This is a genomic window from Streptomyces sp. NPDC053079 (assembly GCF_044546695.1).
Lineage (GTDB): Bacteria > Actinomycetota > Actinomycetes > Streptomycetales > Streptomycetaceae > Streptomyces.
The window spans coordinates 277,734-334,122 of record NZ_JBITZJ010000002.1; the positions used below are offsets into that span (position 1 = coordinate 277,734).

Annotated in this window: 49 protein-coding genes (2 of these 49 only partly in view); 36 read left to right on the forward strand and 13 right to left on the reverse strand. The window is 72.1% G+C overall.

The window, feature by feature from the left end; all coding sequences use genetic code 11:
* The 5 genes from ACIGXW_RS08480 to ACIGXW_RS08500 all read left to right on the forward strand — a co-directional run.
* A protein-coding gene (locus tag ACIGXW_RS08480) for a DUF5682 family protein (protein WP_399571295.1) crosses the window boundary here: on the forward strand, positions 1-1,992 show its 3' portion. It extends 564 nt beyond the left edge of the window; only the last 1,992 of its 2,556 coding nucleotides appear in the window; its start codon lies beyond the left edge, outside the window; the stop codon is at positions 1,990-1,992.
* Positions 1,989-3,194: a VWA domain-containing protein gene (locus ACIGXW_RS08485; protein WP_399571297.1), complete on the forward strand. Its 1,206-nt coding sequence runs from the start codon at positions 1,989-1,991 to the stop codon at positions 3,192-3,194. The genes ACIGXW_RS08480 and ACIGXW_RS08485 overlap by 4 nt, the downstream gene beginning before the upstream one ends.
* A 269-nt stretch (positions 3,195-3,463) precedes the next feature.
* A complete protein-coding gene (sucC, locus tag ACIGXW_RS08490) occupies positions 3,464-4,642 on the forward strand; it encodes an ADP-forming succinate--CoA ligase subunit beta (protein WP_071965120.1) in 1,179 nt (392 codons plus the stop codon).
* Between the two features lie 20 nt (positions 4,643-4,662).
* Positions 4,663-5,547, forward strand: coding sequence for a succinate--CoA ligase subunit alpha (sucD, locus tag ACIGXW_RS08495; RefSeq protein WP_360911901.1), 885 nt, complete (start codon positions 4,663-4,665; stop codon positions 5,545-5,547).
* Between the two features lie 272 nt (positions 5,548-5,819).
* The gene (locus tag ACIGXW_RS08500; protein WP_399571300.1) at positions 5,820-7,667 is read left to right on the forward strand and encodes a DUF6350 family protein; all 1,848 of its coding nucleotides are present in this window, start codon (positions 5,820-5,822) and stop codon (positions 7,665-7,667) included.
* 248 nt (positions 7,668-7,915) lie between these two features.
* Here ACIGXW_RS08500 and ACIGXW_RS08505 read toward each other — a convergent pair whose 3' ends face one another.
* The gene (locus ACIGXW_RS08505; protein ID WP_360913924.1) at positions 7,916-8,689 is read right to left on the reverse strand and encodes a hypothetical protein; all 774 of its coding nucleotides are present in this window, start codon (positions 8,687-8,689) and stop codon (positions 7,916-7,918) included.
* A 250-nt stretch (positions 8,690-8,939) separates the two neighbouring features.
* Here ACIGXW_RS08505 and purN point away from each other — a divergent pair, with 250 nt between their 5' ends.
* Positions 8,940-9,575: a phosphoribosylglycinamide formyltransferase gene (purN, locus tag ACIGXW_RS08510; protein ID WP_071965126.1), complete on the forward strand. Its 636-nt coding sequence runs from the start codon at positions 8,940-8,942 to the stop codon at positions 9,573-9,575.
* Complete coding sequence (purH, locus tag ACIGXW_RS08515) at positions 9,572-11,164, forward strand: bifunctional phosphoribosylaminoimidazolecarboxamide formyltransferase/IMP cyclohydrolase (protein ID WP_399571302.1); 1,593 nt, start codon at positions 9,572-9,574, stop codon at positions 11,162-11,164. The genes purN and purH overlap by 4 nt, the downstream gene beginning before the upstream one ends.
* A gap of 82 nt (positions 11,165-11,246) precedes the next feature.
* Here the strand turns inward: purH and ACIGXW_RS08520 are convergent, their stop codons facing one another.
* The gene (locus ACIGXW_RS08520; RefSeq protein ID WP_399571306.1) at positions 11,247-11,900 is read right to left on the reverse strand and encodes an RDD family protein; all 654 of its coding nucleotides are present in this window, start codon (positions 11,898-11,900) and stop codon (positions 11,247-11,249) included.
* 174 nt (positions 11,901-12,074) lie between these two features.
* On the opposite strand from ACIGXW_RS08520, the gene ACIGXW_RS08525 reads away from it, so the two are divergent.
* From ACIGXW_RS08525 to ACIGXW_RS08535, 3 genes are all read left to right on the forward strand, one after another.
* Positions 12,075-12,944: a bifunctional methylenetetrahydrofolate dehydrogenase/methenyltetrahydrofolate cyclohydrolase gene (locus ACIGXW_RS08525; protein WP_071965138.1), complete on the forward strand. Its 870-nt coding sequence runs from the start codon at positions 12,075-12,077 to the stop codon at positions 12,942-12,944.
* Positions 12,934-13,572: a DUF3017 domain-containing protein gene (locus ACIGXW_RS08530; protein ID WP_399571309.1), complete on the forward strand. Its 639-nt coding sequence runs from the start codon at positions 12,934-12,936 to the stop codon at positions 13,570-13,572. Before ACIGXW_RS08525 ends, ACIGXW_RS08530 begins: the two co-directional genes overlap by 11 nt.
* A gap of 191 nt (positions 13,573-13,763) precedes the next feature.
* Positions 13,764-14,981 (forward strand): NADP-dependent isocitrate dehydrogenase, encoded by a 1,218-nt coding sequence (locus ACIGXW_RS08535; RefSeq protein WP_071965136.1) that lies wholly within the window; start codon positions 13,764-13,766, stop codon positions 14,979-14,981.
* Positions 14,982-15,074: 93 nt separating this feature from the next.
* Here ACIGXW_RS08535 and ACIGXW_RS08540 read toward each other — a convergent pair whose 3' ends face one another.
* Positions 15,075-15,458, reverse strand: a complete 384-nt coding sequence (locus tag ACIGXW_RS08540) for a peptidoglycan-binding protein (protein WP_399571312.1) — start codon at positions 15,456-15,458, stop codon at positions 15,075-15,077.
* A 355-nt stretch (positions 15,459-15,813) separates the two neighbouring features.
* Between ACIGXW_RS08540 and ACIGXW_RS08545 the strand changes: the two genes are divergently transcribed.
* The 12 genes from ACIGXW_RS08545 to ACIGXW_RS08600 all read left to right on the forward strand — a co-directional run bounded on the left by ACIGXW_RS08545 (position 15,814) and on the right by ACIGXW_RS08600 (position 30,751).
* A complete protein-coding gene (locus tag ACIGXW_RS08545) occupies positions 15,814-16,542 on the forward strand; it encodes a helix-turn-helix domain-containing protein (RefSeq protein WP_399571315.1) in 729 nt (242 codons plus the stop codon).
* Positions 16,539-17,435: a helix-turn-helix domain-containing protein gene (locus ACIGXW_RS08550; RefSeq protein WP_399571317.1), complete on the forward strand. Its 897-nt coding sequence runs from the start codon at positions 16,539-16,541 to the stop codon at positions 17,433-17,435. Before ACIGXW_RS08545 ends, ACIGXW_RS08550 begins: the two co-directional genes overlap by 4 nt.
* 506 nt (positions 17,436-17,941) lie before the next feature.
* On the forward strand, positions 17,942-19,009 hold the full coding sequence (locus tag ACIGXW_RS08555; protein WP_399571319.1) for a helix-turn-helix domain-containing protein: 1,068 nt from the start codon (positions 17,942-17,944) through the stop codon (positions 19,007-19,009).
* A 173-nt stretch (positions 19,010-19,182) separates the two neighbouring features.
* Positions 19,183-20,172 carry a malate dehydrogenase gene (locus ACIGXW_RS08560; protein ID WP_399571322.1) on the forward strand — a complete coding sequence of 330 codons (990 nt, stop codon included), beginning with the start codon at positions 19,183-19,185 and terminating at the stop codon, positions 20,170-20,172.
* A 213-nt stretch (positions 20,173-20,385) separates the two neighbouring features.
* Positions 20,386-22,011 (forward strand): hypothetical protein, encoded by a 1,626-nt coding sequence (locus ACIGXW_RS08565; protein ID WP_399571324.1) that lies wholly within the window; start codon positions 20,386-20,388, stop codon positions 22,009-22,011.
* Positions 22,008-22,547, forward strand: coding sequence for a hypothetical protein (locus ACIGXW_RS08570; protein ID WP_399571326.1), 540 nt, complete (start codon positions 22,008-22,010; stop codon positions 22,545-22,547). Before ACIGXW_RS08565 ends, ACIGXW_RS08570 begins: the two co-directional genes overlap by 4 nt.
* Before the next feature lie 13 nt (positions 22,548-22,560).
* The gene (locus tag ACIGXW_RS08575; protein ID WP_399571327.1) at positions 22,561-23,418 is read left to right on the forward strand and encodes a hypothetical protein; all 858 of its coding nucleotides are present in this window, start codon (positions 22,561-22,563) and stop codon (positions 23,416-23,418) included.
* A gap of 150 nt (positions 23,419-23,568) precedes the next feature.
* Positions 23,569-25,077: an aldehyde dehydrogenase family protein gene (locus ACIGXW_RS08580; RefSeq protein ID WP_399571329.1), complete on the forward strand. Its 1,509-nt coding sequence runs from the start codon at positions 23,569-23,571 to the stop codon at positions 25,075-25,077.
* A gap of 77 nt (positions 25,078-25,154) precedes the next feature.
* Positions 25,155-26,687 carry a GMC family oxidoreductase gene (locus tag ACIGXW_RS08585; protein WP_399571332.1) on the forward strand — a complete coding sequence of 511 codons (1,533 nt, stop codon included), beginning with the start codon at positions 25,155-25,157 and terminating at the stop codon, positions 26,685-26,687.
* A gap of 2 nt (positions 26,688-26,689) precedes the next feature.
* A complete protein-coding gene (locus ACIGXW_RS08590; RefSeq protein ID WP_071965736.1) occupies positions 26,690-27,799 on the forward strand; it encodes a glycine betaine/L-proline ABC transporter ATP-binding protein in 1,110 nt (369 codons plus the stop codon).
* Entirely contained in the window at positions 27,796-29,778 is a 1,983-nt protein-coding gene (locus ACIGXW_RS08595) for an ABC transporter permease (protein ID WP_399571334.1), read from the forward strand. The genes ACIGXW_RS08590 and ACIGXW_RS08595 overlap by 4 nt, the downstream gene beginning before the upstream one ends.
* 1 nt (position 29,779) lies before the next feature.
* Positions 29,780-30,751, forward strand: coding sequence for an ABC transporter substrate-binding protein (locus ACIGXW_RS08600; protein WP_071965734.1), 972 nt, complete (start codon positions 29,780-29,782; stop codon positions 30,749-30,751).
* A 22-nt stretch (positions 30,752-30,773) separates the two neighbouring features.
* Here ACIGXW_RS08600 and ACIGXW_RS08605 read toward each other — a convergent pair whose 3' ends face one another.
* Positions 30,774-34,253 carry a hypothetical protein gene (locus ACIGXW_RS08605; RefSeq protein ID WP_399571336.1) on the reverse strand — a complete coding sequence of 1,160 codons (3,480 nt, stop codon included), beginning with the start codon at positions 34,251-34,253 and terminating at the stop codon, positions 30,774-30,776.
* Positions 34,254-34,433: 180 nt separating this feature from the next.
* Between ACIGXW_RS08605 and ACIGXW_RS08610 the strand changes: the two genes are divergently transcribed.
* Together ACIGXW_RS08610 and ACIGXW_RS08615 are read left to right on the forward strand one after the other, a co-directional pair.
* Positions 34,434-35,210 carry an SDR family oxidoreductase gene (locus tag ACIGXW_RS08610; protein ID WP_399571339.1) on the forward strand — a complete coding sequence of 259 codons (777 nt, stop codon included), beginning with the start codon at positions 34,434-34,436 and terminating at the stop codon, positions 35,208-35,210.
* A 62-nt stretch (positions 35,211-35,272) separates the two neighbouring features.
* A complete protein-coding gene (locus ACIGXW_RS08615; protein WP_399571342.1) occupies positions 35,273-36,169 on the forward strand; it encodes a YwqG family protein in 897 nt (298 codons plus the stop codon).
* Here the strand turns inward: ACIGXW_RS08615 and ACIGXW_RS08620 are convergent.
* Complete coding sequence (locus ACIGXW_RS08620; RefSeq protein WP_399571345.1) at positions 36,150-37,157, reverse strand: hypothetical protein; 1,008 nt, start codon at positions 37,155-37,157, stop codon at positions 36,150-36,152. The two genes, ACIGXW_RS08615 and ACIGXW_RS08620, sit on opposite strands and share 20 nt — an antisense overlap.
* A gap of 118 nt (positions 37,158-37,275) precedes the next feature.
* Entirely contained in the window at positions 37,276-38,724 is a 1,449-nt protein-coding gene (locus tag ACIGXW_RS08625; RefSeq protein WP_399572473.1) for a PLP-dependent aminotransferase family protein, read from the reverse strand.
* A 164-nt stretch (positions 38,725-38,888) separates the two neighbouring features.
* Between ACIGXW_RS08625 and ACIGXW_RS08630 the strand changes: the two genes are divergently transcribed.
* The 7 genes from ACIGXW_RS08630 to ACIGXW_RS08660 all read left to right on the forward strand — a co-directional run bounded on the left by ACIGXW_RS08630 (position 38,889) and on the right by ACIGXW_RS08660 (position 44,949).
* Entirely contained in the window at positions 38,889-39,362 is a 474-nt protein-coding gene (locus tag ACIGXW_RS08630) for a carboxymuconolactone decarboxylase family protein (protein WP_399571347.1), read from the forward strand.
* Positions 39,363-39,525: 163 nt separating this feature from the next.
* Positions 39,526-41,019 carry a SulP family inorganic anion transporter gene (locus ACIGXW_RS08635; RefSeq protein ID WP_399571350.1) on the forward strand — a complete coding sequence of 498 codons (1,494 nt, stop codon included), beginning with the start codon at positions 39,526-39,528 and terminating at the stop codon, positions 41,017-41,019.
* A 157-nt stretch (positions 41,020-41,176) separates the two neighbouring features.
* Positions 41,177-41,653 (forward strand): flavodoxin family protein, encoded by a 477-nt coding sequence (locus ACIGXW_RS08640; RefSeq protein WP_399571352.1) that lies wholly within the window; start codon positions 41,177-41,179, stop codon positions 41,651-41,653.
* A 145-nt stretch (positions 41,654-41,798) separates the two neighbouring features.
* Positions 41,799-42,095: a hypothetical protein gene (locus ACIGXW_RS08645; protein WP_399571354.1), complete on the forward strand. Its 297-nt coding sequence runs from the start codon at positions 41,799-41,801 to the stop codon at positions 42,093-42,095.
* Between the two features lie 8 nt (positions 42,096-42,103).
* Entirely contained in the window at positions 42,104-43,306 is a 1,203-nt protein-coding gene (locus tag ACIGXW_RS08650) for a glutathionylspermidine synthase family protein (RefSeq protein ID WP_399571356.1), read from the forward strand.
* 117 nt (positions 43,307-43,423) lie between these two features.
* A complete protein-coding gene (locus ACIGXW_RS08655; RefSeq protein WP_399571359.1) occupies positions 43,424-44,377 on the forward strand; it encodes an LPXTG cell wall anchor domain-containing protein in 954 nt (317 codons plus the stop codon).
* Positions 44,378-44,667: 290 nt separating this feature from the next.
* Positions 44,668-44,949: a hypothetical protein gene (locus ACIGXW_RS08660; protein ID WP_399571361.1), complete on the forward strand. Its 282-nt coding sequence runs from the start codon at positions 44,668-44,670 to the stop codon at positions 44,947-44,949.
* Between the two features lie 67 nt (positions 44,950-45,016).
* Here the strand turns inward: ACIGXW_RS08660 and rocD are convergent, their stop codons facing one another.
* On the reverse strand, positions 45,017-46,222 hold the full coding sequence (rocD, locus tag ACIGXW_RS08665) for an ornithine--oxo-acid transaminase (protein WP_399571364.1): 1,206 nt from the start codon (positions 46,220-46,222) through the stop codon (positions 45,017-45,019).
* 100 nt (positions 46,223-46,322) lie between these two features.
* Here rocD and trpS point away from each other — a divergent pair, with 100 nt between their 5' ends.
* From trpS to ACIGXW_RS08680, 3 genes are all read left to right on the forward strand, one after another.
* Positions 46,323-47,336: a tryptophan--tRNA ligase gene (gene trpS, locus ACIGXW_RS08670; RefSeq protein WP_399571366.1), complete on the forward strand. Its 1,014-nt coding sequence runs from the start codon at positions 46,323-46,325 to the stop codon at positions 47,334-47,336.
* Between the two features lie 142 nt (positions 47,337-47,478).
* The gene (locus ACIGXW_RS08675; RefSeq protein ID WP_071962166.1) at positions 47,479-48,063 is read left to right on the forward strand and encodes a 2'-5' RNA ligase family protein; all 585 of its coding nucleotides are present in this window, start codon (positions 47,479-47,481) and stop codon (positions 48,061-48,063) included.
* A 50-nt stretch (positions 48,064-48,113) separates the two neighbouring features.
* Positions 48,114-48,998: a YihY/virulence factor BrkB family protein gene (locus tag ACIGXW_RS08680; protein ID WP_071962167.1), complete on the forward strand. Its 885-nt coding sequence runs from the start codon at positions 48,114-48,116 to the stop codon at positions 48,996-48,998.
* A 3-nt stretch (positions 48,999-49,001) separates the two neighbouring features.
* Here ACIGXW_RS08680 and ACIGXW_RS08685 read toward each other — a convergent pair whose 3' ends face one another.
* Positions 49,002-50,531: a D-alanyl-D-alanine carboxypeptidase gene (locus ACIGXW_RS08685; protein ID WP_079273641.1), complete on the reverse strand. Its 1,530-nt coding sequence runs from the start codon at positions 50,529-50,531 to the stop codon at positions 49,002-49,004.
* Here ACIGXW_RS08685 and ACIGXW_RS08690 point away from each other — a divergent pair.
* Together ACIGXW_RS08690 and ACIGXW_RS08695 are read left to right on the forward strand one after the other, a co-directional pair.
* On the forward strand, positions 50,431-50,712 hold the full coding sequence (locus ACIGXW_RS08690) for an SCO4848 family membrane protein (RefSeq protein WP_360913996.1): 282 nt from the start codon (positions 50,431-50,433) through the stop codon (positions 50,710-50,712). The two genes, ACIGXW_RS08685 and ACIGXW_RS08690, sit on opposite strands and share 101 nt — an antisense overlap.
* 115 nt (positions 50,713-50,827) lie before the next feature.
* Positions 50,828-52,387 (forward strand): ABC transporter substrate-binding protein, encoded by a 1,560-nt coding sequence (locus ACIGXW_RS08695; RefSeq protein ID WP_399571368.1) that lies wholly within the window; start codon positions 50,828-50,830, stop codon positions 52,385-52,387.
* Positions 52,388-52,407: 20 nt separating this feature from the next.
* Here the strand turns inward: ACIGXW_RS08695 and ACIGXW_RS08700 are convergent, their stop codons facing one another.
* The 5 genes from ACIGXW_RS08700 to sdhC form a co-directional block, all read right to left on the reverse strand.
* Positions 52,408-53,190 carry an alpha/beta fold hydrolase gene (locus ACIGXW_RS08700; RefSeq protein ID WP_399571370.1) on the reverse strand — a complete coding sequence of 261 codons (783 nt, stop codon included), beginning with the start codon at positions 53,188-53,190 and terminating at the stop codon, positions 52,408-52,410.
* Positions 53,191-53,327: 137 nt separating this feature from the next.
* A complete protein-coding gene (locus ACIGXW_RS08705) occupies positions 53,328-54,089 on the reverse strand; it encodes a succinate dehydrogenase iron-sulfur subunit (RefSeq protein WP_399571373.1) in 762 nt (253 codons plus the stop codon).
* Positions 54,089-55,843, reverse strand: coding sequence for a succinate dehydrogenase flavoprotein subunit (gene sdhA / locus ACIGXW_RS08710; protein ID WP_399571375.1), 1,755 nt, complete (start codon positions 55,841-55,843; stop codon positions 54,089-54,091). Before sdhA ends, ACIGXW_RS08705 begins: the two co-directional genes overlap by 1 nt.
* Before the next feature lie 20 nt (positions 55,844-55,863).
* The gene (locus ACIGXW_RS08715) at positions 55,864-56,334 is read right to left on the reverse strand and encodes a succinate dehydrogenase hydrophobic membrane anchor subunit (protein ID WP_360914006.1); all 471 of its coding nucleotides are present in this window, start codon (positions 56,332-56,334) and stop codon (positions 55,864-55,866) included.
* An 8-nt stretch (positions 56,335-56,342) separates the two neighbouring features.
* On the reverse strand, positions 56,343-56,389 hold the 3' portion of the coding sequence (gene sdhC / locus ACIGXW_RS08720) for a succinate dehydrogenase, cytochrome b556 subunit (protein ID WP_360914008.1). It continues 334 nt past the right edge of the window; the window shows 47 of its 381 coding nt (coding positions 335-381); its start codon lies off the right edge, out of view; the stop codon is at positions 56,343-56,345.

The following is a 56,389-nucleotide window of genomic DNA, read 5'->3' on the forward strand; positions in this document are numbered from 1 at the left end:
GCCGTCGAACACCGCCGTGGCGGTGGCCCCGAGGGCGGTGACGCGCTCGCGCCGTTCCAGGCCATCGCCGAGGCCATGGCCGAGCTGAGGGCCACCTTCGGTGAGGACGACGCCGGCGGCGACGGCGGCGACAGCGGGGCGAGCGCCGAGGACGCCGGTGCCCGGGACGCCGTGCGCGAAGCGCACATGCGGCTCAAACTCCGCCAGGCGCGGCGGGAGTTCGGGGACGCGGTCGCCGTCGTCTGCGGCGCCTGGCACGTACCCGCGCTCGCCGCCAAGCGGACCGTCACCGCAGACCGGCAGGCACTCAAGGGGCTGCCCAAGGTCAAGGCCGAGATCGGCTGGGTGCCGTGGACCCACCGCAGGCTGGCGCGGCACAGCGGCTACGGCGCCGGGATCACCTCGCCCGGCTGGTACGAGCACCTCTTCCACGCCCCCGACCGGCCCGTCGAGCGCTGGATGACCACCGTCGCGAGACTGCTGCGCGACGAGGACCACCCCGTCTCCTCCGCCCATGTCATCGAGGCCGTGCGGCTGGCCGACACCCTCGCCACGCTGCGCGGGCGGCCGCTCGCCGGGCTCACCGAGACCACGGACGCGATCCGCGCCGTGATGTGCGAGGGCTCGGACGTGCCCCTCGCGCTCGTCCGGGACCGGCTCGTGATCGGCGACGTGCTGGGCGAGGTCCCCGACTCCGCGCCCGCCTCGCCCCTGCGGCGCGACCTGACGCGCCTCCAGCGCAGCCTGCGGCTCAAGCCCGAAGCGGCCTGGCGCGACTGGGAGTTCGACCTGCGCAAGGACACGGACGCGGCGCGCAGCCGGCTGCTGCACCGGCTGGGGCTGCTCGGCGTCGGCTGGGGCGAGCCGACGCGCGCGCGGAGCGGTCTCGGCACGTTCCGCGAGACTTGGCGGCTGTGCTGGGAGCCCGAACTGGCCGTGCGGCTCGCCGAAGCCGGCGTGTGGGGCACCACCGTGGAGAGCGCGGCGACCGCCAGGGCCGAGGCCCTGGCCCGGGAGGCCACCGCCCTCGCCGACGTCACCACCCTGGCCGAACGGTGCCTGCTCGCCGGCCTGTCCGACGCCCTGCCCGTCGTCATGAACGCCCTCTCCGAGCGGGCGGCCCTCGACACGGACGTCGGACACCTGGCCCAGGCCCTGCCCGCCCTCGTCCGCTCCGTGCGCTACGGCGACGTCCGCCGCACGGACACCGCCGCACTAGGCGAGGTGGCCGCAGGACTGGCCGAACGCGTCTTCGTCGGACTGCCCGCCGCCTGCGCGGGGCTCGACACGGACGCCGCCACGGAGATGCGGGGCCATGTGGACGCCGTTCACCAGGCCGTCGGCCTCTTGGCCGAGTCGGACCAGCAGGACCAGCAGGACCAGCTGGCCCGGCCCGGCCCGTCCGGCCGGCCCGCCGAGTCCGCCGAGTCCCCTGAGCCCGGTGAGCCCGCCGAGCCCGGCATGCGCGAGCGGTGGGCCGCCGTGCTCAAGGTGCTGGCCGGGCGGGAAGGGCTGCCCGGAGGGATACGCGGCCGGGCGGCACGGCTGCTGCTCGACGACGGGCGGCTGCCCGAGGAGGAGGCGGCGCGGCTCATGGGGCGTGCGCTCTCGCCCGGCACGGCACCGGCCGAGGCGGCCTCCTGGATCGAAGGGTTCGTCGGCAGCGGCGGATCCGGCGGCATGCTCCTGGTCCACGACGAACGCCTCCTCGCCCTCGTCGACGCCTGGCTCACCGGCGTCCCGCCGGAGGCCTTCACGGGCGTACTGCCGCTGCTGCGCCGCACCTTCTCCGCGTTCGAGCCGGGGGTGCGCCGCACGCTCGGCGAACAGATCCGCCGGGGCCCGGCCGGCGAGGGCCCGGGCGGGACGACGGCGGGGGAGAAGGGCATACCCGGCTTCGGCCCGGCCCTCGACGAGGAGCGGGCACGGGCCGTACTGCCGACGATGCGCCTGCTGCTGGGCACGGCACCGACTGGGGGAGCGGAACGATGACCACAGGAACGATCACGAACGCGGCCGGGGACGCCGGAACCGACGCCGCCGAGCGGCTGCGGCGCTGGCGGCTCGTGCTGGGCGGCGAGGGCGACGGCGGTGACGGCACCGGGTGCGCGCTCGCCGGGAGCGACGCCGCCATGGACCGGACGCTGGAGGCGCTCTACGGCGGCCGCCCCGGTACGGGCCGCGAGCGGGCCGGCGGGCCGCGCGAGGCCGGGCTCGGCGGGTCGGCGCCGCGGGTCGCACGCTGGCTGGGGGACATCCGGACGTACTTCCCGGCTTCCGTCGTTCAGGTGATGCAGCGCGACGCCATCGACCGGCTCGGCCTGTCCGCACTGCTGCTGGAGCCGGAGATGCTGGAAGCCGTCGAGGCGGACGTCCATCTCGTCGGCACCCTGCTGTCCCTCAACAAGGCGATGCCCGAGACCACGAAGGAGACCGCCCGCGCCGTCGTCCGCAAGGTCGTCCAAGAGCTGGAGAAGCGTCTGACGACGCGCACCCGCGCCACGCTCAACGGCGCCCTCGACCGTTCCGCGCGCGTCAGCCGGCCCCGGCACCGCGACATCGACTGGGACCGCACCATTCGGGCCAATCTCAAGAACTATCTGCCCGAGTACCGCACGGTCGTCCCGGAGCGCCTCGTCGGTTACGGCCGGGCTTCGCAGTCGGTGAAGAAGGAGGTCATCCTCTGCATCGACCAGTCCGGCTCGATGGCTCCCTCTGTCGTCTACGCCTCGGTCTTCGGCGCGGTCCTCGCCTCGATGCGGGCCCTCGACACCCGCCTCGTCGTCTTCGACACCGCCGTCGTGGACCTCACCGAGCAGCTCACCGACCCCGTGGACGTGCTCTTCGGCACCCAGCTCGGCGGCGGCACGGACATCAACCGCGCGCTCGCCTACTGTCAGTCACGGATCACCCGACCGGCCGAGACCGTCGTCGTCCTCATCAGTGATCTCTACGAGGGCGGGATCCGCGACGGAATGCTCAAACGGGTGGCGGCGATGAAGGCGTCCGGTGTCCAGTTCGTCACACTTCTCGCGCTCTCCGACGAGGGTGCGCCCGCCTACGACCGGGACCACGCCGCCGCGCTCGCGGCCCTCGGCGCCCCCGCCTTCGCCTGTACGCCCGACCTCTTCCCGGACGTCATGGCGGCGGCCCTGGAGAAGCGCCCGCTGCCGATACCGGACACGGCGGCGTGAGCCCGGCGGGCGAAAGCGCTGCGGTTCCGGTGGCCCCGTTGTATACCCGAAATGCGTACGGCGCCGTCGCGATCTGTGAGCGTAATCACGGCCCGAGTGTGACCTGCGATTTAGGGAGCCCCCGCCCTCGGGGATAACCTGCGAGACGGACATGCCGCGTCAACGGTGAACGTGTGCCGCCCTCGTAAAAGATCGCGTCGTCACGCTGCCCTGCGGCACGCCCGCGCAGACAACGAACCGCGATATCCATGGAAAAGGGACGGACGCGCGTGGACCTGTTCGAGTACCAGGCGAGGGACCTCTTCGCCAAGCACGGTGTACCGGTGCTGGCCGGTGAAGTCATCGACACGCCTGAGGCGGCGCGCGCGGCGACTGAGCGCCTTGGCGGCAAGTCGGTCGTCAAGGCGCAGGTGAAGGTCGGTGGCCGCGGCAAGGCCGGCGGCGTGAAGCTGGCCGCCACGCCGGACGAGGCCGTCGCCCGCGCGACGGACATCCTCGGCATGGACATCAAGGGCCACACGGTCCACAAGGTGATGATCGCCGAGACGGCCCCCGAGATCCTCGAGGAGTACTACGTCTCGTACCTCCTCGACCGCACCAACCGCACCTTCCTGGCCATGGCCTCGGTCGCGGGCGGCATGGACATCGAGGAGGTCGCCGCGACGACCCCCGAGAAGCTCGCCAAGGTGCCGGTCGACGCCAACAACGGCGTCACGATCGAGAAGGCCCGCGAGATCGTCGCCCAGGCGAAGTTCCCGGCCGAGGTCGCCGAGAAGGTCGCCGAGGTCATGGTGACCCTGTGGAAGACCTTCGTCGCCGAGGACGCGCTCCTCGTCGAGGTCAACCCGCTGGCCAAGGTCGCGAGCGGCGACGTCATCGCGCTCGACGGCAAGGTCTCGCTCGACGAGAACGCCGACTTCCGCCAGCCGGAGCACGAGGCGCTCGAGGACAAGGCCGCGGCCAACCCCCTCGAGGCGGCCGCCAAGGCCAAGGGCCTGAACTACGTCAAGCTCGACGGCCAGGTCGGCATCATCGGCAACGGCGCGGGTCTCGTCATGAGCACCCTGGACGTCGTCGCGTACGCCGGTGAGAACCACGGCAACGTCAAGCCGGCGAACTTCCTCGACATCGGCGGCGGCGCCTCCGCCGAGGTGATGGCGAACGGTCTCGAGATCATCCTCGGCGACCCGGACGTCAAGTCCGTCTTCGTCAACGTCTTCGGTGGCATCACCGCGTGCGACGAGGTCGCCAAGGGCATCGTCCAGGCCCTGGAGCTGCTCAAGGCCAAGGGCGAGGACGTCACCAAGCCGCTGGTCGTGCGCCTCGACGGCAACAACGCGGAGCTGGGTCGCAAGATCCTGTCCGACGCCAACCACCCGCTGGTCCAGCGCGTGGACACCATGGACGGCGCGGCCGACAAGGCCGCCGAGCTGGCTGCGGCTAAGTAAGGGACGAGGACTCCACAACCATGGCTATCTTCCTCACCAAGGACAGCAAGGTCATCGTCCAGGGGATGACCGGCGCCACGGGCATGAAGCACACCAAGCTCATGCTGGCCGACGGCACCAACATCGTCGGTGGCGTGAACCCGCGCAAGGCCGGCACGAGCGTCGACTTCGACGGCACCCAGGTGCCCGTCTTCGGCTCCGTCGCCGAGGCGATGGAGAAGACCGGTGCCGACGTCACCGTCGTCTTCGTGCCGCCGGCGTTCGCCAAGGCCGCCGTGGTCGAGGCGATCGACGCCGAGATCGGCCTGGCCGTCGTGATCACCGAGGGCATCGCCGTCCACGACTCCGCCGCCTTCTGGGCGTACGCGGGCTCGAAGGGCAACAAGACCCGCATCATCGGCCCGAACTGCCCCGGTCTCATCACCCCGGGCCAGTCCAACGCCGGCATCATCCCGGGCGACATCACCAAGCCCGGCCGCATCGGTCTCGTGTCGAAGTCCGGCACGCTGACCTACCAGATGATGTACGAGCTCCGTGACATCGGCTTCTCCTCCGCCGTCGGCATCGGTGGCGACCCGGTCATCGGCACCACGCACATCGACGCGCTCGCCGCGTTCGAGGCCGACCCCGAGACCGACCTGATCGTCATGATCGGCGAGATCGGTGGCGACGCCGAGGAGCGGGCCGCGGACTTCATCAAGGCCAACGTCACCAAGCCGGTCGTCGGCTACGTGGCCGGTTTCACCGCGCCCGAGGGCAAGACGATGGGCCACGCCGGTGCGATCGTGTCCGGTTCGTCCGGCACCGCGCAGGCGAAGAAGGAGGCCCTCGAGGCCGCGGGCGTGAAGGTCGGCAAGACCCCGTCCGAGACGGCTCGCCTGGCGCGCGCCGCGCTGGCCGGCTGACGCCGAGGCCTTAGCGACATCGGAGGCCGGGCCGCGGCGGACGCCGCGGCCCCGCTTCCAGGGTGTGGGCCCGTCCCCCTCGAGGGGGACGGGCCCACACCCATATGCACCGCAAAACGGTTCATAGACATATTTCCTGCCATACAAGCGACACGACGGTCAATTGCCAGCTACCGGCAGGAAAGCCGTGTTATTGGCAGCATGGCCCCGTGAGCCAATACGCCGATCACGGTCCGTCGACACCGTCGACGCCGACGCGCCATCGGCCCGCCGTGACCGGGCCGTCGTCCGCGACGAGCACGGTGTTCTTCGGCGGGATGCTGGCCGCCGGGCTGGGGCTGGGTGCCCTCTCCATGGTCGTACTGGCCCTGTGGATCATCTCCCCGTACCCCGACAGCGGTCCCGCGGGGGCGCTGCGCATCGCCGCCGACCTGTGGTTGCTGGCGCACGGCGCGGCGCTCGTGCGCACCGAGACCCTGACGGGCGTGCCCGCGCCGATCGGGATGACGCCGCTGCTGCTGTCGGTCGTGCCCTGCACCCTTCTCTACCGCGCGGCCCGGCACGCCCTCGAACCCCCCGAGCACGCCCCGCCGGACATGCCCGGACCCCTGCCCCGCACCGCGTTCACCGCCATGCTCGGCGGCTATCTGCTGGTGGGGCTGGCCGCTGCGCTGTACGCGTCGTCCGGCCCGGTACGGGTGGCTCCGCTGAGCGCGCTGCTGCATGTGCCGCTGGTGGCGGCCGCCTTCATCGCCGCCGGCGTGTGGACGGCCGCCGGGCGGCCCGGCGCACCGGCGCCCGCGGCGGTGCGGCGGGTGGTGCCCGGGGTGGTGCGGCGGTGGTTCACGAAGGACCGGCTGGCCGTGGCGGTACGGGCCGGGGCGGCCGCGACCGCGATGCTGCTCGTCGGTGGGGTGCTGCTGGTGGGCGTCTCGCTGGCCCTGCATGCGGACGAGGCGCGGGAGGCGTTCGCCCAGCTGGCCCCGCGCTGGTCGGGCCGCGTGGCGGTGGGGCTGCTGAGCGCGGCCCTGCTGCCGAACGCGGTGGTGTGGGCGGCGGCGTACGGGCTGGGGCCCGGGTTCACGGTGGGGGCGAGCAGCCTCGTCGCACCGCTGGGCGTGGCGGACGGCCGCCCGATGCTGCCGAGCTTCCCGCTGCTCGCCGCGCTGCCGTCGCCCGGGCAGGCGGGACCGCTCGCCCTGGCGGGCGCGGCCGTGCTGACGGCCGGGGCGGGCATCGCGCTCGCCCGGGCCGCCGTGCCGAAGCGCTCCGCGCGGGTGGGGCGCCGGGAGGCGGTGGCCACCGCGCTGGTGGGCGCGGTGCTCTGCGGCGCGCTGCTGACCGTGCTGGCGTACGCCTCCGGTGGCGCGCTCGGCAATGCCGTGCTCGCGGACTTCGGCCCGTCGTGCTGGCGCACGGGCGCGGCGGCCGCGGGCTGGACGGCCGCGCTCGGCGTGCCGGGGGCGCTCGTGGTGCGGTGGCGGCGCGAAGTGGCGGCGCTGCGCCCTGAGCGTACGCAGGAGGGGGAAGAGGGCAAGGTGCTCAAGGGGTGGCGGCGGCTGGGGTACGCGCTGGGGCTGGCGGTGGGGCCGGGGGAGGAGGCGTGTGCCTCTGCTTCGGAGGCCATCGAGGCGTCCGAGGCCACCGGGCCTGTCGGGAACCCGGAGAGGGACGGCGGACCGTCGCGGTCGTGGTGGCGTGCCGTTGCCGCGTGGTTTGGCTTCGGGGTGCGCGGGGCGGTGGGGCCGGCGCCCGAGAAGGTCGCGTACGAACCGGAGATGCTGCCCGTCATGCCGCAGCCGCACGCGTCGCCGGCTCCGGTGGCGGAGCCGGTTGTTCCGGCGCCGGGCGTGCCCGAGGGCACGGCGCGGGGCGGCGACCGGCGTCGCCGGTGGCGGCCGCGCCGGCGCAAGGCCGCCCGCCGCGACAAGCCGCGCCACAAATCCCCGCCCCTGTCGCGGGGGCCCGCCTCGCCGGCCCCGTTCGACGCGTCGTCCACGGACGCCTGGCACGACCCGGCCTCCCGCCAGCTGCGCTGGGCCGCCCTCAAGGACTCGGGCGGCGGCCTCATGCCCGACTTCGAACCCCGCGACCTGACGCTCCCGGGCGACGACCGCTGACCCTCTTCCGGGACGGGGACGGGGCCGGGGCCGGTTCGGCACCGCCGGGTTCCGCCGGTGCGGCCGGGTTCCGCTGGTGCGGCCGGGCGCCGCTGCGGCGGGAGTGAGGATGGGCTTCGCCCGCCGCCCCGGCGCGGGTGGGCCGGCCCGACCCCCGCCGGCGAGGCCCGGGCCTGCGGCCGGTTCGGCGCCGGCCGGTATCCGCCGTCGTGGCTGGCCGCCGCTGCGGCGGCAGCGGGGGCGAACCCTCAGTCCTGCGTGCTCAGCAAGGGGCGGAGTTGCTTCGGGAGGTGGTTCTCGCAGGCCTGGCGGGAGGTCTGGGTCAGGGCGTCGTCCACGCAGACGTAGTAGTCGCGGTAGACGAGGTGGAAGGCGAACGTCGCCGCCACGATGGCCAGGGCCAGGCCGCCGGTGACCAGGCCGCTGACGGCCGCCGTCGTCTGGGGGCGGAAGCCGCCGGGAGGCGGGGTCGGGGCCGGGACGTCCGGGTCGTGCGGGCGGGGCTTCGCCTTGGCGCGCAGCGAGCTGACGCCCCAGTAGACGGACAGAGCGCCCAGGAGCAGGGCCACCTGCGGGATGCTGAAGAGGGCGAAGAAGAAGCCCCACATGCCCGCGAGCAGCGCATAACGGGCACGGCGCTGGGCCGGGTCCGTCGGGTCCCAGCGCAGGCCGCCCGGGCCGCCGGGGCCGCCCGAGGGGTTCGGGCCGCCGCCCTGGCCGCCCCCGCCGAAGCCGCCGTCCTGCCGGCCCGGCTGCCGGCTGCTCCACTGGCTGCCCCATGCCGGAGGCTGCTCGCCCCGGCCGTCCTCGCCGCCGTCCTCGCCGTTCCCGGAAGGCCGCTGGGGCTCCTGGGGCTGCCGTGGCTGCCAGGGCCGGTCCGGCTGCCCCTCGGGCGGTGCGGCGAAGGGGTTGTCCCGCTGATCCTCCGCGGGGGAGGACGACGGCGACCGGCGCTCGCGCAGCGCAGGGGCCGCCGCGGGCAGCGGGAGGCGGTGAGCCGCGTGGCGGCGTCGGTCCGGCATGTGGAGTGTGTCTTCCCCTTGTGTCGTCGTCCTGCACCTCGAGCCTACGGCGACGCGCCCCGAATTCCCGCGTCGTCGTCCGGTCCGGTCCCGACGCTACCTCCCGTGCGCGCCCCCGTCCCGTGGGGGCGGTTCGGTGTGCCGGTATCGTTGCTGGCGGTCGACGGGTTCGTAGAGTCCCCCGTATTCGGCGACCCCTCGGTCTCGTACGACCATACAAACCGCACCACCCGCGAGAAAGGGCCCCGCCGTGGCCGCCCCTCCCCGCCCCGCCCACCCCGCCCGCATCGTCGTGCTCGTCTCCGGCTCGGGCACCAATCTGCAGGCCCTGCTGGACGCCATCGCCGACGACCCGGACGGCTACGGCGCCCGCATCGTGGCCGTCGGCGCCGACCGGGACGCCATCGCCGGGCTGGAGCGCGCCGAGCGCGCCGGGCTGCCGACGTTCGTGTGCCGGGTCAAGGACCACGCCGACCGTGACGCCTGGGACCGGGCGCTGGCCGCGGCCACGGCCGCGTACGAGCCGGACCTGGTGGTCTCGGCGGGCTTCATGAAGATCCTGGGGAAGGAATTCCTCGCGCGGTTCGGCGGGCGGATCGTCAACACCCACCCCGCCCTGCTGCCCAGCTTTCCCGGCGCCCACGGCGTCCGCGACGCGCTCGCGTACGGCGTGAAGGTCACCGGGTGCACCGTCCATTTCGTCGACGAAGGCGTCGACACCGGCCCGATCATCGCCCAGGGAGTGGTCGAGGTCGGGGACGGGGACGACGAAGCCGCTCTGCACGAGCGGATCAAGGAAGTCGAGCGACAGCTGCTCGTCGAAGTCGTGGGGCGTCTGGCCCGGCACGGCTATCGCATTGAGGGACGAAAGGTACGGATCTCGTGACCGCCGAAGGTACGACCTCCGCAGGTACGCACTCCGAGGGCTCGCAGCGGCCCATCCGCCGGGCGCTGATCAGCGTCTACGACAAGGCGGGGCTGGAAGACCTGGCCCGTGGTCTCCACGACGCCGGCGTCGAGCTCGTCTCCACCGGTTCGACGGCCGCCCGGATCGCGGCCGCCGGCGTCCCGGTCACCAAGGTCGAGGAGCTGACCGGCTTCCCCGAGTGCCTGGACGGCCGGGTGAAGACCCTGCACCCCCGCGTGCACGCCGGCATCCTCGCCGACCAGCGGCTCGAGGCCCACCGCGCGCAGCTCGACGAGCTGGGCGTGCGCCCCTTCGAGCTCGTGATCGTCAACCTCTACCCGTTCCGGGAGACCGTCGCCTCGGGCGCCTCGCCCGACGAGTGCGTCGAGCAGATCGACATCGGCGGCCCCTCCATGGTCCGCGCCGCCGCCAAGAACCACCCCTCCGTCGCCGTGGTCGTCAACCCCGACCGCTACGACGACGTGCTCAAGGCCGTCGCCGACGGCGGCTTCGACCTCGCCGCCCGCAAGCGCCTGGCCGCCGAGGCGTTCCAGCACACGGCCGCGTACGACGTGGCCGTCGCGAACTGGTTCGCCGCGGGCTACGGCGCGGACGAGGGCCCCTGGCCGGACTTCATCGGCGTCTCCTACGAGCGCCAGCAGGTCCTGCGCTACGGCGAGAACCCCCACCAGCCCGCCGCCCTCTACACCGACGGCACGGGCAAGGGCCTCGCCTACGCCGAGCAGCTGCACGGCAAGGAGATGTCGTACAACAACTACGTGGACACCGAGGCCGCCCGCCGCGCCGCGTACGACCACACCGACCCCTGCGTCGCCATCATCAAGCACGCCAACCCGTGCGGCATCGCGACCGGCGCCGACGTCGCCGAGGCGCACCGCAAGGCGCACGCGTGCGACCCGCTGTCCGCGTTCGGCGGCGTGATCGCCGTCAACAGCCCGGTGTCGGTGGCCATGGCCGAGCAGGTCGCCGAGATCTTCACCGAGGTCATCGTCGCCCCGGCCTACGAGGACGGCGCCGTCGAGGTGCTGGCCCGCAAGAAGAACATCCGTGTGCTGCGCTGCGCCGACGCCCCCGCGGCGCACGGCGAGTCCCGGCCCGTCGAGGGCGGTCTGCTGGTCCAGGCCAAGGACCGCCTCCAGGCCGAGGGCGACGACCCGGCCAACTGGACGCTGGCCACGGGCGAGGCGCTGTCCGCCGACGAGCTGGCCGAGCTGGCGTTCGCGTGGCGGGCCTGCCGCGCGGTGAAGTCCAACGCGATCCTGCTGGCCAAGGACCGGGCGACCGTCGGCGTCGGCATGGGCCAGGTCAACCGCGTCGACTCCGCCAAGCTCGCCGTCCAGCGCGCGGGCGAGGAGCGCGTCCGGGGCTCGTACGCCGCCTCCGACGCCTTCTTCCCCTTCCCGGACGGGCTGGAGGTGCTGACCGCCGCCGGCGTCAAGGCCGTGGTCCAGCCGGGCGGTTCGGTCCGTGACGAGCAGGTCGTGGAGGCCGCGAAGGCCGCGGGCGTGACGATGTACTTCACCGGTACGCGCCACTTCTTCCACTGACGCGAAAGGGCCGCGCCCCCTCGGGGGCGCGGCCCACGCGCGATGCTCAATGGACGCGCGCGATGCTTCACGCGACGATGCTTCAGCGGACGCGGATGACGACCGTACCGATGATCTTGTCGGCGAACGTCTGCTTCTTCTCGTCCCACAGCGGCCACAGGTAGCCGAGGTAGAAGATGCCGTCGACCATGTGGCAGAGGTTGCGGACGAACGTCATTCCGAAGCCGATCGGCAGCCCGTCCCGCTCACGGACGACGCTGATGCCCAGCGCCTTCTTGCCGGGCGTCTGACCGGTCTTGCCCTGGCGGTACATCATCCAGAAGCCCAGGAACATCGCGACGAGGAGCGAGACGCCCATGACGGCTATGCCGGGAACGAGCGCGGCCGTGTCGGTGTCGCAGACGCTCACGGCCTCGTACGAGGTCGCGGTGTCGTGCGTGGTCGTCACGCAGTCGGCCTCGTCGATCGCGGCGAACATCATCACCGCTCCGACGACCACACCGATGATCGGCAGGACCGAGCCGATCAGCATGTCCAGCAGCGTCGCACCCACGCGCGAGCCCCAGCCCGCCAGCGGGGGCCGCTGCGCGGCGTAGGGGTCCGGCTGCCCGTAGCCGTACCCCTGCCCCGGCTGCGGGTAGCCGTACGGCTGCTGCTGCTGGGGGAACGGCGGATAGCCCGGACCGGGCTGCTGCGGGTACGCCGGGTACTGGCCGGGCGGGTTCGGATGGGTCACCTGGTGATCCTTCGAGCGGTGGCTGGAAACAAGCGGGGACGGCCGCGGCTGTCACCACGGCGGCGGTCATCGTAGGCATACGGTCGTACCGCCGAACCGCACGCATACCGGCGCGACCGTCACGGGCGCGACCTGAGTGGAACCAACGACACCCGATCCGCGAGGATGGACGACATGACCGCCCAGATTCTCGATGGCAAGGCCACCGCGGCCGCCATCAAGTCCGAACTCACCAGCCGTGTGGAGGCACTGAAGGCCAAGGGCGTCACGCCCGGCCTGGGCACCCTCCTCGTCGGCGAAGACCCCGGCAGCAAGTGGTACGTGGCCGGAAAGCACCGTGACTGCGCGCAGGTCGGCATCGGCTCGATCCAGCGCGAGCTGCCCGAGACCGCCACGCAGGAGGAGATCGAGGCGGTCGTCCGCGAGCTGAACGACAACCCCGAGTGCACGGGCTACATCGTCCAACTGCCGCTGCCCAAGGGCATCGACACCAACCGCGTCCTGGAGCTGATCGACCCGGCCAAGGACGCCGACGGCCTGCACCCGACGAACCTGGGCCGCCTCGTGCTCAACGAGAAGGCGCCGCTGCCCTGCACCCCCAACGGCATCGTCGAGCTGCTGCGCCGCCACGGCGTGCAGATCAGCGGCGCGCACGTCGTGGTCGTGGGCCGCGGTGTCACCGTCGGCCGTTCGATCGGGCTGCTGCTGACCCGCAAGTCCGAGAACGCCACCGTCACCCTCTGCCACACCGGCACCCGTGACCTCTCGGCGCAGCTGCGCCAGGCGGACATCATCGTGGCGGCGGCGGGCGTCGCCCACCTGATCAAGCCGGAGGACGTGAAGCCGGGCGCGGCCGTCCTGGACGTCGGCGTCAGCCGCGACGAGAACGGCAAGATCGTCGGCGATGTCCACCCCGGCGTCGCCGAGGTCGCCGGCTGGGTCGCCCCGAACCCGGGCGGCGTGGGCCCGATGACGCGTGCGGAGCTGCTGGTGAACGTCGTGGAGGCCGCCGAGCGCGCTGCCGGAATCGGCGATGCGGGCTGAGTCCGGCACGCCGCTGGACGGCTTCGCCGCAGCGGTGAACGGTGCCCCGGGAAGCGGCGCGTCGGGGAACGGCACGCCCGGACGTGGCTCGTCCGGGGGCGACGCGCCCGGAGCCGACGCGTCCGGGCAGGGCGCCTCGAAGAACGGCGCCTCGAAGAACGGCGCGCAGGCGAACGGCGCGCAGCCGGGCGACGCGGGGCAGGACGGCGGTACCGGTACCGGCACGGCGGCCGGTTCCGGCAAGCCCTCGCGGCGCCCGCCGCGGCTGACGCGGGACACCGCCCGCCCCGAGGGCGGCGGGCGCGCCGCCCCCGGCGACGCGCCGGCGCCCGCACGCCAGTGGCCACTGCTGGCGGTCCTGGGGGCCACGGGCCTGGGCCTGCTGGTCGTGGCGTTCGACGCGTTCCGGGTGGGGACGATCCTGGTCGGCCTGGCCATGATCGGCGGTGCGGCACTGCGCTGGGCGCTGCCGGACGTGGGCATGCTGGCCGTGCGGTCACGGTTCACCGACATGCTGACGTACGGCGGGATGGGGCTGGCGATCGTGCTGCTCGCCCTGATGGCCCAGCCGCACCCGTGGCTGAAGATTCCCTTCCTGGACGACGTCCTGCACTTCACCGTGCAGTGACGCGCGCGGGGAACGCCGCCCGGCGGGGCGCGTCCCGTGCGGCTGTCCGCCGGGACGGCCCTGGAGTAGCTTGATGTCGAGATTTCCTTCCCCGGCTCCCGGGCCGCCCACCGAGGGCGCTCCGGGCCGGGGAGGGGCCCTGCCTTCCGGTGGGGGGAGACCCCAGCTGCGCGAGAGGGACGTTCCGGCTCATGACCAAGATCAAGGTTGCCCACCCCGTCGTCGAGCTCGACGGCGACGAGATGACCCGCATCATCTGGTCCTTCATCAAGAACCAGCTGATCCTGCCGTACCTGGACGTCGAGCTGAAGTACTTCGACCTCGGCATCGAGCACCGTGACGCCACCCACGACCAGGTGACCGTCGAGGCGGCCAACGCCATCAAGGAGTACGGCGTCGGCGTCAAGTGCGCCACGATCACGCCGGACGAGGCGCGGGTGGAGGAGTTCGGCCTCAAGGCGATGTACCGCTCGCCGAACGGCACCATCCGCAACATCCTCGGCGGCGTGATCTTCCGCGAGCCGATCATCCTGGGCAATGTCCCGCGCCTGGTACCGGGCTGGACCGAGCCCATCGTCGTCGGCCGTCACGCCTTCGGCGACCAGTACCGCGCCACCGATCTGAAGGTTCCGGGTGAGGGCACCCTGACCATGACCTTCACCCCGAAGGACGGATCCGAACCGATCGAGCTCGAGGTCTACGAATTCCCCGGCCCGGGCGTCGCCCTGGCGATGTACAACCTGGACGAGTCCATCCGCGACTTCGCCCGCGCCTCGTTCCGGTACGGCCTGGACCGTGACTACCCCGTCTACATGTCCACCAAGAACACGATCCTCAAGAAGTACGACGGCCGTTTCAAGGACATCTTCCAGGAGGTCTTCGACGCCGAGTTCAGGACGGAGTTCGAGGCGAAGGGCCTGACGTACGAGCACCGGCTGATCGACGACATGGTCGCCTCGGCGCTGAAGTGGTCGGGCGGCTACGTCTGGGCCTGCAAGAACTACGACGGCGACGTCCAGTCCGACATCGTCGCGCAGGGCTTCGGCTCGCTGGGCCTGATGACGTCCGTGCTGATGTCCCCCGACGGCCGTACGGTCGAGGCCGAGGCCGCGCACGGCACGGTCACCCGCCACTACCGCCAGCACCAGGCCGGCAAGGCGACCTCCACCAACCCGATCGCCTCGATCTTCGCCTGGACCCGGGGCCTGGCCCACCGCGGCAAGCTGGACGGCACGCCCGAGGTCACGGCGTTCGCCCATACCCTGGAGCGGGTCTGCGTCGAGACCGTCGAGAGCGGCCGGATGACGAAGGACCTGGCGCTGCTGATCGGCCCGGAGCAGCCGTGGCTGACGACGGAGCAGTTCCTGGCGGCGCTGGACGAGAACCTGCGGAAGAAGATCGCGGCGTAGGTGTACCCACATGGGTGACGGCGGCCCGTCCTCTCCCCCGAAAGAGGACGGGCCGCCGCGGTTATTTCAGAGGGTTCCGGTTACGGTGCCGGATTACCACCGCACGCCGGCACGCAGCTTGGCCCAGGTGTTCTTGCCGACCTCACCGTCGTCCGAGATCCGCGCCTTCTGCTGGACCTTCACCACTGCCTTGTAGGTCTCCTGGCCGAACTTGCCGTCAACGTCGAGCCACTTCGGGTAGCTCGTGTTGATGTTGATCAGGCACTGCACTTCCTTGATCCGCTCGCGGGCGGCCCCGCCGGTCTGACCGGCCTTGGTGAGCGCGTTGCCGCTGTAGTAGCCGCAGCTCGCAGCCGCCTTCTGAACGGTCGCGGTGCTGCCCGTGGTGGCGAACGCCCCCGCGGCCGGCGCGACGGCCAGGCCGGTGCCGAGTGCGACGGTGGCCGTTGCGAGAGCGATGCGCTTGCGTACGTTCATGGGTTCGGGTTCCTCCCCTAGTGGTGGCGCGGCGACACGGGGTGGTCCGCGTCGCCGCCCGGCTTGCAGGACTGACTTTGATGCGCCACATCCGCAACTGCCAGATCGTCGCGGCCACTTGGGTCGACATGGGACGTCCCACACCCTGACCTGCGGGGACGGCGGGTCCCACGACGTCCCGGTGGGACGCCTGGGCCACGCCACGGGTGGCCGGAAGTCGCAGCCTCCGTCGTACGGTTCGGAAATCCTTACGCCCGCATCGCCATCATGTGCGGCATAGGAGGCTGGTTGCCTCGGGGGCTGTTTGACGCGTATGGGGTGGAACATGCCGCGTTGGAAGGAATTACCCGTCTCGTTGGACGAGCGAGTGCGTCAACTCGTCGTCCAGCTCAGGAGACTCAAGGACCGCAGCGGGCTGAGCCTCGCCGCGCTGGCGGCCAAGACCTCCTACAGCCGCTCCTCCTGGGAGCGCTACCTCAACGGCAAGCAGCTGCCGCCGGCCGACGCCGTCGAGCAGCTGGCACTGGTGTGCGGGGCGGACCCGGTCCGCCTGCTGGTGCTGCACGAGGTCGCGGCGGACGCGTGGTCCGACGAGGTGCCGGCCGGGGAGGAGGGCGCCCCCGGCGGCGAGCCGGAACGGGCGCGGCGCGGCGGGCGGTGGCGGACCCGGGTGCTCGTCGGGGCGGTGGTCGCGCTGTCGGTCGCCCTGGTCGCCACGCTGCTGCTCACGCACCCCTGGCGGGACGACGAGGAAAAGGCGCCCCGCGGCGGGGGCGGCGGCAGCTCCCAGGAGCCGTTCGTCTTCGTCAAGGGTCGCTCCCGCCCGTGCGACGTGAAGCGCCAGGCCGGCGGGCTGACCGCCGGGTACAGCCCGACCCGCGACACGCTGATGGACCTCAAGACCTCGGGCTGGGAGGTCGTGGAGGCCCAGTGCCTGCTGAAGTTCCACCACTTCGACCCCGGCATCACCGACGGCTCCTACGGCCCGCGGAGCAAGGAGGCGGCCAAGGAGTTCCAGAAGGAGCGCGGGCTGGTCGTCGACGGCATCGTGGGGCCGGACACCTGGGGGGAGCTGCGCCGGTGAGCGCCGCCCGTCCTCTCCCGGTGGAGTGCGGCCGGCTGGCCTCGGGGCTGCGCGAGCTGAAGGACCGTACGGGGCTGAGCCTGGCCGCGCTCGGCGGGCGCACCCCGTACAGCAAGTCGTCCTGGGAGCGCTATCTCAACGGCAAGAAGCTGCCGCCGAGGCAGGCGGTCGAGGCGCTGTGCGCCCTGGCGCACGAGCCGCCCGGGCGGCTGCTGGCGCTGTGGGAGCTGGCGGAGCAGGCGTGGAGCGGACGGTCCGCGTCGCCCGGGTCCGGGGCGGCCGGGGAGGTCCCGGGGCCGGGGTCCGCCGACGCTGACGGGCCGGACGCTTCCGGTTCCGCTTCCGGCGGGGGCGGCGGCATGCGGAAGCTGCTCGGCCGGCGTTCCAGGGCGGCGTACGTCCTGACGGGCGTCGTCACGCTCGCCGCCGCCGTCGCCGCGGCCCTGTTGCTGACGTCCGGCGACCGGGCGTCGGGGGAGCAGGAGCCGGACCGGCTGGCCGCCACCTCCCCGTACGCCCAGCGGTGGGAGCCGGCCTGTGCGGGGGAGCAGTGCGACGGGGAGAAGGCGAAGGACATGGGCTGCGACGTGCCGTCGCCGGCGATGATCGCCCAGCGCCTGGGGGCCGACGGGCAGCGGGTCGAGCTGCGCTACGGCGAGAGGTGCCGCACCGTGTGGGTACGGGCGTGGCACCTGCGCCTCGGCGACCGGGTCGAGCTGTCCGTGCCGGGAGCCGACGTCAAGAGGCTCGAGGCCGTGAGCCGGCAGGACACGATGGACTATCTGGTGACCGGGATGTCGGTGGCGAAGGACCCCCGTAAGGCGCGGGTCTGCCTGTTGCCCGCCGCCGGCGGCCGGCCCGAGTGCTTCACGCCGCCGCCGTCCGGAGGGTGAGGCCCGCCCTGGGCCCCGCTTGTCGTATGCCTGTGTCGTATGTCTTTGCGTGTGGGCCGAGTGGGATGCGCGACATAGGGGTAATAAAGGGGTGGAGAGAGCCGGTGGCCGGTCCTCCACCCCCGTGGGAGGACCGGCCACCGCTCACTGCTGATGATCATGATCGCGGTGACCCGGATCAAGGGCCGGCGGGCCGCTGTGGCCCGCGTGTGACCGTTCCGGGACCAGGTCCGTTTTCTGTACCGATTTCCCTACCGGGCCGCCGCACGTGACCGGCCCGCGGCGCGGCCCGTGGGCGGACCGGCCGGGCGTGCACCAGGGGCGTGCGCCCACGTGGCTTGATCAACCCCAAGTGCCACCGTGCGCCGCCCTCTTGGGAACTGACATGCTGGTTTCGGGCATCCCCCTGGGTAGCCGAAAGCGAGGCTTTACCGACAGGGGTGGCACGGCGAAGCGCAGCGACACGGGGACGACCACCGTACGGACCGGGGGACTAGGGGGAGGCAATGCCTCGTTGGAGGGCGCTACCGGAGGAACTCGACCCGCAGGTGCGCGAGTTCGCCGAACAGCTGCGCAGACTCGTCGAGCGCAGCGGTATGAGCATCGCCGCCGTGGCCGACCGCACCGGTTACAGCAAGACGTCCTGGGAGCGGTATCTCAACGGCCGGCTGCTGCCCCCGCGCGGGGCGGCGGAGGCGCTGGCCGAGGCGACCGGCACCGACGTCGGACACCTCGGCACGATGTGGGAGCTGGCCGAGCGCGCGTGGAGCCGCTCGGAGCTGCGGCACGACGTGACGATGGAGGCCGTCCGGGTCGCCGAGGCGCGGGCGGCCCTGGGTGAGTTCGGGCCGCCGCCGGGCGAGCGCCGCGGCGCGGGGGAGCGGGCGGCGCGGGGGGAGGGCGCGCGGGAGGAGGACGGCAAGGTCCGCACCGCGCTGCGCAGCGAGGGGGGCCCGCCGCGGACCGGCCTGCCCCGGTCGCCGGACTCCCCCGACGTACGGGACCGGGCCATCCCCTTCCGGGCGCCCGGGCCGGGCCGGTCGCGCCGCAACACCGTGCTGTTCGCGGTCGGCGCCGTGGGCGCCCTCTTCGTCGCGGTCGCGGGCGTGCTGCTGCTCGGGGCGGACGGCGAGGACGGCAAGGTTCCGCAGGGGGCCGTGGCCACGCCCAGCGTGAGCGGTCCGGCCACCGTGCCCGCCGGGGTCAAGTGCGCCGGGGGCGCGTGCTCCGGCAAGGACCCGGAGGAGATGGGCTGCGGCGGCAGGCACGCCACGACGGCCGGGTCCGCGACGGTCGGCACCTCGTATCTGGAGGTCCGCTACAGCAAGGTCTGCGGCGCCGCCTGGGCCCGCATCACCCAGGCCGTTCCCGGGGACGCGCTGCGGATAAGCGGCACGGGCGCGGGGGCCCGTGCGGAGAGCGGCACGGTCGAGCTGGGCACGGACGGCCACACCCGGATGATCGCGGTGGCGGAGCCGGGGCAGGCGTCGGCGTGCGCGACGCTGATGTCCGGCCGCAAGGGCTGCACGCTGCCGCGCGCCTCGGCCCCGGCGGAGCCGGGACCCACCGGCTGAGGCGGCGGGGCGGGTCGGGAGGGGCCCGGTGGGGCGACGGTGAGGCGTCCCACACCGGGTAGGGGCTTCGAGGGGGGCCCGGTCGGATAGCCTGACGCCGGATCTCTTGACACCAAGAGAGATCCTCGTACATGGGCAGGGACACCCACCTCAGTTCGCAGCAGGAGATCGCCATGACCCGCACTCCCGTCAATGTCACCGTTACCGGCGCGGCCGGTCAGATCGGCTACGCGCTGCTCTTCCGCATCGCCTCCGGTCACCTCCTCGGCGCGGACGTGCCGGTCAAGCTGCGCCTGCTGGAGATCCCGCAGGGCCTGAAGGCCGCCGAGGGCACCGCCATGGAGCTCGACGACTGCGCGTTCCCGCTGCTGCGCGGCATCGAGATCACCGACAACCCGAACGTCGCGTTCGACGGTGCCAACGTCGCGCTGCTGGTCGGCGCCCGCCCGCGCACCAAGGACATGGAGCGCAGCGACCTGCTCGGGGCCAACGGCGGCATCTTCAAGCCGCAGGGCAAGGCCATCAACGACCACGCCGCGGACGACATCAAGGTCCTCGTCGTGGGCAACCCGGCCAACACCAACGCCCTCATCGCCCAGGCCGCCGCGCCGGACGTCCCGGCCGAGCGCTTCACCGCGATGACCCGCCTGGACCACAACCGCGCGATCTCGCAGCTGTCGAAGAAGACCGGTGTCGCGGTCTCCGAGATCCGCCGCCTGACGATCTGGGGCAACCACTCCGCCACCCAGTACCCGGACATCTTCCACGCCGAGGTCGCGGGCAAGAACGCCGCCGAGGTCGTGAACGACGAGCAGTGGCTGGCCGACGACTTCATCCCGACCGTCGCCAAGCGCGGTGCGGCGATCATCGAGGCCCGTGGCGCGTCCTCGGCCGCCTCGGCCGCCAACGCCGCCATCGACCACGTCCACACCTGGGTCAACGGCACCGCCGAGGGCGACTGGACCTCCATGGGCATCCCCTCGGACGGCTCCTACGGCGTCCCCGCCGGCCTCATCTCCTCCTTCCCCGTCACCTGCAAGGACGGCAAGTACGAGATCGTCCAGGGCCTGGAGATCAACGAGTTCTCCCGCGCCCGCATCGACGCCTCGGTCAAGGAGCTGGCGGAGGAGCGCGACGCCGTCCGCAGCCTCGGCCTGATCTGACCCGTTCCGTCTTCTTCGGGACGCCATCCGGCCCCCTCGGCCGGTCGTCGTTCGTACGGGCGTGCTGCTGTACGCCCGTACGGGACGAATTCAGGCCCGTCATCCGCCTCCTGCCGGGGTCGGTGACGGGCCTTCTGGCTTATTCTGAGTTCTTCCGAAATTACGTCAACTCATGTAATTCGCAGATGAGTTCGACGGATCGGGGGACCCGAAATGAGTCAGTCCGCTCAAGGGTCCCCGACAGAGGCCACCCGGTTACTCTGCGCGGGGACCTACCTCGACATCGACTTCCGCCGCCGTGTCATCGAGGAGCTGGTGGAACATGAGGAAAGACCCATCGCCCCCTCACTGGGCGTGGACGTGGTGCCGGTGCTCACCCACGCACTGCGCGCCCGCGGCCAGGACACCCTGACCGCGTTACTCCTGCTCGTCCTCTGGACGGGCTTCTTCGCCGTCGACAAGGCCTCCGCCCCCGAGGGAGCGGAAGCGCCGGTGCCGATCTGGTCGACCGCCTACGCCGTCGTCTGCTTCGTCCACTGGGGCGCATACGCCGCCGCCGGGCGCGGCTCGGCCGCCTACGTCGTCGACAAACGCACGCTCCGCCAGGCCCTGCGGGGCAGTGGCAGCCCCCGCGCCCTGCGCGTCCTGCTCCCCGTGGGCGTCCCCCTGCTGACGCTCTCCTACTGGGCGTTCACCTTCTGGGCCCTCAGCCAGGGCGCGAACAACTGGGTCGGCATCATCTTCCCGCTCCTGCTCGCGGTGCCCGTGTGGATGCACCGTGCCCGGGTGGCCGCCGTGATGCGCGCGGAGCTGGGCCAGGAGGTCTTCGCGCAGCTGCCCCGGCCGTTCCCCAACTCCCCCTACCACCTGCGGATCGCCCAGGCCATCGACCGCGAGCAGTACGCGGGCCTGACCATCTACGATCCGTCCCGGCCCTTCATCGGCATGGGCTTCCCCTACGAGCCCTGGTCCTTCGCCCTGGAGCTCAAGCGGCGCAAGGGCGTGGAGGACGACACCGGGGGCAGCCTCGCACCGTTCACCGGCCGGACGATCGTGGAGCTGATCCGCCCCCGGCTGGAAGCCCTGCGCGAGGCGGCCGCCGCGACCAGCCGGGACCGGCTGAAGGACCTGGAGATCGAGGAGTTCGTCTATCTGCCGGTCGGACCGCAGCGGCCCATGGTCGCCTACGACGACCACACCGTCCGCCGGCACCTGGCCGAGTCCGTCAACGAGGGCGGCGAGGCGCGCCGCTACTTCCTGCGCGTGCGCGTCGGCGCCTGGGACGAACAGGTCGTCGTCTCCGTGCTGGTCCGCGTCCACACCCAGGGCGGCATGCTGGTCCTGGAGGTCGTACCGCACGTACTGACCCCGGTCCGGCCGGAGTTCCGGGCCGTCGACGTCATCGCGGCACGCGGCGAGGACGACCTGCTGCGCGACGGTGTCCGCGCTCTGCTGACCGCGCCCGCCGCCGGGTTCGCCTCGGCGGTCTCCATGGTCCGCTCGGCCGTCTCCGGCTTCCGCACCTGGCTCGCCGACCCACGACGGGCCGTGCCGGACGGGCCGGCCGACTCCGTACGGGAGCTGGCCGCGGCCAAGGAGGTCTCGCTGTTCCAGGAGATGGACGTCAGCCGCTATGTGAAGACGGTCCAGGACCGCATCGCCAGCGGCGTCCGGGACGCGCTGCGCTCCCAGGGCTACGAGACGGACCAGTTCGAGCAGCAGATCGTGCAGATCAACGAGGGCGGCATCTACATCGGCGCGATGAGCGGCGGCGCGGTCGCCCAGGGCGCGGGTGCCGAGGCCAAGCACCTCACGGGAACCGGAGGCGGGGGACGATGACCGACGGACACGACGACCAGCGCGAGGACGACGCCCCACGCAAGGGCGGCGGCATGTTCATCGGCCGGATGACGGGCGGCGCGGCCACCTCCGGCAAGGGCTCCAGGGCCGAGGACCGCTCCGAGCGGGCCGGCACGCCCGCCGGGGCCGGGCAGGGCGCGCCGGTGCACGTCCCGGAGGGACTGCGGATGCCGGAGGACGGCATGGCCATCCTCGACATGAGCGGCGGCGCGGCCGCCGTCGGCGAGAACGCCGAGGCGGTGGACGCCTCGCGGCGGCTGCTGTCCGTCACGCCCGAGCTGCTCACGGCCGTCCGCGAGCTCAGGCTGGACCTGCCGCGCTTCGCCCGCACCGAGGAGATCGACGCCCTCGACGCGGAGCTGACCGGCCTGGAGGAGGACGCCCGGCAGGACGGGCGGACCCGCTCCGGGCGGCTGACGCGGCTGCGCGAGCTGCTCACCGGTGGCGCGACGCTCGTCGGAGGACTGGCGTCCGCCGCCGCCGTCGTCCAGGCGATCAGCCAGTTACTGGCCTGAGGCGGCGGTACGCATGCGCTACTGGGACGCCGACCTGCAGAAATGGGTGGCCGAGCCGCCACCCGGACAGCACACCCCAACCACCCCGGACGACGGCGGCGCCCCCGAGGTGGTCCTCGGGCCGCCGCCCCCGCCCGGCACACCGCCCGAAGCCCCCGCCGGGCCCTCGCACGCCTCGGTCCTCGCCGCGGTCCTGACCGGCGTGGTGCTCGCGGGCGGCATCGGCACGGGCGTCTGGGCGCTCGTCCAGGACGACGGGGACGACCAGGAAGGGGGCTACGGGCTGCCGAGCGCCAGCGCCCCGGCGACCCCCGGCCCCAGCGCCACCCTCGGCGGCGGCACGAGCGGCTCCGGCGGCTCCGGGACCACCGGGGGCTTCACCTTCGGCCCGAGCCCCACGCCCAGCACCTTCGCGGGCACGGGCTTCCCCACCCGCTACGTACGCACCCTGGACCCGGCGGGCTTCCGGCTGGACGTACCGGTGGGCTGGCTGCGCAGCACCGAGCGCACCAGCGTCTTCTACCGGTCCCCGGGCGGCCGGAGCCTGATCCAGGTCTTCGCCCTCGAGCCGCCCAGGGCCACACCGTACGACTCGCTGGTGGAGACCCAGACGTACGTCTCGCAGTACAAGGACTACCGCAGGCTGGGGCTCGCCAGGGTCCTCGGCCAGGGCAACCCCGCCGAGCTGGAGTACACCTACACGCTCAGTGACGGCACCACCCGCCAGGTGGTCATCCACGCCTACACCGCGCCCGACCGGAAGCAGTACGCACTGCTGGTGGCCGGGCCCCCGTCCGAGAGGCTCACCTCGGCCCAGGTCCTGCGGACGCTGGTGGGCTCCTTCTGCCCCACCACCTCCTGCACGAGCTGATCCGCCGGGGGACGACGCTGAGTGACTCGGGTCACTCTTTGTGAAGAAGGAGGCATAGGTTTCCGCCTTCTGGTTATGGGCGTCCCGTTGCCGGTCCGGCCGTCGTGCCGACCGGTGACGGGACTGTTCAGAACCGGAAGGCAGAGAGTGATGTCGTCAGTCGAGACCATCCACGTCGACGGGGTGTGGCGTGGCGCCGCGTCCGGCGCGCAGCGGGAGGTGCTCGACCCCGCCGACGCCACGATCCTCGCGGTCGTCTCCGAAGGCGGTGCGGACGACACCGACGCGGCCGTCGCCGCCGCCCGCCGCGCGTTCGACGGGGGAGCGGGCCCCTGGCCGCTGACCCCCGTGGCCGAACGGGCCGCGCTGCTGCGGCATGTGGCCGAACTGCTGCAGCGCGACCGCGAGAGCATCGCGCTGACCGAGAGCCGCGACACGGGCAAGACCCTCGAAGAGGGCCGGATCGACGTCGACTGCGTGAGCGACGCCTTCCGCTACTTCGCCGACCTGGTGACCAACGAGGGCGGCGGACGCGTCGTGGACGCGGGCTCCGCGAGCATCCACAGCGTGGTCGTGCACGAGCCGGTCGGCGTCTGCGCGCTGATCACCCCGTGGAACTACCCGCTGCTGCAGGCGAGCTGGAAGATCGCCCCGGCGCTGGCCGCGGGCAACACCTTCGTCATCAAGCCCAGCGAGGTCACCCCGCTGTCGACCGTGCACCTGGTCCGGCTGCTGGCCGAGGCGGGCCTGCCCGACGGCGTCGCCAACCTCGTGACCGGCGCCGGCGACCCGGTCGGCGCCCGGCTCGCCGAGCACCCCGACGTCGACCTCGTCTCCTTCACCGGCGGCCTCGCCAGCGGCACCAAGGTGGCCGCGGCCGCCGCGCCCACCGTCAAGAAGGTCGCCCTCGAACTCGGCGGCAAGAACCCCAATGTCGTCTTCGCCGACGCCTGCGCGAGCGAGGAGGACTTCGACACCGCCGTCGACCAGGCCCTCAACGCCGCCTTCATCCACAGCGGCCAGGTCTGCTCGGCCGGCTCCCGCCTCATCATCGAGGAGTCCGTCCGCGACCGCTTCGTCTCCGAACTCGCCCGCCGTGCCGAGCGCGTCAAGCTCGGCCGCGGCACCGAGAAGGGCGTCGAGTGCGGCCCGCTCGTCTCCGCGCAGCAGCTCGCCAAGACCGAGGCGTACGTCGCCTCCGCCCTCGCCGAGGGCGCGGCCCTGCGCTGCGGCGGCAAGCGCCCCGAGCCCGCCGGACACCGCCCGGAGACCGGCTACTTCTACGCGCCGACCGTCCTGGACCTGTGCCACGGCGAGATGAAGGTCGTCCGCGAGGAGACCTTCGGCCCCATCCTCACCGTCGAGACCTTCCACACCGAGGACGAGGCCGTGGCGCTGGCCAACGACACCGAGTACGGCCTGGCCGGCGCGGTCTGGACGAAGGACGCGGGCCGGGCGCGACGCGTGGCGGGGCGCATGCGCCACGGCACGGTGTGGATCAACGACTACCACCCCTACCTCCCGCAGGCCGAATGGGGAGGCTTCGGCAAGTCCGGAGTCGGCCGGGAACTGGGTCCCACGGGTCTTGCCGAGTACCGCGAGGCCAAGCACATTTACCAGAACCTGGACCCGAAGCCGGTGCGCTGGTTCGCGGGCTGACGCCCCGGCGCCCTACCGCACTCCGTCCGCTCGTCAGCGCAGAACATTCCTTGCCGCAGAAGGAGTTCACCCCCATCATGCCTGTCTACGACTACGTCGTCATCGGCGGTGGCACCGCCGGCTCCGTCATCGCCTCCCGCCTCACCGAGGACCCCTCCGTGACCGTCGCCGTCATCGAGGGCGGCCCCACCGACGTCGACCGCGAGGACGTCCTGACCCTGCGCCGCTGGCTCGGCCTGCTCGGCGGCGACCTGGACTACGACTACCCCACCACCGAGCAGCCGCGCGGCAACTCCCACATCCGGCACAGCCGGGCGCGCGTGCTGGGCGGCTGTTCCTCGCACAACACCCTCATCTCCTTCAAGCCGCTGCCCGGCGACTGGGACGAGTGGGCCGAGGCCGGCGCCGAGGGCTGGGACGCGGAGTCGATGGACCCCTACTTCGCCCGGCTGCGCAACAACATCGTGGCCGTGGACGAGAAGGACCGCAACGCCATCGCCCGCGACTTCGTCGAGGCGGCGCGGAAGGCCGTGGACGTGCCGCGGGTCGAGGGCTTCAACAAGCAGCCGTTCCACGAGGGCGTGGGCTTCTTCGACCTCGCCTACCACCCCGAGAACAACAAGCGCTCCTCCGCCTCGGTCGCCTACCTCCACCCCTTCCTGGACCGCCCCAACCTCCACCTCATGCTGGAGACCTGGGCCCACCGGCTGGAGCTGGAGGGCACCCGCGCCAAGGGCGTGCACGTACGCACCAAGGACGGCGAGGAGATCTACGTCGAGGCCGCGCGCGAGGTGCTCGTGTGCGCCGGCGCCGTCGACACCCCCCGGCTGCTGCTGCACTCCGGCATAGGCCCCAAGGCCGACCTCGAGGAGCTCGGCATCCCCGTCGTCCACGACCTGCCGGGCGTCGGCGAGAACCTCCTCGACCACCCCGAGTCGGTCATCGTGTGGGAGACGGACGGCCCCATCCCCGAGAACTCGGCGATGGACTCCGACGCGGGCCTGTTCGTACGCCGCGACCCGGCCTCGAACGGCCCGGACCTGATGTTCCACTTCTACCAGATCCCCTTCACCGACAACCCCGAGCGCCTGGGCTACGAAAAGCCCGAGCACGGCGTGTCGATGACCCCCAACATCCCCAAGCCGCGCAGCCGCGGCCGGCTCTACCTCACCAGCGCCGACCCGGCCGTCAAGCCCGCCCTCGACTTCCGGTACTTCACGGACGAGGAGGACTACGACGGCCGCACCCTCGTCGACGGCATCAAGATCGCCCGCGAGATCGCCAAGGCCGAGCCGCTCGCCGGCTGGCTCAAGCGCGAGGTCTGCCCCGGCCCCGAGATCACCTCCGACGAGGAGATCAGCGAGTACGCCCGCAAGGTCGCGCACACCGTCTACCACCCGGCCGGCACCTGCCGGATGGGCGCCCCCGACGACACCGAGGCCGTCGTCGACCCGCAGCTGCGCATCCGCGGCCTGGAGGGCATCCGCATCGCCGACGCGTCGGTCTTCCCGACGATGCCGGCCGTCAACCCGATGATCGGCGTGCTGATGGTGGGGGAGAAGTGCGCGGAACTGCTCGTCGGGGCCACGACGCAAGGAGGTGAGGCGTAAAGATGCCTGCCGTCGATACGAACACCGCGACCGAGCCCACCGCAGCGGCCCCCGCTCCCGCCGCGCCCGTCTTCTCCGTCCGCAACCTGTGGAAGGTCTTCGGGCCGAAGGCCGAGCGCGTCCCGGGCGGCCCGCTGGCCGACCTCACCACCGAGGAACTGCGCGAACGCACCGGCTGCACGGTCGCCGTGCGCGACGTCTCCTTCGACGTCCGCAAGGGCGAGTGCTTCGTGGTCATGGGCCTGTCCGGCTCCGGAAAGTCCACGCTCGTACGCTGCCTGACCCGCCTGATCGAGCCCACCAGCGGCACCATCGCCATCGACGGCGAAGACGTGTGCGGCATGGACAGGAACGCCCTGCGCCAGCTGCGCCGCCACCGCGCCGCCATGGTCTTCCAGCACTTCGGGCTGCTCCCGCACCGCACCGTCCTCGACAACGTCGCCTACGGCCTGGAGATCCAGGGCGTCGGCAAGGCCGAGCGCCGCGCCACGGCCGCCGCGATGATCGAGAAGGTGGGCCTGGCCGGCATGGAGGACCGCCGCCCCGCCCAGCTCTCCGGCGGCCAGCAGCAGCGCGTCGGCCTGGCCCGCGCCCTGGCCGCCGACCCCGAAGTCCTGCTCTTCGACGAGCCGTTCAGCGCCCTCGACCCGCTCATCCGCCGCGACATGCAGGAGGAGGTCGTCCGCCTGCACCGCGACGAGGGCCGCACCATGGTCTTCATCACCCACGACCTCAGCGAGGCGCTGCGCGTCGGCGACCGCATCGCGCTGATGCGCGGCGGCCGGGTCGTGCAGTGCGGCACCCCCGAGGAGATCGTCGGCTCCCCCGCCGACGACTACGTACGCGACTTCGTACGGGACGTGCCCCGGGAGCAGGTCCTGACCGTGCGGCGCGCCATGCGCCCCGTCCGTAACTCCGGCGAGGCCCAGGACGGCCCCGCCCTCACCCCCGCCACCACCGTCGCCGACGCCATCGAGACCGTGGCCCGCACCGGCGGCCCGGCCCGCGTGGTCGACGCCGGGCGGTGCCTGGGCATCGTCGACTTCAAGAGCCTGCTGGGCATTGTCGCCGGCCTGGACCGGGTGCAGCCCCTCAAGAAGGCCGTCGCATGAGCACCGTCACCACCCCCGCCCCCGTACAGGCGGCCGCTCCGCCGGGCGCGCTGCGCACGGCCCTGCGCCGCCCGGCCGCCCGCAAGCTCCTGCTGCTCGGCGCGGTCACCGCCGCCCTGGCGCCGTTCGCCACCGCCCACTGGGGCGGCGGCGCATGGCCCTCGGAGCTCACGGTCGGCCTGGACGGCCCGCTCGGCAAGGCCAACGACTGGATCATCGACAACCGCGACAGCCACTGGCTGTTCCTGTACTTCTTCGGCCACATCAGCGACGCGATCATCTCCGCGGTGCGCGGCGTGTACGTGGTGCTGCTCGCCCTCGGCTGGGCGGGCGTCACCGCGGGCGCCTCCCTGCTGGCCTGGCGGCTGGCGGGCGTGCGCGCGGCCGGCACGGCACTGGCCTCGTTCGCCGTGTGCGGCGCACTGGGCATGTGGGTGCCGACCATGCGCACCCTCGCGCTGATGATCGTCGCCGTCGCGGCGTCGGTCGTCGTGGGCGCCCTGCTCGGCCTCGCGGGCGGCCTGTCCGACCGCATGTTCCGCGCGATGCGCCCGGTCCTGGACACCATGCAGGCCCTGCCGGCCTTCGCCTACCTGCTGCCCGTCGTCCTCGTCTTCGGCATCGGCGTGGCCCCGGCCGTCCTGGCCACCGTCGTCTACGCCGCCCCGCCGATGGCCCGGCTCACCGCCCTCGGCCTGCGCGGCACGGACAAGGGCGTCCTGGAGGCCGTCGACTCCCTCGGCGCCACCGGCCGCCAGCGACTGCTGACGGCACGACTGCCGCTGGCCCGGCGCGAGCTGCTGCTCGGCGTCAACCAGACCATCATGATGGCTCTGTCCATGGCCGTCATCGCCTCCGTCATCGGCGCCGACGGCCTGGGCGACCGCGTCTACCAGGCCCTGTCGACGGTGGACGTGGGCAGCGCCCTGGCGGCAGGCATCCCGATCGTCCTCCTGGCGATAGTCCTGGACCGCATCACTGCTGGACGCGGGTCGTGGGCAGGCGTTCCGCAGGGCGGAACGGGTGGGCACGACCGACCGCGGAGCCGCACCCGAACGGCGGCGATGTGGACGGCGGGCATCGCGGGCGCGGCCGCCCTGGGCCGCGTGGCCGGCACGACGTGGCCGGACACCTGGACGGTGGCCATCGCCGCCCCGGTCAACGACGCCAAGGACTGGATCGTCGACCACCTCTACTCCGGCATCCCCGGCATCGGCGGCACCGCCGACTGGGCCGCCCACTACACCGGCTGGGTCCTCGACCCGCTGCGCGACGGCCTCCAGGCCCTCCCCTGGTGGGGCGCCCTGGCGATCGTCGCCGCCCTGGCCTGGCTCATCGGCACCTGGCGCACGGCCCTGACCGCCGTGCTCTCCCTGGCCGCCATCGGCGTGCTGGGCCGCTGGGAGCCCGCCATGGACACCCTCTCGCAGGTGCTGGCGGCCGTCGCCGTCACTCTCGTGCTGGGCTTCGCCGTCGCGGTCGTCGCGGCCCGCAGCCCCCGCGTGGAGCGGCTGCTGCGGCCCGTCCTGGACGTCTGCCAGACCATGCCGCAGTTCGTGTACCTGATCCCGGTCGTCGCCCTCTTCGGCATCGGCCGCGCCCCGGCCGCCGCGGCCGCGATCGTCTACGCGCTGCCCGCCGTCGTCCGCATCGTCAGCCAGGGCCTGCGCCAGGCCGACCCCGCGGCCCTGGAGTCCGCCCGCTCGCTGGGCGCGACGGGCGGCCAGCAGCTGCGCCAGGTCCAGTTCCCGCTGGCCCGCGCCGAGTTGCTGCTGGCCGTCAACCAGGCCGTGGTGCTGGTGCTGTCGGTCGTCATCATCGGCGCCCTCGTCGGCGGCGGCGCGCTCGGCTACGAGGTCGTCTTCGGCCTCGCCCAGGGCGACCTGGCCACGGGCCTGATGGCCGGCACGGCCATCGCCTGTCTGGGGCTGATGCTCGACCGGGTGACACAGCCGACGAAGGCGAAGGAGGCGAACTGACATGACGCGCAAGGCACTGACCGTTCTGGCCGCCGCAGGCCTGCTGGCGACCGCCACGGGCTGCGGGGCGGCCGACATGACCAAGCAGTCCTCCCCGTACGCCAACGCGGCGGGCGACGGCAAGACCGTCACGCTGTCCGTGCAGTCGTGGGTCGGCGCGCGGGCGAACACGTCCGTCGCCCAGTACCTGCTGGAGCACGAGCTGGGCTACCGCGTCGACACCGTCCAGGTGGACGAGGTGCCGGCGTGGGACGCCCTCAGCCAGGGCCGCGTCGACGCGATCCTCGAGGACTGGGGCCACCCGGACCAGGAGAAGCGCTACGTCGCGGACAAGAAGACCGTCACCGACGCCGGCGAGCTCGGGGTCACCGGCCACATCGGCTGGTGGGTCCCCAAGTACTTCGCCGACGCCCACCCCGACGTCCTGGACTGGCGCAACCTCAACAAATACGCCTCCCAGCTGCGCACCCCCGAGAGCGGCAGCAAGGGCCAGCTCCTGGACGGCTCCCCGTCCTACGTCACCAACGACAAGGCGCTGGTGAACAACCTGAAGCTCGACTACCAGGTCGTCTTCGCCGGCTCGGAGGCCGCCCAGATCACACAGCTCAAGCAGTTCGCCAAGGACAAGAAGCCCTTCCTGACCTACTGGTACGAGCCCCAGTGGCTCTTCAACCAGGTCCCGATGGTCGAGGTGAAGCTTCCCGAGTACACGGAGGCGTGCGCGACGAAGGGCGCGGAGGACCCGTCGACGTTCGACTGCGCGTACCCGACGACGCCGCTGAAGAAGTTCCTCAACACCGACTTCGCGCACAAGGGCGGGAAGGCGGCCCGGTTCCTGAAGAACTTCCGCTGGACGAAGGACGACCAGAACGAGGTCGCCCAGATGATCGCCGAGGACAAGCTGTCCGCGGACGAGGCCGCGAAGCGGTGGGTGAAGCGTCACCCGGACGTCTGGAAGGGCTGGCTGCGGTAGCGGGCGAGGGGGGCCGTCACCGTCACCGGTCCTTGAGGGGGCGCGTGCGCGGCTTCGGCGGGGGCACGGCCCAGATGCGGACGGTGCCGTCGTGGCTGTGGGTGGCCAGGTACGCGCCGTCGTCCGAGAACGCCGCGTCGGCCACGCCCTCGCGGTGACCGGCGAGAGGGGCACCACGGTGGGCGCCGGTGCGGGTGTCCCACAGCTCGACGACGTCCCTTGCGTCGAGGGTGGCGAGCACGCTTCCGTCGTGGCTGAGGGCCAGCATGTCCCCCTTGACGGGAAGCCGGCGCCGCAGTCGGTCCGGAGCGGTCTCCCGTACTTCGACGACGTAGCTCCGCCGGCCGTCGCCGATGCTTCTGGCCAGCACGCTTGCGTCGCCGCTGAGCGCCCAGTCGTAAGGCACCTCGAACTCCCTGACCGGACGCATGAGCCGGTCCCAGGTATGCCAGACGCTGCGTGTCGCGTCCGTGGTCTCGACGACCTCCTCGACCATGACCGTGCCGTTCCGGCCGACCCTCACCTCGCCGATGGAGCCGGCCACCTTGGCATGACCGATGACGCGCCTGACGTCGGCATCCCACAGACCGATCGTCCCGTCGACGTATCCGACCGCGAGATAGCGTCCTCCGTAGGAGAGCGCACAGTCGATGAACCGGTCCTCGCCCGTCTCCTTCGTGCCGCTCCGGGGCCCCTGGACCCGCCGGTCCTCGTCCGGGTACCAGAGAGTGAAGGACCGGTCCGAGTCGGCGAAGGCCAGGACGCGCCCGTCGCCGCTGACCTTCCCCAGTCCGAGAGGGGAGAAGTCGGCCGTGCCGACGCGGCGCCCGTCGTCGGTTCGCCACAGACTCAGGCCCTGCCGACTGCTCTGCTGCTTCTCGTAGGTGACGAGGAGCCGCCGGTCGTCCGGGCTGAACGTCATGCTCTTGACGTCGGTCGCCGCGCCCATGCGGACGGTGGCGGTCACCCGTGCCGTGCGCCTGCCGCAGAGCCTGATGACTCCCCTGTGGTCGAGCACGGCGACGGTCTCGCCGTCGTGGCTGAAGACCACGGATCTCGCGCTGTCAGCCGGCTCGACCCCGGTGACGACCGCCAGCGACCGGTCCGCCGGCAGCGCCACCGCCCCGCGCGCGACGACTGCGGCGGCCACGGTCACCGACCCGGCCACCAGGACCTTCCGGCGCGTGGTGGTGGTCGCCGGGGCCTCGGTGCTCGGGTGGTCGGGGCGCCGGCCCGCCGCATGTGCCATGGCCGCGGGGGCGTTCCGGACGAGTTGCTCCTGCAGACGGATGTGCCGGAACTGGTACGAGCCCCCGGACTGCCGCAGCAGGCCCCGGTCGCGTGCGTCCGAGAGGAAGCCCATCAGCCGCCACGGCAGATGGCCCCGCACCGCGAGCAGGCAGCGGGCGATGAGGAACCGCGTCCAGGCCCTGCTGAGCAGGATGAGGAGCGTGGTGACGACGCCGGGAAGGACGAAGACCTGGCCGATCCGCACCGCCCTCGAGCGGGAGAGCACGCCGGTGATGTAGGCGTCGCTGTCCGCGTTGAGGTGGGAGAACGTCGGGCTGCCGGCCCAGTCCCAGTGCGCCCAGCGGGTGAAGAACTGCACCCCGAAGCAGCCCAGGGTCATGCCGAGGGTCAGCGCCAGAAGGAACGTCCCGGCGACCACGACACCCGCCGCGAGCGCCCCGGCCAGCGAGGACAGCCGGTCCTGCCGGATGAAGGCGAGCGGACTGGCCTGCGTGGAGCGGGCCGGCGGCGCGTCGAGCCAGTGGTGCACGGCCATCGCGAGCCCGAGCACCGTGGCCAGGCCGGCGCAGAGCGATACGAGCACCGTGAAGTACAGATCGTCCCTCAAGGACCACGCGCCGCTCAGCGAGGTGTAGACGTAGGAGCCGGCCACGAACGGCAGGGCCGGGATCGCCGCGAGGACCACGCCGGTGCCGAATCCCCGCCGCAACCGGCCGAGCGACCCCCGCAGCGACAGCGACAGCTGCCCGGGCGAACGGCCGGACGTGGCGTACCAGATGACGATGGCGACGACCGCGAAGCCGCTGCCGACGACCGCGCCGAAGGCGAGTGCCTGCTCCGGGCTCTGCCCGGGCTCGCCCGCGGCGGACGCCCACGCCAGCACCGCCACCATCAGCGCCGCGCCGACGCCGATGCCGATCCCCGGTGCGACCCAGGGCGAGAGCAGGCGGTGGCTCATCTGCCACCAGGCCAGGTCGCGTTCGCGGTGCTGGTGGAGGTACTGGGCGAGGAAGGTGAGCCAGCGCCGGGCCTTGTCCGGCTCCCAGCCGGGTGAGCCGTCCTCCACCGGGTGGCCGGAGGGCAGCCGCTCCGGTGCGTACGCGGCCTCGATCACCCGGCCCAGGATCTCGTCCTCGACGGCGTGCCGGCAGTCGAACCGCGCCGCGTCGAGCAGGTCGCCGGGGTCGCCGCCGCCGCGCTCGTGGACCAGGCGCGTCAGCGACACCATCAGGGGCGTGGACAGCGCCGTCGTCACCGCGCCGGCCGCGTTTCCGGGCTCGCGGAGGTGGGCGAAGACCTCGCTCCAGTCGGTGCCGTCGGGCCAGTCGATGTCCCCGAGATAGGCGATGACGTCGTCGACGGCGACCGGGTCGACCTCCACGACCGGCGCCCTGCGCAGCACCGGCGCCCCGCCCTCGATCACGTCCTCGTACTCGGCCGAGCGGCACGTGACCACGATCGGGCGGTCCCCGCCGAGCGCGCGGTTGATCGCCCGGATGGCGCTGCGGCGCGCGGACTCGGGGATCTCGTCGAGCCCGTCCAGGATCGGCAGCAGCAGCCCTCGGTCCAGGAGCCTGCGAGGGATGTCGCGGCGGCCGCTGTAGTGGGAGGTCGCGAGGGTGTGCACGATCCACTCGTCCAGCGGCTCGCACACGGGGTCCCAGGACGAGGCGGCCAGCAGCACCGGCACCGGGCCGCCGGGCTTGCGCACCGTGAGGAGGCCCAGGGCGAGCAGGACGGCCAGGACGGTCTTCCCGGCCCCCGGTTCGCCGAGCACCACCAGCCGCCCGCTGGGCACCCGCCCGTATCCCTCGGCGAGTTGGACCACTGCCTGGTCGAACCGTCCGTCCAGCCGTCCGTCGAGCCGCAGCCGCACGACCTGGCCCGCCGCCGTCCCGGCGACCTGCGAGGGCGTGTCGGCCACCGCGCGGGCGCTGGCCGACCAGCTCAGCGGCAGGACCCCCGGGTCGCGGAGGTTGCGGGCGTCGGCCTCCTCCGACCACTGGTCCTCTACCGTGCCGGCAAGGTCGTCCGCGAGGGACCCGGCATCGACGGGGGTGTCGGGCGGGCGGAAGTAGTCGGCGATGGCCAGGACCAGGGCCGCGACGGCGATGAACAGCCCGCAGACGTCGACGAAGTCGTCGGCCGCCACGTAGACCCAGAGTCCGCCGGCCACGCACAGGACGACGAGGCCGGCCAGGCACGCGTTCCGCAGGGCGCGACGACGTGGTTGATTCAGTGAGGGGGGCATCGCCCCCATCGTCAGGGCGGGCCGCCCGCCGTGTTCGGGCGAACGGACGGGCTTCACTCCAAGTGACGAACCCTTGCGGGGAAGGGCCAGCGGGAACGGCCGACGTCCCATGTCACATCCGGCAGGCCCCGTCTCGTCGTTCTCCGTGACAGCGGAACCAGACCCGGAGGTACGACAGCAATGGACAGCCCGATCCTGGTGACCGGCGGCACCGGCACCCTCGGCCGCGCCGTCGTGGCACAGCTCCTCGACGAGGACGTGCCGGTACGTGTGATGAGCCGCCGGGCGCGGCGGACGGACGACGACCGGCCGTGCGAGTGGGCGGTCTGCGACCTCGCCGACGGCAGGGGCCTCGATGCCGCCCTGGCGGGTGTGCGGGCGGTGGTGCACTGCGCGACCAATGCCCGTAATGACGTGGCGACGACCCGGCGGCTGGTCGAGGCGGCGCGGCGGTCCGGCGGCCCGCACCTCGTCTACATCTCCATCGTCGGTATCGACGAGGTGCCGCTCCCGTACTACCGGTCGAAGCTGGAGGCGGAGCGGATCATCCGGGAATCGGGGCTGCCCTGGACCATCCTGCGCACCACGCAGTTCCACGACCTGGTGGCGACCCTGACCACCGTCCAGCGTCGGCTGCCGCTGGTGCTGATGCCGAGTGGGTTGCGTTTTCAGCCCGTTGAGGTCGCGGAGGTCGCCGGTCGCCTCGTGGGCCTCAGCCAGGGGGCGCCGGCGGGGCGCGTGCCCGACATGGCGGGGCCCGAGGTGCGGGACGCGTGCGACCTCGCGGGCGCTACGTTGCGTGCGGCGGGGCTGCGCCGGCGCGTGGTGCCGGTACGGCTGCCGGGCAAGATCCTCCGGAGCCTGCGGGCGGGCGCCAACCTCGCTCCGGACCGGGCCGTGGGCACGGGCACGTTCGAGCAGTACCTGGCCGCCCGTGCGCGGGCGGGGCGGCTGTGACCGATCGGCTGTGACCGATCGACTGTGACCGATTGTCAGTGGCACCCGGCATCATCGTCGGCATGACACAGAACGCGTCCGCATCGCCCCTGCACGACCTCGCTCGCCAGCACCTCGCCGCCGACGTCGCCGAGCGGTGGATCGGCCTGCTGCGGCCGGGCGTCCGCCTGGTGGCGGTGACGGAGCCGGGTCCGGAGGACGTGGTGGTCGGCCGCCTCGGCGGGCTGCCCGCGCTGCCGGCGGATGTGGAGTGGCCGGTGTGGGAGGGGCACGGGCCGCTGTCGTTCGTCGCTTCCGTGGACTGTGCCGCGCTGCCGGCCGGGGACCTGGACATAGCGCTGCCGGACGGGGGCACGCTGGCCTTCTTCTACTTCGACGGTCAGATCGACGACGGTGACGCCCTGGTGGAGGTGGGCGATCCCGGGTCCCAGGCGGGGGCCCGCGTCATCCACATCCCCGCCGGGGTCCCGGTCGCCGAGCGCGCCCTGCCCGCGGTCGACGACGAGGACGTCGAGTTCGAGGCGTACCCCGAGGTGCCGCTCACCGCCCGCGTGGAGTGGACCGCGCCCGACTCCTGGCACCCGGACGTCATGACGGCCCTGTCGTCCGGCGGTGCGGTGAAGGACGGCGGCGGCCACCCCGAGGAGGCCGGGGAGTTCCTCGACAAGCTGTGGGACCTCGACCGCGAGGCGGACCACCTCATCGGCGGCCACCCCAACCCGGTGCAGAACCCCGTCGAGTACGAGATCGCCCACGGCCTCCTGGGCAGGGACACCGACTGGCACGACCCTCGCGTCGCCGAGGAGGCGAGGGGCTGGACGCTGCTCGCCCAGATCGACACCGACCACGCCGCCGACATGATGTGGGGCGACACCGGCGCCCTCTACTGGCTCATACGCCCGCAGGACCTGGCCGAACTCCGTTTCGACCGCGCGATGTTCACGTGGCAGTGCTGCTGAGGACGTCCGTGCAGTGGGCGCAGCTCCTGCGGGTGGACTGCTGGTGGGCGCGGGTGGCCAGGCCCAGGGCCAGGCCGTAGAGGGAGAAGCCGCCGTAGGCGACGGCCACGACCCAGCCGTCGATGGACCCCATGCCGTCCACGACTCCGGCCCACACCAGCGAGCCGTAGACGAGGAGGTAGACGCCGAAGGGCGCCAGGGCGCCCGCGCCCGTCCAGCCGAGGCCCAGCAGCGGCCATCGGGGCAGCCGCCGCCCCCACGGCAGGGTCAGGGCGAGGGCGAGCAGCATGCCGATGAGCGCCAGCACGGCGGTGGTGTCGACGCCGTGGTCGTAGAGCCAGATCAGCGCGTCGCCGGCGTAGTACTCGTCCATGCCGGGCCGCTGCTTGTGGCCGTGGTAGCCCACGTGCGCGCCCAGCGCCCACGCCGTCTTGAGGGCCGTGTACGGGACGAGGGCCGCCACCGCCAGATATCCGGCTCGGGTGCGCCGCTCCACCACGGCGCGCCGGCCGCGTCCGCCGCAGTGGCCGCAGGCGCCGCGCCGGTGCCGCCGGTGGGCGAGGGCGGCGCAGGCCCACAGCGCGGCGCCGAGCGTCGCCGCGCCCGAATTGGCCCAGCCGGCCCAGTCCATGGGCGGCTGGTTGCGGGAGACCAGGTCGAGGAGGTGCGCGGGGCTGAAGAGGAATCCGAACCCCGACATGAGGGCCAGCAGGGCCACGCCCCAGGCTGCCGCCGGGGGCCATCTCGACGCGGGCCGCCGCAGCATGGCGTACGCGAGCAGCGCCGCGAGCGCGTACGCGGCCGCCAGGGTCCACTCCGCGGCGGTGCCACGCCACTTGCCGCCGGCCGCGTAGCCGAACGCGAAGCCCGGGCACAGCGCGGCGACCACCGCCCCCGCCGCATAGCCGGCCGACCACACCAGTGCCGCCCGGCCCGCCCACGCGGGCCAGGTCGCCTTCATCGCCCTCATCGTCGTCATCGTCGTCATCGCCGTCATCCGCATACGGCCAGCCTGGCCGCGGCGGGCACCACGGCGCGTCGTGCCCGCGGCCCAACCTCCTCCGCCGCGCGGGGGAGCGCCGAGGAGGCCCGTCATGCCACCGGCCTCACTCCGCCGGCGGCAGCACGCTCAGCAGCGCCTCCAGGGCGCCGGGGAAGGCGTGTTCCGGCGGGGTGCCGTAGGCGACGGTCAGGCCGTCGCGGGCGGGGGCGGCCAGGGACGGCGGTGCCGCCGGGTGGCGGAAGCGGCTGAGGCCCTCCAGGGCCAGGCCCCGCCAGGCCGCGGCCTGGACGGTGGAGCGCTCGGTGCCCGGGGGGAGTTCGAGGACGGCGTGCAGCCCGGCGGCGATGCCGGTGACGCGGACGTGCGGGGCGTGTTCGGCGAGGGCGTCGACGAGCTGGTCGCGGCGGCGCCGGTAGCGCAGGCGCATGGCGCGCACGTGCCGGTCGTACGCCCCGTTTTCGATGAACTCGGCGAGGGTGAGCTGGTCGAGGGCGCTCAGGCCCCACTCTCCCGTGCGCTTGAGCTCCAGCACGTCGCCGAGCAGGTGTTCCGGAAGGACGAGCCAGGCCAGGCGCACCCCGGGGGCCAGGGCCTTGCCGGCCGTGCCGCAGTAGACGACGTGCTCGGGGGCCAGGTTCTGGAGCGCGCCCACGGGCTGCCGGTCGTAGCGGAACTCACCGTCGTAGTCGTCCTCCACGATCAGCCCTCCGGTGCGCGACGCCCAGTCGACGACCGCGGCACGGCGGTCGGGGTGCAGGGGAACGCCCGTGGGGAACTGATGGGCGGGAGTGAGAAGAGCGGCGCCCACCTGGCCGCCTCCCTCCCCCTCGCCCGTCCCCTCCAGCTCGCCGATCACCGCGCCGTACGCGTCCAGCGCCAAGGGCACCGGCCGCAGGCCCGAGCGCTCCACGATCCCCTGGTGCACCCAGAGCCCGTACGACTCGACACCCATCGCGCGCACTCCGCGCCGCCGCAGCACCTGGCCCAGCAGGGCGAGCCCCTGGGTGAACCCCGCGACCACCACGATCCGTTCGGGGTCGGCCCGCACGCCGCGCGCCCGGGCGAGGTAGTCGGCGAGGGCCGCGCGCAGCTCCGGGCGCCCCCGCCCGTCGCCGTAGCCGAAGGCCTCGTGCGGGGCGACGGCCATGGCGCGGCGGGCCGCCGAGAGCCAGGCGGCGCGCGGGAAGACCGAGACGTCGGCGGCGCCGCAGCGCAGGTCGTGCAGGGGGCGGGCCGGCACGCGCGGCGGCGTGCTGCGCCTCTCTCCCGCCCGTCGGGGTGCGGGCGCGCCGCGCTGTGCCACGCGTGTGCCCGAGCCCTGCCGGGCGGTGAGCCAGCCTTCGGCGACGAGCTCGCCGTAGGCCTCGGCGACGGTGTTGCGGGCCAGTCCGAGGTCCACGGCCAGGGACCGCGACGAGGGCAGCCGGACGCCCGGCGCCAGCCGCCCGGACCGCACGGCCTCGCGCAGGGCCCGTGTGAGGGCGGCCCGGACCCCGCGCCCGCCCTGCCCCGCGAGGTCCAGGTGCAGGTCGGCGCCGACCGCCGCCGCCATGTCCGCGGCCGTCGCGGTGCCGGCCTCCTCGCTCACCGGCGCCGCAGCGGCCGCGGCCGCGTCCCCGTTCCCGTCCCCGTCCCCGTACGGGTCCGAAGTGGCCCACGTTCTTTCCATGAAAATGGACCATACTGCTGGGCTATCCCGACCGTAGTGTCGACCTCATGACAACCGAAGCCACGCATCAGCACGGTCCCCGCATGCACTTCCACAAGCTCGCCCCCGAGGTCTCCAAGGCGATGTTCGCCCTGGAGAAGGCGTCCCGCCAGGGCCTCGACCCGGTCCTGATCGAGCTGGTCAAGCTCCGCGCCTCCCAGCTCAACCACTGCGCCTTCTGCCTCGACATGCACGCCAAGGACGCCCGCAAGGCGGGCGAGACCGAGGAGCGCATCTACCTCCTCAGCGCCTGGGAGGAGGCCACCGGCTACTACACCGAGAAGGAGCGGGCCGCCCTCGCCCTCACCGAGGCCGTCACGGTCCTCACCGACGGCTTCGTGCCGGACGAGGTCTACGAGCGCGCCGCCCGCCACTTCCCCGAGCAGGAGCTGGCCCAGCTCCTCGCCATGATCATCACGATCAACGCCTGGAACCGCATCGGCGTGACCACCCGCCTCGCACCGGGTGCCTACTCGGTCTGATCACGAGGGCCGGACGGGCCCCCAGGGGCCGGAGGCAAGGGGGGCAGGGACATCGTTCCCGCCCCCTTTCCGGCGCCCCCGGTAAAATCGGTAGGCCGTGGTCCGGGCGGGCAGAGAGCCACCGCACCACTCCCGTCCCTTCGCACACACAGGTTGCCCCTCCTTGCCCTCGCCCACCTTGTCCCCGGCCGCCCGGCTGCGCGGAATCCGTCCGTCCTGGCTGTCCCCGAAGGTGCTGCGCACCGAGGTGCTCGGCGGCCTGGTGGTCGCGCTGGCGCTGATACCCGAGGCGATCTCCTTCTCGATCATCGCCGGGGTCGACCCGGCGATCGGCCTGTTCGCCTCGTTCACCATGGCCGTGACCATCGCGCTCGTGGGCGGCCGGCCCGCGATGATCTCCGCCGCGACCGGGGCGGTCGCCCTGGTCATCGGCCCGCTCAACCGCGAACACGGCCTGGGATACCTGATCGCCTGCGTCATCCTCGCCGGCGTCCTCCAGATAGCGATGGGCGCGCTCGGCATCGCCAAGCTGATGCGGTTCCTGCCGCGCGGCGTCATGGTCGGCTTCGTCAACGCCCTGGCCCTCCTGGTCTTCATGGCCCAGGTGCCGGAGCTGCGCGACGTCCCGTGGCCCGTCTATCCGCTCACCGCGGGCGCGCTGGCGCTCATGGTGCTGCTGCCCAGGCTGACCAGGACGGTCCCGGCGCCGCTGGTCTCCATCGCCATCCTCACCGCCATCACCCTGGCCGCCGGGATCGCCGTACCGACCGTGGGCGACAAGGGCGAGCTGCCGTCCTCGCTCCCGGCCCCGGGCCTGCCCGACGTCCCCTTCACGCTCGACACGTTTACCACCATCGCGCCCTACGCGCTGGCGATGGCGCTGGTCGGCCTGATGGAGTCGCTGATGACCGCCAAGCTGGTCGACGACATCACCGGCACCCGCTCCAGCAAGACCCGCGAGTCGGTCGGCCAGGGCATCGCCAACATCGTCACCGGCTTCCTCGGCGGCATGGGCGGCTGCGCGATGATCGGCCAGACGATGATCAACGTGCGGGTCTCGGGCGCCCGCACCCGGCTGTCGACGTTCCTCGCCGGCGCCTTCCTGATGGTGCTGTGCATCGCCTTCGGGCCCCTCGTCTCCGACATCCCGATGGCCGCGCTCGTCGCCGTCATGATCATGGTGTCGGTCGCGACCTTCGACTGGCACTCCATCGCCCCCAGTACCCTGCGCCGCATGCCCGCCGGGGAGACCGCCGTCATGCTGGTCACCGTCGCCTGCGTGGTCGCCACGCACAACCTCGCGATCGGCGTCATCGCCGGCACCCTCACCGCCATGGCCGTCTTCGCCAAGCGCGTCGCCCATCTCACCGACGTCACCGCCGTCACGGACCCGGACGGCAGCACCGTCGTCTACTCCGTGAAGGGCCAGCTGTTCTTCGCGTCGAGCAACGAGCTCGTCGACCGCTTCGACTACGCCGGCGACCCGGACAAGGTCGTCATCGACCTCGCCTCGGCCCACATCTGGGACGCGTCCACCGTCGCGGCCCTCGACGCCGTCACGGCCACGTACGAACAGCGCGGCAAAACCGTCGAGATCACCGGCCTGAACCAGCAGAGCGCCAGGATGCACGCCACGCTCAGCGGAGAACTCCCCTAGCCCCACGGGCCCCTACGACCTGCTCGCTCGCACCCGCGAGCTACTGCCCGGCTGATTCCGTTCGGGACCCATGGCGTGGCCGCCATCACATTCGATCGAAAGGTGTCACGCCTGACGCCGCTGCGGTGTCCTCTGTGCGGAAGCGAGAGAAGGGATCATGAGGATGAAGGCCGTCATCGTGTGCGTCTCCGTGTCGCATGGCAATACGCGTCGTGTCGCCGACAGCATGGCCCAGGTGCTGGGTGCGAAGGTCGTCTCCCCCGAGCAGGTCGACCCGGCGGAGCTGGCCGACGCCGAGCTCGTGGGATTCGGCTCGGGCGTCTTCAACCACAGGCTCCACCCCCACCTGACCGATTTCGTCAAGGCACTTCCCGCCGGGCGGGGCCGGGCGTTCGTGTTCGCCACCAGTGGGCTCCCCGAGATACCGCTGGCGCCTTTCACCCGCCCGCTGGTCCGGCTCCTCGAAGGCAAGGGCTTCGAGGTGGACGGGCGCTTCTCGTGCCGGGCGTTCGACACCTGGGCGCCCTTCAAGCCCGTCGGCGGTATCAACAAGCAGCGGCCGAACGCCGGGGATCTGGCTGCCGCGCGGGCGTTCGCCGAGCGGTTGCGGGACGGGCGAGGGACGGTGTCCTGACATATGCCGGCCGGGCGTCCCCCTCTGGTCTTGATCTTGAAGCCCCCGGTTTAGGGTGTATGAACTTTCGAACGCAACGGGGGCGTCAGAAATGGAAAAGAAAACGCGACGGCGTTTGCGGTCCAGCACGGTCATATTGGGCGGAATGGGTGTTCTCGCCACCGCCCTGACGTCCTGCGGCTCGGAGCCCGACAAGCGCTGCGTCGACCGCAACAGCTACGAGGCCGGCAAAGGCTACAAGGTCCTCGACAACAAGGCCTGCAAGAAGGGCGGCAACGGCAGCAGCACCACCGGCAGCGGCGGTTCTTCCGGCACTTGGTACTACAGCTCCGGCAAGGGCACCCACGCCAACGCCGGCACCTTCGACAAGGCCAAGGCCGTCGACCGCGGCGGCTTCGGCTGCTCGTCCTCCAAGAGCCACTCCGGCTCGAGCGGCGGCTGACCGCGCCCATGCAGCGCCACCGCACCACCCCGCGCCCGGACTGGCAGGCCACCGTCGAGGAGCAGGGCCTCATCTACCCGCTCTCCCGCCACCCGGACGGCTCGTTGCGTCCGTACTGGGACGAGAGCGCGTACTACTCCTTCACCCTTCCCGAGATCGAGGTGCTCGAAGAGGTCGTCGAGGAGCTGCACGAGATGTGCCTGGCCGCGGCCGCGCACATCGTCGAGAAGGACCGCTTCGCCGACCTCGGCATCACCGACCCGCACCTCGCGGCCCTGATCGCCGAGTCCTGGCAGCGGCGCGCCGAACTGCCCTCCCTCTACGGGCGCTTCGACCTGCGCTACGACGGGCGCGGTGGCCCGGCGAAGATGCTGGAGTACAACGCCGACACGCCCACCTCCCTCGTGGAGGCGGCCGGTCCGCAGTGGTTCTGGATGGAGGAGCGCTTCGCGGACGTACCGCACGCCGATCAGTGGAACTCGCTGCACGAGCGGCTGGTCGACGCCTGGAAGCGCCAGGCGCACCTGCTGCCGCCCGGGGCGCCCGTGCACTTCGCGCACTCCATCGGCGACGAGCTGGGCGAGGACCTGATGACGGTCGCCTACCTGCGCGAGACAGCCGAACAGGCCGGGCTCGCCACGGACGTCATCTCCATGGAGGACATCGGCTGGGACCGGCTCGCGGGCCGTTTCGTCGACAAGAAACTGCGCTTCATACGGGCCTGCTTCAAGCTCTACCCGTGGGAGTGGCTGGCCGACGACGACTTCGGGCCGCGCGCCCTGGAGACCCTCGACAACGGCGGCGGCACGGGGTCCACGCTGTGGATCGAGCCCGCGTGGAAGATGCTGCTGTCCAACAAGGCGCTCCTGGCGATCCTGTGGGAGCTCTACCCGGGCCACCCGAACCTGCTGCCGTCGTACCTGGACGGCCCGCGCGAACTGGCCGACGCGGGCGGCGCCGGCTATGTGGCCAAGCCCCTGCTGGGCCGCGAGGGCGCGGGGGTCACCCTCCACCCGCCGGGCGCGGACCCCGTCGTCCGGGACGAGCCCTGCTGCTACCAAGAGCTCGCCCCGCTGCCCGACTTCGACGGCAACCACGTGGTCCTGGGCGCCTGGGTGGTCGAGGGCGAGGCCGCGGGCCTCGGCATCCGTGAGTCGGCGGGACTGGTCACGGACGAGTACGCGCGCTTCGTCCCCCATGTGATCCTCTAGGGCGCCAACCCATCGCTTTCCGGACTTTATGCCGAATATACGATGACCGGAGTAGCGCTCTGTGAGCGACCATCACACGCGCTGCTCCTGAATTCTTTCGGACCCGAGAGGTCTCCTGTGAAGATCCGCCATGCTCTGGTCGCGGCCGCCGTGGCCGCCGCGACGGTCCCCGCCGCCCTGCTGACCGCCGCTCCCGCGTTCGCGGAGACCGCGCCGGTGTCCCAGGCGCAGAGCAAGCCCACTGTCGCGCAGCTCGAGAAGGCCGTCGCCGAGGCGAAGAAGGCGTACGACGAGGCCTACGCCGCCGAGCGCGCCTCCTACAAGAAGTTCAGGGAGGACGGCTTCCCCGGCCGTGCGAAGGTCCGCGCCGCCGACGAGGAGGCCAAGGCCGCGGAGGCCGCCAAGGCCGCCGCAGACAAGACACTGACCGGTGCCGAGGCGGCGCTCGCGGCCCTGCCCGCCACCGCCACCGAGGCGGAGAAGGCGGCCGCGCATAAGACCGTCGCCGAGGCCCGGTCCGCCGTCACCTCGGCCGCCGCCGCCAAGTCCGCCGCCGACGCGAAGGCAAAGGCGGCGTTCGAGGCGTTGACCGAGGAGCTGATCGCTGCGAGCCGCCACCACGACGGGCTGCAGACCGACCTCAAGAAGACCCTCGCCGCCAAGACCGCCGCCGAGAAGGCCCTCGCGGACGCCAAGGCCGCCGCCGCGTCCGGCGGCGACAAGAAGGACGGCGCTTCCGACAGCAAGAAGGACGACAAGAAGGCCGGCCAGACGGGCGGTTCCACCGCCAACGGCCAGTCCTCCTCGGCCCCTTCGTCCCGTCCCACCAAGGCCGCGGACGAGGCCAAGGCCAAGACCAAGGCCGGCGCGTCGCAGGCCACCACCGCCACCGCCGCGTCCGGCGCGGGTCAGGGCAGCCAGGGTCAGAGCGCCTCGACGGTCACCCTCGCCCAGACCGGCAACTCCTCCCCGCTCCCGCAGATCGCCCTCGCGGGCGGCGCGGCCGTGGCGCTGGGCGCCGGCACGGTGCTCGCCGTGCGCCGCCGCCGCACGGGAGGTTCCGCCCTCTAGGCGCAGCCGCAGGAAAGTCGACATACGCGTGTGCCGCGCCCCTCGGGGCGCGGCACACGCGTATGTGCATGCGTCAGGTTCTCGGCCACAGCCTGTAGTTGCTGAACTCCGGCCCGCCGCCGAACATCGTCGTTTTTCGGCCGCGATGGCTGAAAGTGATGCAGAACACGGCAAGTTGATGGCTGGTTATCACGTGATCTGCCCCCACTTGCCCCGGTCCCCTGGAATCTGATCCTCCGTTACGCTCCGCGCTCGACGGGCCGCTACGGCCCGGGACTTGGAGAGACACCATGCGTCGACGCATTTCCGCCATCGCCCTGACCGCGGCGCTGGCCGGAGGGGCCCTGTTCGCCGCCCTTCCCGCGCAGACGGCCACCGCGGCCCCCGCGAAGACCTGCAAGCCGGCCGAGATGCGCCACGACATCTCCACCCTGCGCAGCAAGGCCCAGAAGCTCAAGCACCTGGGCGAGCCCGAGGCGGCCCGCCGCGCCAACGCGCAGGCGGACGCGCTCCAGCGCCAGCTCACCGCGTGCGAGAACAGCGAGCGGACCGCCGCGAAGCGCTGGTCGTAGTCCCCGCCGCCCGGCGCTGCCCCGGCCCGTGCGCACGGGCCGGGGCAGCGCCCGTCCGGGCCGCGGATCAGCCGCTCAGCACCGCCCGCAGCTGGTCCAGCCCCCAGTCCAGGTCCTCCTTGCCGATCACCAGCGGCGGGGCGATCCGGATGGTCGAGCCGTGGGTGTCCTTGACCAGCACCCCGCGCTCCATCAGCCGCTCCGAGATCTCGCGGCCCGTGCCGTGCTCGGGGGCGATGTCGACGCCCGCCCACAGGCCCCGGCCGCGGACCGCCGTGACCGCGCCGGCACCGGTCATCAGGCCCAGCTCGTGGTGGAGGTGCTCACCCAGCTCCGTGGCCCGTTCCTGGTATTCGCCCGAACGGAGGATCGCGATGACCTCCAGTGCCACCGCACACGCCAGGGGGTTGCCGCCGAAGGTGGAGCCGTGCTCGCCGGGGCGGTACACGCCCAGGACGTCGCGTGAGGAGACCACCGCCGACACCGGCACGACCCCGCCGCCCAGGGCCTTGCCCAGCACGTACATGTCCGGGACCACGCCCTCGTGCTCGCACGCGAACGTTCTGCCGGTGCGGCCCAGACCGGACTGGATCTCGTCGGCGATGAAGAGGACATTGCGCTCGCTCGTCAGCCGCCGCACGCCCGCCAGGTAGCCCGGCGGGGGGACGAGGACGCCCGCCTCGCCCTGGATCGGCTCCAGCAGCACGGCCACCGTGTCGTCGTCCACGGCGGCCTCCAGGGCCGCCAGGTCGCCGTAGGGGACGATCTCGAAGCCGGGGGTGTACGGGCCGAAGTCCGCCCGGGCCTCCTGGTCGGTCGAGAAGCTGATGATCGTCGTCGTCCGGCCGTGGAAGTTGTTCTCGGCCACCACGATCTTCGCCCGGCCGTCCGGCACGCCCTTGACGCGGTAGCCCCACTTGCGGGCGGTCTTCACGGCCGTCTCGACCGCCTCCGCGCCGGTGTTCATCGGCAGCACCATCTCCATGCCGCACAGCTCCGTCAGCGCGGCGCAGAACTCCGCGAAGCGGTCGTGGTGGAAGGCGCGCGAGGTCAGAGTCACCCGGTCCAGCTGCTGCTTGGCCGCGTTGATCAGCCGGCGGTTGCCGTGGCCGAAGTTCAGCGCCGAGTACCCGGCGAGCATGTCGAGGTAGCGGCGCCCCTCGACATCGGTCAGCCACGCGCCCTCGCCGGTCGCGATCACGACCGGAAGCGGATGGTAGTTGTGCGCGCTGTGCTCGTCGGCGGCGGAAATGCTGCGTTCCGTGGCGGTCAACGTGTGCTCCGTTCGGGTCGGGGCATGCTGCTGACGCCTTTCTACACCCCGACTCGCACCACGGGCCCGAGTCCGGTTCCGCACCTGAGAGAATGTGTGCATGGCCCTTGATCGCCCGCGCGCACTCTCCGGTATCCAGCCCACCGCAGGCTCGTTCCACCTCGGGAACTACCTCGGTGCCGTCCGTCAGTACGTGGCCCTGCAGGAGACCCACGACGCCTTCTACATGGTCGTCGACCTGCACGCGATCACCGTGCCGCAGAACCCGAAGGAGCTGCGCGCCAACACCCGTGTCGCCGCCGCGCAGCTGCTGGCCGCGGGCCTGGACCCGGAGCGCTGCACCCTCTTCGTCCAGAGCCACGTGCCCGAGCACGCGCAGCTCGCCTGGGTGATGAACTGCCTCACCGGGTTCGGCGAGGCGTCGCGGATGACGCAGTTCAAGGACAAGTCCGCCAAGCAGGGCGCGGGCGCGACCACGGTCGGCCTCTTCACCTACCCGATCCTCCAGGTCGCCGACATCCTGCTCTACCAGGCGAACGCCGTCCCGGTGGGCGAGGACCAGCGCCAGCACGTCGAGCTGACGCGCGACATCGCCGAGCGCTTCAACGGCCGCTTCGGCGACACCTTCACCGTCCCCTCCGCCCATATCGTCCGCGAGACGGCGAAGATCTACGACCTGCAGGACCCGACGGCGAAGATGAGCAAGTCGGCGGCGAACCCCAAGGGCCTGATCAACCTGCTCGACGAGCCCAAGGTCTCGGCGAAGAAGATCAAGAGCGCGGTCACCGACACGGACACGGTCGTCCGCTTCGACGCCGAGCACAAGCCGGGCGTCAGCAACCTCCTGACCATCTACTCCACGCTCACCGGCACCACCGTCGCCGAGCTGGAGCAGAAGTACGAGGGCAAGGGCTACGGCGCGCTCAAGACCGACCTCGCCGAGGTCATGGTCGAGTGGGTCACCCCCTTCCGCTCCCGTACGCAGGAATACCTCGACGACCCGGAGACGCTGGACTCGATCCTGGCCAAGGGCGCCGAGAAGGCCCGCGCCGTCGCCGCCGAGACGCTGGCCCAGGCGTACGACAAGGTGGGCTTCCTGCCCGCCAAGCACTGAGCCATCCGGATACGGTTCGGATGCGTCCGCGCACGTCGGGCCCATGGTCCCGGTAGCGCGGGACCAGGGGACCTGGCAGTGGGTGCGGCGCAGCCGTCACACTGACCACGGGGACGTACAGGCGCACAGGAGGGAGAACGCAGTGGGGACCGTAACGCTCGGCGTTTCGATCGCGGTCCCGGAGCCGTACGGCAGCTTCCTCCAGAAGCGCCGCGAGGGCTTCGGCGACCCGCACGCCCACGGCATTCCCACACACGTCACCCTGCTGCCGCCCACCGAGGTGGACGCCTCGTCACTGCCCGCGATCGAACGTCACCTGGCCGAGGTCGCGGCGGCCGGCCGGCCCTTCCGGATGCGCCTGTCCGGGACCGGCACGTTCCGCCCGCTGTCGCCCGTGGTCTTCGTCAACGTCGTCGAGGGCTCCTCGGCCTGTGCCTGGCTGCAGAAGCGGGTGCGGGACGCCTCCGGGCCGGTGGCCCGCGAGCTGCAGTTCCCGTACCACCCGCACGTCACCGTGGCGCACGGCATCGCCGAGGAGGCCATGGACCGGGCCTTCGAGGAGCTCGCGGACTACGAGGCGGCGTGGACGATCGAGGGCTTCGCGCTGTACGAGCAGGGAGAGGACGGTATCTGGCGCCTCGAGCGCGACTTTCCCTTTGGGACGGACGTGACGCCCGAGGTCCCCCGTCAGAGTGGTGTCTCCCCTCTGACCCGGCCCTCCCCGTAACCCGGGGGGCGCCGCCCCCGGGCCCCCGGGAATTGGGGTATCCGTAGATCATGGACTGGCTGACGCGCCTCCCCTTGATCGGAGAACCCCTCGCGAAGGCGATGCGCACGCACGCGTGGCGCTCGTACGAGACCCTCGAACGGGTGAAGTGGACCCGGCTGGCCGCCGCCATCACCTTCACCAGTTTCGTCGCGCTGTTCCCCCTGCTGACCCTCGGCGCGGCCGTCGCCGCGGCCCTGCTCAGCGAGGGCCAGACCCTGGAGCTGGAGAAGAGGATCAACGAGCAGGTGCCCGGCGTCTCCGCCGGCCTCGACCTGCGCGGCTTCACCGAGAACGCGGGCACCGTCGGGCTCGTCGCCGGTGCCCTGCTGCTGTTCACCGGCGTGAGCTGGGTGGGCTCGCTGCGCGAGTGCCTGCGCGCGGTGTGGGAGGTGGAGGAGGCCCCCGGCAACGTCTTCCTGCTCAAGCTCAAGGACGCGGCGGTCCTGATCGGCCTGGGCGGGGTGGCGCTGCTGTCGGTGGGCGCCTCGGCCTTCGCGTCGGCGGCCGTGGGCTGGGTGGTCGAGAAGACCGGGCTGGACGGGGTCGGCGGGCTGCTGACGGCGGCCGGCTTCTGCATCGCCGTCCTCGCCGACTTCCTGATGATGCTCTACGTACTCTCGCGGCTGCCCGGCGTCTGGCCCCGGCGGCGCCGGCTGGTGATCGCCGCCCTGATAGGCGCGGTCGGCTTCGAGGTGCTCAAGCTCGTGCTGAGCGGCTATCTGCAGGGCGTGGCGGCGAAGAGCATGTACGGCGCGTTCGGCACGCCCATCGCCCTGCTGCTGTGGATCAACTTCACGGCCAAGCTCACGCTCTACTGCGCCGCGTGGACGGCGACCGACGGGGCCGGGAAGGCCCCTTCGGCGCCGGCCGCGCGGCGCGGTGGGGAGTCGTAGCCGTCACTCCTTGGGGCGGCGGTGATCCACCCGCTGGACGCGCTGCGGCAGCGGGTGGCGGCGGTTGACGACGTAGCCGGCCACGGCCAGCACGGCCAGCGCCGCGCCGGTGAGGCCGAGCGCGGTCCACATGCCGCCTCCGCCGCCCGTGACCGCCGCCTGGGCGCTCTGGCCGGCGTTGCCGCCCCCGGAGACCCCGCCGGCCTTGTTCGCGCCGGCTGTGGGCGGCACGAGCACGCCGACCGGCTTGACGTGGCCGGCCGCCTCGAAGCCCCAGTTCAGGAGGGCCGCGCTCTCCTTGTAGACCTGGTAGGGCTCCTTGATCTCCGGGTTCATGACCGTGACCAGCAGCTTCTTGCCGTCGTGCTGGGCGACGCCGGTGAAGGTGTTGCCGGCGTTGGTCGTCGAGCCGTTCTTCACGCCCGCCATGCCCTTGTAGGCCTCGATGCCCTGGCCGGTGAGCAGGCGGTTGGTGTTGACGATCTCCTTGAACTTGCCCGGGTGGTCCTCGTCGGGGAACCGCGTCCTGGCCGTCGAGCAGTACTCGCGGAAGTCCGCCTTCTGCAGCCCGGAGCGCGCGAAGAGCGTGAGGTCGTACGCGCTGGAGACCTGGTCGTCCGCGTCGTAGCCGTCGGGCGTGACGACGTGGGTGTCGCGTGCCTGGAGCGCGTCGGCGTGCTCCTGCATGTCCTTGACGGTCTGTCGGACGCCGCCGTTCATCGCGGACAGCACGTGCACCGCGTCGTTGCCGGACTTCAGGAAGACGCCCATCCACATGTCGTGGACGGAGTACGTCAGGCCCTCCTTCATCCCGACCTGGCTGCTGCCCTCGCCCATGCCCTCGAGATCGGACGGCTTCACCTTGCGCTGCTGGTTCTTGGGGAACCTCGGCAGCAGCGTGTCGGCGAAGAGCATCTTCAGGGTGGAGGCGGGCGGCAGCTCCCAGTGCGCGTTGTTCGCGGCCAGGATGTCGCCGGACTCGGCGTCGGCGATGAGCCAGGAGTTCCCGCTGAGCTCCCTGGGCAGGGCCGGCGCGCCCGGGCCCAGTTTCACCTGGACGCCGGGCCTGCCCAGCAGCTCGCCGCCCACCGTGGACATCTTGGCGGGCGGTCGCTTCGGCGGCTTGGCCTTGCCGTCGGCCGCGGGGGTCGCGGAGGCGGCGGGGGAGGGGGGTGCGGCCAGGGCCGGGGCGGCGGTCGCCAGCGGCAGCAGCAGCGAGGCGCCGGCCGCCAGCAGGGTCGCGGAACGGCGTGCTGTGCGCGCTGCGGAGTACCGCGTGCGGTGCGCGGAGTACCGCGGGGGATGTGATGTCGTCGTCGGCACGCTGGTGAACGTACCTCCACGCGCTGTGAACGTGGACGGTGCCTCACGGCGGGCGTCTGTCGAGGACCCGATAGGACCAGTGCGAGAACCGAAACGCATACTGAAACCCATGGTGAAGTCTTCCGGGGAAGCGGCCCCCCGAACCCCCGCGACCCTCTCGCGTCCCGTGTCGTGGTTCCTGCTCGCCTTCGGCGCGTGGAGCTGGGTCATCTGGTCCACTTTCGTGAAAAATCTCTGGAAGGACGGCAGCGGGCTGGCCTTCGACGACGCGGGTTCCCCCACCGCGTACTTCTGGGTCCACCTGACGCTCGCGATCACATCGTTTCTTCTGGGGACGGCTGTAGGGCTCATCGGGTTGCGTGGCGTCAGGGCGTTGCGGCGCAGCTCATAACGGACAAGTCCCTGCCGCGCCCCAACCGCGGGCGATCACTTGCCCGATTCCCGGGACGTACGCGCGTTCGCCTGTTTACGGTGATGCGCATCACTGGGCGGGAGGGGCGCAGGGGATGCGTGGTGTCCGATTACGAGTGGCCGTGCTGCCGGTACTGGCGTGCCTGGCCCTGTCGGTGTCCGGCTGCGGGCTCACGGCGGGGGACGACGGCGGCGGGCCGGTCAGGGTGGGCACGACCGACACGGTCAGCACGCTGGACCCGGCGGGCGCGTACGACGCGGGCTCCTGGGCGCTGTACGGCAACGTCTACCAGTCGCTGCTGACCTTCGGGCCGGGCTCCGGCACCCCGGTGCCCGACGCGGCGCGCCGCTGCTCCTTCCGGGGCGACGACCTGCGCACCTACGTGTGCGAGTTGCGCCCGGGGCTGAGGTTCGCCAACGGCCACGAGCTGACGGCGGAGGACGTGAAGTTCTCCTTCGACCGCATCGGGCGGATCGACTCCCCGCAGGGGCCCAGATCGCTGCTGGAGACGCTGGGGTCGGTGGAGGCGTCCGCCGACGGGACGACGGTGACCTTCCGGCTGAAGGTGCCGGACGCCACCTTCCCGCTCAAGATCGCCACGGGGGCGGGGTCGATCGTCGACGGCGAGCTCTACCCCGCCGACCGGCTCCGCCGGGGCGAGGAGGCGGACGGCTCGGGCCCGTACGTCCTGGCCGACTACGAGCCCGGCGCCAGCGCCGAACTGGAGCGCAACAAGCACTACAAGGGCGCCGTGAAGAAGGTCGGCGGCGATGTGACGGTGCGCTACTTCGCCGACCCCAGCCGGATGAGCGACGCCTGGAAGCGCAGGGCCGTCGACGTGGCCGCCCGGCAGATGCCGCCCGCCGACCTGGCCGGGCTGTCGTCCGCCGACTCCGGCGTCCGGGTGAGCGAGAACGCCGCCGCCAACACCCGCTTCCTGGTCTTCAACCAGCGCGAGGGCTCACCCCTGCGGGCGGCGGCCGTACGCCGGGCGATCGCCGCCGTAGTCGACCGCGAGGCGCTCGCCCGGGACGTGCACCTGCGCACGGTGGAGCCGCTGTACTCCCTCGTCCCGCAGGGCCTCACGGGCCACGCCACGTCCTTCTTCGACGCCTACCCCAGGCCGGACCCCGGCCGGGCCGCGCAGCTGCTGAAGCAGGCGGGCGTCACGACGCCGGTCGCCTTCCGGATCGCCTACTCGCAGGGCGCGGTGACGGACCAGGAGGCGGCGCTGCTCAAGCGGCAGCTGGAGGCGACGGGGCTGTTCCGGGTGAGCACCCTGCGGGTCGCGTGGCAGGAGTTCCAGGAGGGCTACGCCAAGGGGGCGTACGACGCGTACTGCGTCAGCTGGGTCGCCGACTTCCCCGACCCCGACACCTTCACCAGCCCCCTGGTCGGCGCCGACAACGCCTTCCACTCCGGCTACTCCAGCACCCGTGTGGAGGACCTCATCCGGGTGACGCGGCGGAACCCGCAGCGCAACCGGGTGGCGGCCGAGGTCCGCAGCATCCAGAAGATCGTGGCCGAGGACGTGCCCCTGGTGCCGCTGTGGCAGAAGAAGGACTACGTCCTCGGCCGGTCCGCCGTCTCCGGGACGCAGTACCTCTCCGACGGCACGGGCATCTGGCGGCTGTGGATGCTGGGGCGGATCTGAAAGGGGCCCGCCCCGCCCCCTCACAGGCCGTGGCGGCCGAGGAAGTCCGTGATCAGCTTCTGCCACTCCTCGGGCCGCTCGGCCATGGGGACGTGGCCCGTGGCGATCTCGGCGTACTCGGCACCGGCGATGCGGTCGGCCAGCAGGCGGGAGTGGGCGGGGGAGACCAGGGTGTCCTGCGTCGTGGCGATGACCAGGGTGGGCACCGAGATGCCCGGCAGGTCGCCGGAGGTGTCGGAGACCCCGACGAGGGCCGCCTGGTCGGCGGCGCCGGCCGGCACGCCACCGGCGATCATGTCGTAGAAGGCCCCGAGCTCCTCCCGCGGCACGGCGTTGAAGAAGTCCTCGCCGAAGCCGCTGAGGGCGACGAAGCGGGCGAAGGCCTGCAGGTCCTCCTCCGCGAGCAGCTTGCGCCACAGGTCCAGGGAGGCCAGCAGCCGGTTGTCGGGCCGGGTCAGACCGGCCGTCAGCACCAGGCCCCGCACCCGCTCGGGATGCCGCGCGGCGGCCCGTACGGAGACCAGCGTGCCCAGCGAGTAGCCGACGAGGGTGAAGGTCTCCAGCCCCGCCCCGTCCGCCGCGGCCACGACCGCGTCGGCCAGCCCGTCCAGGCTCATGCCGCCGGTCGCGCGCGGCGTGGCGCCGGAGCCGGGGTAGTCGGGGGCCACCACGGTGTGGTGCTCGGCGAGGGCCGGGAGGATGGGCGCGTAGTTGCCCTCGATGCTGCCGCCCGCGCCGTGCGCGAGCAGGAGGCCGGGGCCGGATCCGGTGACGGTCGTGGAAAGTGCGGCGATCTGTGTCATGACCCGGAGGCTGCCGTATGACACCAGTGTGAAGGTCAAGCACTTCGGGGTCCGGGGCGGAGCCCCGAAAAACGCCGTGGGCCCCGCTCCCGAGAAATCGGGAGCGGGGCCCACGGCACTGCGGACCGGACCGGAGGTCAGAAGCGGCGCGTGATGAGCGCCCGCTTCACCTCCTGGATCGCCTTGGTGACCTCGATGCCACGCGGGCACGCGTCGGTGCAGTTGAAGGTCGTGCGGCAGCGCCACACGCCGTCCTTGTCGTTCAGGATCTCCAGGCGCTGCTCACCGGCCTCGTCACGCGAGTCGAAGATGAAGCGGTGCGCGTTGACGATCGCCGCCGGGCCGAAGTACTGGCCGTCGTTCCAGAACACCGGGCACGAGGACGTGCACGCGGCGCACAGGATGCACTTGGTGGTGTCGTCGAAGCGCTCGCGGTCCTCGGCGGACTGCAGGCGCTCACGCGTCGGCTCGTTGCCCTTGGTGATCAGGAAGGGCATGACGTCGCGGTACGCCTGGAAGAACGGCTCCATGTCGACCACGAGGTCCTTCAGGACCGTCAGGCCCTTGATGGGCTCGATCGTGATCGGCTTGGCCGGGTTGAGGTCCTTGATCAGCGTCTTGCACGCCAGGCGGTTGCGGCCGTTGATGCGCATCGCGTCGGAGCCGCAGATGCCGTGCGCGCAGGAGCGACGGAAGGTCAGCGAGCCGTCCAGGTCCCACTTGATCTTGTGGAGACCGTCGAGCACGCGCTCCTTCGGGTCGATCTCCACCTCGAAGTCTTCCCAGGTGGCGTCGGCCGAGACCTCGGGGTTGAACCGGCGGATCCGGAAGGTGACCGTGATGTACGGCGACACGTCCTTCGCCGCGGTCCCGGTCTTCTCGAGAGTCGGAGTAGCCATCAGTACTTACGCTCCATCGGCTGGTAGCGGGTCTGGACGACCGGCTTGTAGTCGAGGCGGATCGAGTCCTTGCCGTCCGCGTCGACCTCTCGGTACGCCATGGTGTGGCGCATGAAGTTGACGTCGTCGCGGTTGGGGTAGTCCTCGCGGTAGTGACCACCGCGCGACTCCTTGCGCGCCAGCGCGGACACGGCCATGACCTCGGCCAGGTCGAGCAGGTTGCCCAGCTCGATGGCCTCCAGCAGGTCCGTGTTGAAGCGCTTGCCCTTGTCCTGGACGGACACGTTCTTGTAGCGCTCGCGCAGCTCGGCGATCTTCTCGACGGCCGTCTTGATGGTCTGCTCGGTGCGGAAGACCATGACGTTGGCGTCCATGGTCTCCTGCAGCTCCTTGCGGATCTCCGCGACCCGCTCGGTGCCGGTGGAGTTGCGCAGCCGCTCGACCTGGTCGGCGACGAGCTGCGCCGGGTCCTCCGGCAGCTCGACGAAGTCGGCCTTCGCGGAGTACTCCGCGGCGGCGATGCCCGCGCGGCGGCCGAAGACGTTGATGTCGAGCAGCGAGTTGGTGCCCAGGCGGTTGGCGCCGTGGACCGACACGCAGGCGACCTCGCCGGCGGCGTACAGGCCGGGGACGACGGTGTCGTTGTCGGCCAGCACCTCGCCCTCGACGTTGGTCGGGATGCCGCCCATGGCGTAGTGCGCGGTGGGCTGGATCGGGATCGGGTCCGTGTAGGGCTCGATGCCCAGGTACGTCCGCGCGAACTCGGTGATGTCCGGGAGCTTGGCGTCCAGCTGCTCCGGCGGCAGGTGGGTGAGGTCGAGGTAGACGTGGTCGCCCTCGGGACCGCAGCCACGGCCCTCGCGGATCTCCGTGTAGATGGAGCGCGAGACGACGTCACGGGACGCGAGGTCCTTCATGACCGGCGCGTACTTCTCCATGAAGCGCTCGCCGTCCTTGTTGCGGAGGATGCCGCCCTCACCGCGGGCGCCCTCCGTCAGCAGGATGCCCATGCGCCAGATGCCGGTCGGGTGGAACTGGAAGAACTCCATGTCCTCCAGCGGCAGGCCGCGGCGGTAGCAGGCCGCCTGGCCGTCACCCGTGAGGGTGTGCGCGTTGGAGGTCACCTTGAAGAACTTGCCGGTGCCGCCGGAGGCGTAGATGACGGCCTTCGCCTGGAAGACGTGGATCTCGCCGGTGGCCAGCTCGTAGGCGACCACACCGGCCGACTTCTTGACGCCGTCGACCTCGGTGATCAGCTGGTCGAGGACGTAGAACTCGTTGAAGAACTCCACGCCCTCCTTGACGCAGTTCTGGTACAGCGTCTGGAGGATCATGTGGCCGGTGCGGTCCGCGGCGTAGCAGGACCGGCGGACCGGGGCCTCGCCGTGGTTACGGCTGTGACCGCCGAAGCGGCGCTGGTCGATGGTGCCGTCCGGGGTGCGGTTGAACGGCAGGCCCATCTTCTCGAGGTCGAGGACCGCGTCGATGGCCTCCTTCGCCAGGATCTCGGCGGCGTCCTGGTCGACCAGGTAGTCGCCACCCTTGATCGTGTCGAAGGTGTGCCACTCCCAGTTGTCCTCCTCGACGTTCGCGAGGGCGGCGGCCATGCCGCCCTGGGCGGCGCCGGTGTGGGAGCGGGTCGGGTACAGCTTGGTGAGCACCGCGGTGCGGCTGCGCTTGGTCGCCTCGATGGCCGCACGCATGCCGGCGCCACCGGCGCCGACGATGACGGTGTCGTACTTGTGGATCTTCATGGTCGCGTCAGCCCCGGGCTCTAGCGGATGTTCGGGTCGAAGGTGAAGATCACCAGCGTGCCCAGCAGGACGGTGAACACCGTGGCGGTGTACAGCAGCATCTTCAGCCAGAAGCGGGTGTTGTCCCGCTCCGCGTAGTCGTTGATGACCGTGCGGAGGCCGTTCGCACCGTGCAGCATCGCGAGCCACAGCATGACGAGGTCCCAGGCCTGCCAGAACGGCGAGGCCCAGCGGCCGGCCACGAAGGCGAAGCCGATCTTGCTGACGCCGCCGTCCAGCACGAGCTGGATCAGCAGGTGGCCGAGGACCAGGACGACCAGCACGATGCCGGACAGCCGCATGAACAGCCAGCCGTACAGCTCGAAGTTGGTGCGCGTGGACTTCGGGGTCTTCTTGGTGCGCTTGCGCGGCGCCTCGATGACCGGGGCCGGGTTGTCGACGTCGTACAGGGACACGTCGCTCACGGCAGCGGGGGTGGTTTCAGCGGACATCTGGTGCCTCAGCTCCCGAACAGTTCACGTGCGGCATGCCCGAGCACGGGGTAGA

Excerpts from the sequence above, each read along its gene's own strand:
- ACIGXW_RS08530 (WP_399571309.1), top strand. The coding sequence starts at position 12,934 with ATGCGGGCTGAGTCCGGCACGCCGCTGGACGGCTTCGCCGCAGCGGTG.
- ACIGXW_RS08580 (WP_399571329.1), top strand. The coding sequence starts at position 23,569 with ATGTCGTCAGTCGAGACCATCCACGTCGACGGGGTGTGGCGTGGCGCC.
- ACIGXW_RS08535 (WP_071965136.1), top strand. The coding sequence starts at position 13,764 with ATGACCAAGATCAAGGTTGCCCACCCCGTCGTCGAGCTCGACGGCGAC.
- ACIGXW_RS08540 (WP_399571312.1), bottom strand. The coding sequence starts at position 15,458 with ATGAACGTACGCAAGCGCATCGCTCTCGCAACGGCCACCGTCGCACTC.
- ACIGXW_RS08485 (WP_399571297.1), top strand. The coding sequence starts at position 1,989 with ATGACCACAGGAACGATCACGAACGCGGCCGGGGACGCCGGAACCGAC.
- ACIGXW_RS08565 (WP_399571324.1), top strand. The coding sequence starts at position 20,386 with ATGAGTCAGTCCGCTCAAGGGTCCCCGACAGAGGCCACCCGGTTACTC.
- ACIGXW_RS08715 (WP_360914006.1), bottom strand. The coding sequence starts at position 56,334 with ATGTCCGCTGAAACCACCCCCGCTGCCGTGAGCGACGTGTCCCTGTAC.
- sucD (WP_360911901.1), top strand. The coding sequence starts at position 4,663 with ATGGCTATCTTCCTCACCAAGGACAGCAAGGTCATCGTCCAGGGGATG.
- ACIGXW_RS08570 (WP_399571326.1), top strand. The coding sequence starts at position 22,008 with ATGACCGACGGACACGACGACCAGCGCGAGGACGACGCCCCACGCAAG.
- ACIGXW_RS08560 (WP_399571322.1), top strand. The coding sequence starts at position 19,183 with ATGACCCGCACTCCCGTCAATGTCACCGTTACCGGCGCGGCCGGTCAG.
- ACIGXW_RS08695 (WP_399571368.1), top strand. The coding sequence starts at position 50,828 with ATGCGTGGTGTCCGATTACGAGTGGCCGTGCTGCCGGTACTGGCGTGC.
- sdhA (WP_399571375.1), bottom strand. The coding sequence starts at position 55,843 with ATGAAGATCCACAAGTACGACACCGTCATCGTCGGCGCCGGTGGCGCC.
- ACIGXW_RS08575 (WP_399571327.1), top strand. The coding sequence starts at position 22,561 with ATGCGCTACTGGGACGCCGACCTGCAGAAATGGGTGGCCGAGCCGCCA.
- ACIGXW_RS08625 (WP_399572473.1), bottom strand. The coding sequence starts at position 38,724 with ATGGCGGCGGCGGTCGGCGCCGACCTGCACCTGGACCTCGCGGGGCAG.
- ACIGXW_RS08645 (WP_399571354.1), top strand. The coding sequence starts at position 41,799 with ATGGGTGTTCTCGCCACCGCCCTGACGTCCTGCGGCTCGGAGCCCGAC.
- ACIGXW_RS08590 (WP_071965736.1), top strand. The coding sequence starts at position 26,690 with ATGCCTGCCGTCGATACGAACACCGCGACCGAGCCCACCGCAGCGGCC.
- ACIGXW_RS08630 (WP_399571347.1), top strand. The coding sequence starts at position 38,889 with ATGACAACCGAAGCCACGCATCAGCACGGTCCCCGCATGCACTTCCAC.
- ACIGXW_RS08660 (WP_399571361.1), top strand. The coding sequence starts at position 44,668 with ATGCGTCGACGCATTTCCGCCATCGCCCTGACCGCGGCGCTGGCCGGA.
- ACIGXW_RS08700 (WP_399571370.1), bottom strand. The coding sequence starts at position 53,190 with ATGACACAGATCGCCGCACTTTCCACGACCGTCACCGGATCCGGCCCC.
- ACIGXW_RS08605 (WP_399571336.1), bottom strand. The coding sequence starts at position 34,253 with ATGCCCCCCTCACTGAATCAACCACGTCGTCGCGCCCTGCGGAACGCG.
- ACIGXW_RS08610 (WP_399571339.1), top strand. The coding sequence starts at position 34,434 with ATGGACAGCCCGATCCTGGTGACCGGCGGCACCGGCACCCTCGGCCGC.
- ACIGXW_RS08595 (WP_399571334.1), top strand. The coding sequence starts at position 27,796 with ATGAGCACCGTCACCACCCCCGCCCCCGTACAGGCGGCCGCTCCGCCG.
- ACIGXW_RS08555 (WP_399571319.1), top strand. The coding sequence starts at position 17,942 with ATGCCTCGTTGGAGGGCGCTACCGGAGGAACTCGACCCGCAGGTGCGC.
- ACIGXW_RS08525 (WP_071965138.1), top strand. The coding sequence starts at position 12,075 with ATGACCGCCCAGATTCTCGATGGCAAGGCCACCGCGGCCGCCATCAAG.
- ACIGXW_RS08600 (WP_071965734.1), top strand. The coding sequence starts at position 29,780 with ATGACGCGCAAGGCACTGACCGTTCTGGCCGCCGCAGGCCTGCTGGCG.
- ACIGXW_RS08620 (WP_399571345.1), bottom strand. The coding sequence starts at position 37,157 with ATGACGACGATGACGACGATGAGGGCGATGAAGGCGACCTGGCCCGCG.
- ACIGXW_RS08705 (WP_399571373.1), bottom strand. The coding sequence starts at position 54,089 with ATGGCTACTCCGACTCTCGAGAAGACCGGGACCGCGGCGAAGGACGTG.
- ACIGXW_RS08680 (WP_071962167.1), top strand. The coding sequence starts at position 48,114 with ATGGACTGGCTGACGCGCCTCCCCTTGATCGGAGAACCCCTCGCGAAG.
- ACIGXW_RS08685 (WP_079273641.1), bottom strand. The coding sequence starts at position 50,531 with ATGACCCAGCTCCACGCGCCGAAGGCGAGCAGGAACCACGACACGGGA.
- ACIGXW_RS08640 (WP_399571352.1), top strand. The coding sequence starts at position 41,177 with ATGAGGATGAAGGCCGTCATCGTGTGCGTCTCCGTGTCGCATGGCAAT.
- ACIGXW_RS08615 (WP_399571342.1), top strand. The coding sequence starts at position 35,273 with ATGACACAGAACGCGTCCGCATCGCCCCTGCACGACCTCGCTCGCCAG.
- ACIGXW_RS08585 (WP_399571332.1), top strand. The coding sequence starts at position 25,155 with ATGCCTGTCTACGACTACGTCGTCATCGGCGGTGGCACCGCCGGCTCC.
- trpS (WP_399571366.1), top strand. The coding sequence starts at position 46,323 with ATGGCCCTTGATCGCCCGCGCGCACTCTCCGGTATCCAGCCCACCGCA.
- ACIGXW_RS08650 (WP_399571356.1), top strand. The coding sequence starts at position 42,104 with ATGCAGCGCCACCGCACCACCCCGCGCCCGGACTGGCAGGCCACCGTC.
- ACIGXW_RS08505 (WP_360913924.1), bottom strand. The coding sequence starts at position 8,689 with ATGCCGGACCGACGCCGCCACGCGGCTCACCGCCTCCCGCTGCCCGCG.
- ACIGXW_RS08690 (WP_360913996.1), top strand. The coding sequence starts at position 50,431 with ATGGTGAAGTCTTCCGGGGAAGCGGCCCCCCGAACCCCCGCGACCCTC.